This window comes from Arthrobacter sp. GW822-FHT05G07 (genome assembly GCF_058799755.1).
The window spans coordinates 177,479-234,337 of sequence record NZ_JBXALT010000009.1 but is presented as its reverse complement, the minus strand read 5'-3'; the positions used below and the strand labels follow the sequence as shown (position 1 = coordinate 234,337).

Below are 56,859 nucleotides of genomic sequence, written 5' to 3'. Positions count from 1 at the left end.
CCAACTGGAAGCCGAAGAAGACTCCGAGGCTGCTCGTCAGACGGCGCTCGCAGGTCCCAAGGCTACTGTTCGGCTGTTGTCGTGGCTCCCGGTATTCGGGCTCGGACTGGGGATGGCCTTGGGCGTGGATCCTTTGGGGATCTTGCTGAACAACTTCCTGGGTGTCGCCACGTTCGCGGCCGGACTCCTCCTGACAGTGGCGGGCCGGATTTGGTCCTCGCGGCTGGTTGCTTCTGCTGCTGGAGGCCACTGATGTCCGGAGCCCCGGTGCTGTTGATGATCGCGGTCATGGCGCTGGCCGCCATCCTCACCTTCGCGCCACCCTCGCGGATGAGAGCGCGTTTGCAGCCGTTGCATCCTCGGACCAGGGACGCTGAACCGCTTCACGAGCCATCCGGATCAACCCCTGACGTAGTGACTGACGGACTTCGCGATACGGCAATGATGCTGGAGTTGGTGGCCTCGATGCTCGACGCCGGAGCTGGAATCGGGCGGGCCCTGGAACTTATGGCAAAGTGTGCCTCACCCCCCATCAGGCAATCGCTCCGACCCGTTGTTGCCGCACTGGCCATTGGTGCCGACTGGGAGACTGCCTGGCGGACGCCCACCAGGCAACCGCCCGAAGTGGTCCGCCTCAAGGATGCTTTGGCCTTCGCAGCCCTGACGGGTGCGCCGTCGGCTTCCATCCTCTATGCACAGGCTGCGAGGGAACGGCGAGAGCAGTTCCGGGCCGCGGAGAAGCGGGCGGCTGCCTTGGGCGTGAAGCTTGTGGTTCCTTTGGGTCTCTGCTCCCTTCCGGCGTTCATCTGCCTCGGCATCGTCCCCGTCCTGATCGCCATGCTCCCCTCAGGCTGAAATGCGCAGAGATAAGAGATACCTGAAGGGCGGAGAGGACGTTTCAGAAACGCCCGGTACATCCAGTGCCGGGCGTTTCGTGCTGAAGACTCGGTGCTTCCATAGCCACATCTTTCCCTCCACATCGAGCCGGAAAGGCGGGGTTATCCACTTGCTGGAATCGCCATATTCCGGGCCACTCCAAGTCACGGAAGAGTCGAGTCTGTCGGCAGACCCGCCGCCACTCTTGAAAGGAACCCACCATGAAAACATTGTCCACTGCGCTTCCTGACATTCTCGGTGATATGCCCCGGGATCAACCGGCTCCCGTTGTAGTCCCGAAGGCTCCCTCCGCTGAACCGGTGACAACCCGGCAGTATGAGCTCTCCGAGTACGAGCTTGAACATGACGACCTCGAGCGATTCGATCTCGAGGACGAAATCGGGCAGTTCCAACTGGGATTTGACGATCTTGAGGAGTCCGAGGACGGGCCACTTACGGACGATGGCTTCTGGGCAAGGACAAGGCTCATCGGCTCTGAAGCGGGCATGGCCACCGCCGAGTACGCAATCGCCACCCTTGCCGCTGTTGGGCTCGCGGGCCTGCTTGTGGTCATCCTTCGGAGTGAGGAGGTCCGCGGCTTCCTGCTCAACCTGATCCGTACGGCCTTGTCCTTGCCATGACGGAAGCGCTGCCTGCCCGCGGGAGAACGTCCCGGAATGAAACGGAACGGGGCGCTGTCACTGCGGAGTTCGCCGTCGCCTTGCCGGCCGTTGTGTTGCTCCTGGCATTCCTGCTGGCAGGCGGCGCCGCGGGTATTACCCAACTGCGGTTGGAGGAAGCGGCGAGGGCGGGGGCGCGCGCATCGGCCAGGGGTGAGACTTCCAGCTCTGTGGAAGGCATCGTCAAGCGACTTGCCGGGGAGGGCGTCAGCTCGTCGCTGACGAACGACGGCGAGTGGCTGACAGTAACTGCTTCGGCACCAGTAGGCGGAGCCTTAGGCCCGTTGGTCCCATGGACTCTGAGAGCCTCGGCGTCAGCGCCGGTAGAATCGGGTACCCCGTGAGAAAGTTCCGGAAAAACACCCAGCGTGAGCGAGGATCCGGAACCGTGCTCGCCCTGGCATTGGGGGCGGTGGTGATGGTGCTGCTCCTTGGACTGCTTCTCCTGGCACAGGCTGGCGTGATGGCATCCCGGGCCGCGTCGGCGGCTGACCTTGCAGCTCTTGCCGGAGCAGATGCTGCCCGCGGCCTGACCTCCGGTGACCCATGTGCCGTGGCAGCAGGCGTGGCCGGGAAGCACGATGCGAAGCTCACGTCCTGCGCGGTAGCAGGCGGGGACGTGGTGGAGGTCGGCACTGAGCTGGCACATCCCTTCCAGTGGGGCGTCGCCACCGGACACTCCAGGGCGGGACCTCCTCCGTAGCAAGGCCAGGCACACCGGCTTCGTGCAGGACGGGTTGGTGCCAGGGAATCTAGCTGGCGTCCTTCAACAAGACGTCCAGGAGTGTGATGGCGGCTGCCTTGTCCAAGGGGTTGTTCTTGTTGCCGCATTTAGGGGACTGAACACAGGACGGACAGCCGGCATCACACTCGCAGGCCTTGATGGCTTCGCGGGTGGCAGTCAGCCATATCTTGGCTTTCTCAAAGCCCCGCTCAGCGAAGCCGGCACCACCGGGATGGCCGTCGTACACAAAGATGGTTGGCACGCCGGTGTCGGCATGCAGTGCTGTTGAGACGCCACCGATGTCCCAGCGGTCACTGGATGCCACCAGGGGGAGGAGCCCTATGGCAGCATGTTCGGCCGCATGCAGCGCCCCGGGGAACTCCGCTTCCACCAATCCGGCTCCGTGCAGCGACCGGTTGTCCACCACGAACCAGACGGCTTTGGTAAACAGGTCCCGGGCTCCCAAATCGAGAGGTTCCTCCCCGAGGATCTCGTTCGAAATCAAGGCCTTGCGCTGAAAGGAGACCACCTGGGTAGTTACTTTGACGTCGCCGAAATGCACGGTGATGTCACCCCACTGGACCGAGCGGGACGTTTCAAGGACTTCGATCTGGGTCACATCCCGTGCCGTGGTGTAGAAGTCCGGATTTACCCGGCGCACCATGACGCAGTGATCGGCTTCGTTGAGGTCTTCCACCAGGTAGCTGTCGCCTTGGTGGACATAGATGGCACCCGTGTGGGCCTGATAGTGGGTTTGTGGCGAGTCCATGGTTCCCAGAAGGGAGCCGGTCTCGGCGTCGACGATGCTCACCGGTCCACCTCCGTCCGCCCGGAGGTTCACCATCCCGGCAGCACTCTCCGGGTGGGTCCAGAACCACCCAGCCGGCCGCTTTCGGAGGTATCCCTGGACCACCAAGCGGTCCAGAAGGCCCTCAGCTGTAGGCCCGAAGAGATCGAGTTCCGCAGGTCCGATCGGCAACTCGGCCGCCGCCGCGCACAAGTGCGGGCCAAGGACGTAGGGGTTGCCCGGATCAAAGACGGTTGCTTCCACGGAAACGTCAAAGATGGCCTCCGGGTGGTTCACCAGGTAGGTATCCAAAGGATCGTCGCTGGCCACAAACGCGGCAATGGCGTCCTGCCCCGCCCGCCCTGCGCGGCCAATCTGCTGAAAGAGCGAGGCCCGTGTGCCGGGCCAGCCTGCCACCAGTACGGCATCCAGGCCCGAAATGTCGATGCCGAGTTCCAATGCGGATGTGCTGGAGACTCCCAGCAGCTGGCCGGACCTTAAGGCCTGCTCCAAAGCCCGACGTTCCTCGGGCAAATATCCGGAACGGTATGCGGCCACCCGTCCGGGAAGGCTGGGATCCACTTCGTCCAGCAGTCTCTTGGTGATGGATGCAATGGACTCGGCGCCGCGACGCGACTTGATGAATGCGATGGTCCTTACTCGCGAGGAAACGAGGTTGGCCAGGATGTCCGCGGTCTCAGCTACGGCCGTCCTCCGCTGCTTGGCGCCGTTCTCACCTTTGACGTCCGTCAAGGCGGGCTCCCAGAACGCCACTGTGGTTGAGCCGTGAGGAGAGCAGTCTTCGGAAACTTCACGCACGGGAGCGCCGATGAGCCGCCCAAAGGAGACCCCGGGATCGGAAGCTGTGGCGGACGCTGCAATGAACACCGGCTCGGGGAAGGACGTCCCCGCCCCGTAATAAGCGCAGATCCGGCGGAGGCGCCGCATCAAGTTGGCCACATGCGAGCCGAAGACACCGCGGTAACTGTGTGCTTCGTCAACGATCACATAGCGCAGCCGTCGGAAGAACCGGGCCCACCACGTGTGGTTGGGGAGGATGCCGAAGTGCAGCATGTCCGGGTTGGCCAGGATGAAATTGGCGTGGTCACGGATCCAGCGCCGGGACGAGACGTCGGTATCGCCGTCGTATGTTTCTGCCCGGACAGTAGGCAACTTCAGCGAGCGGATCGCTGCGAGCTGGTCTGCTGCCAAGGCCTTGGTGGGGGACAGGTAGAGGGTGACTGCGCCGTCGTCGTGGATCTTTCCGGGATCGGACAGGACCCGCAGCTCGGAACGGTGTATCGCATCCAACGCGGGCAGTTGATAGGCGAGTGACTTTCCGGAGGCAGTTCCGGTGGCGATGACTACGTGCTGTCCGGAATGGGCCAGATCTGCCGCCTGGATCTGGTGCCGGTACGGCTGGTGGATGCCGAGGGTACCGTAGGCTGCCACAACGTCCGGGTGGACCCAGTCGGGCCAGGGCTCGTTGACCGCCTTCCGGGCCGGGATGGTGTGGACATGGCGCAACTGCTCAGGGTCCGGTGTCCGGCCCAGCAAGGAGATCAAGGAATTCGGTGCAGCCACCGAATCATTCTGTCACTGTGCGGGCACGCCAACGGCGGCGCCCTGGAGCGCCGCCGTCGGGCTTGGCTGTTAAACGGGAGTTTCTACGCTCCTGACAGATCCGATCCTTCGGTGCCGCTGGACATCATGAGGACGTGGCACACCACGTCCCATCCCAAGTGGGAGTAGAGCTTTTGGCCGTCCAGCGATGCCAGGAGCAGTCCGTTTTCAACATCGTGCGCAAAGGCTTGGGCTGCGAGGGCCTTCATGATGAAGCTTCCCAGGCCACGGCGCTGGAAATCGGGTTCAGTGACGATCTTGTCAAAAACAGCGGTGCCGTCGACGACGTAGACCCGGCCGCTGGCAGCAACCCGTTCACCGGAGTGAACCACCGCATGATGGACGCCGTTGGATTCCGAGGTTGCAAGTTCAAGGTCATCGTCAGGAAGCCAAGGGTCCTCGGAATCCTGGGTTTCCATGTCCACGATCATCATGGTCTGTGAGGCTGACGTCACCGTGAGTCCGCGCTGTTCAGCAAGGTACTTGTACCGTTGGACATCGTTGGTGAGGACCGTCAGGATCCGGGTTGGGGCTTCTGCGGTCTTCTCCGCCAGGGCGGCGAACTCTTCATCCGAAGGGTCATGGGCGAAATACTCCCAATCACCGGTTTTGTCGGCGCGAAGCGCGGCAGGGAAACGTCCCTCTTGGCGGGATTCATAGCCGCGGCAGCCGGACCAACCGGCTACCCAGACTTCCAAGAGGTGCGCAATGTCTTCAACCAAGGCGTCTGGACTCATGTAGAGAGAGTATGCCAGCGCACCATGAAGCAACAGAGCCATGTCAGCCCCGGGATGGTTGCTTATGGAATTGTGACTTACCGCTGGCTGCCCTGCCCCGAGCGACCCCGAGCGGCCGGATTCTACTGCACCAAGTACCCTTTAATAGTGGCTCTGAACCGAATTGTCCTCTTCTATGGCTTTACCCCGATCGCCGACCCCGACGCCGTGCGTCTATGGCAGCGTGCCCTGTGCGAAAAACTGGGCCTCACAGGCCGGATCCTCATCTCGAAGGACGGCATCAACGCCACGGTGGGCGGCGAGCTCAACAACATGAAGCAGTACGTGAAGACCACACGTGAATACAAGGGTTTTCACGACATCGACTTCAAATGGTCCGAGGGAGGCGCCGCAGATTTTCCGCGCCTCAGCGTCAAAGTGCGCGATGAGATTGTGTCGTTCGGTGCGCCCGGTGAGCTGAAGGTGGACGCCAACGGCGTGGTGGGCGGCGGAAAGCACCTCCAACCCGAGGAACTGCACGCACTGGTGGATGCCAAAAAGTCCAGTGGCGAAGACGTAGTGTTCTTCGACGGGCGCAACGCGTTCGAAGCCCAAATCGGCAAGTTCAAGGACGCAATCGTCCCGGACGTGGACACCACCCACGATTTCATTAAGGAACTCGATTCGGGCAAGTACGACTCCCTCAAGGACAAGCCCGTTGTCACCTACTGCACGGGCGGTATTCGCTGCGAAGTGCTGTCCAGCCTGATGGTCAACAGGGGCTTTAAAGAGGTGTACCAGTTGGATGGCGGGATCGTCCGCTACGGCGAGACGTTCAAGGACAAAGGTCTCTGGGAAGGCTCACTGTACGTTTTCGATAAGCGGATGCACGTCGAGTTCAGTGAGGAAGCAAAAACCATCGGTGAGTGCGTCCGCTGTTCCGCGCCCACCAACAAATTCGAGAACTGCTCAAACCTCAGCTGCCGTACGCTGACCCTGTACTGCGGGGAATGTGCCTCCAGCCCGGAAACGCTCCGCTGCCCCGGAGGCTGCGAAGCCGCCTGACATCCGAGTCAGAGCCGGCTCACCCGATAGGCGAAGTTGGCGTCCGACCTGGAACCCACCGTGATGGACAGTATGGCGTCCTTCTCCAGCTGGACCACACTCACGCGGGCATTGGCGCACCCAAGGGTCAGGTCAACCAGCTCGGCCTCGCCCAAGGCCACCTTGAATGTCACCCGTCGGGTGCCCCGGCAGGCCAGTGTCACCGCGTACGTCCCACCCGGCAACTGCACCGTTTGCTCGGACTTGGACTCGCCGGGATTGAGGTAGCCGTTGCTTGAGTAAAACGACTGCCCCTGGGACTCGGGCAAGGCCATCTTCGCCCACTCTTCCAGCGCCTCGCCAGTGACGGTCTCCTCCAGTGCCGGATCCGGGGGGAGCACCACATCGCCGGCTGTGGAAGTAGGGCTGGCGTCCGGCCTTCCGCCGTCGTCATAGGTATATTCGCAGGCCGACAGGCTGCCGCTCAGCACAACAAGGATGACGACGGCGGCCCTCGCCAGCCGCTGTGGCATCACCGAGCCAGCTGCCTTGCTGCCCATGCACTGACTTTACGCCCGTGCTGCCACCGGCTGAAGGCCTATCCGGGCAGGTGCCGGAGCAATCCTAGGCGGCCGCGGAAACCACGCGGTAGGCGAAAATCAGCGGAGCGTCGACGCTGCTCGTCGAGATGCTGAGGGGACCGGCTCCGGGAACCTTGATCTTCACCACATCAAGGCTTCCATTGCATGCTGCGGCGGCGTCCGTGATCTTGTTGCCGCCCGAAGAAACTGCAAAGTACGCTTTGCCGCCCCCATCGCACGCCATGGTGAGTGTGTAGCTTCCTGCCGGAACATTCGCGGATTCCTTGACCAACGGGTCCCGGTTGAGGATCTTGCCGGAGTCCTCCAACACCACGCCACTCGCTGCGGGGAGGACCCTTTCCTTCCAGGCAGGAACGTCGGCATCTTCGATATTGACCGGTGCCTGGCAGCCGCAGACTCCCAGCAGCGCCGCAGTGGTGATGGCAACAAGGCCCGCGCGGCGCCTTGTGGAGGAGAAGTTGAGCATGAATCCAACGCTACCGGGTTCCCGCGGGGAGCTTTGTCCACTCATCGCGATTGCCCGCCCGCCGCCAGTATCCACATAGCGCGATTCCAGGATCCAAAAGCGCAGTGCGCCGCCCCTACACTTGCAAGGTGACTGACACAGCTTCCTCCTTTACCTCCGGCAACACTGACGATGCTCCCCGCAGCGACCGACCCGAACTGCTTTCGGCGCTCGCCGCGGACCTTCGTGCGCTCTCCTACACGGTGGATGGTGTGGCTGAACTCCTGGGGACCTCCGCCTCTGAAGCGCTTGGAAGGGACCAGCTCATCCCTGCTCTGCTGGCCAGCGAGCGGCTCATGGACTCCCAGGACCCCGCCCTCCGATCGCCGGCAGTTGTCGTTCGCCTCTGGTTGTTGGCCGTTCCGCAGTCCGTGGCAGACATCGATTCCGCGCTCCCCGGCATTCGTTCGCAAGGACTTGCGGAGCTGGGGCTGGTCACAGTGGATTCAGGGGTGGTCAAGGCCAAGGTGGACCTGCGCCCTTACGGCTGGGACGCCAACACCGATGGCAGCGGCGGCGCGGAACTCTGGGTCGCCAGCGACCTCGCAGCCCACCAGCAGCCGGGGGTGCTGAGGCATGACCATGTCCTGGGGATTGGACGTGCCTCTACAACGCTGGTCCAATCCACGTTCAGGAAGCACACCAAACGTGCGCTGGATGTGGGGACCGGATGCGGAATCCAAACGTTCCACCTGCTGCACCACTGCGAGCACGTCACCGCCACGGATATCTCCGAAAGGGCACTCGCGTTCACCCGCTTCAACCTCCTGCTGAACGCCGCTGAACTGGAGCTGGACCCCAACCACCTGGAGGGCCGGGTGAGCCTGCGGCTGGGATCGCTCCTTGAGCCGGTGGCAGGGGAACAGTTCGGTCTGGTGGTATCAAACCCTCCGTTCGTGATCACTCCGCGAACGGGTGGCGAATCGTCGTCGGAGCAGTTCACATATCGCGACGGAGGGCTCCCCGGCGACGACATCGTCGCCTCCCTCGTGCAGTCGCTCGCTGAGGTCCTCGAGGCCGGCGGTACGGCTCAAATGCTGGGTAACTGGGAGGTTACCTCTGGTACCGATTGGAAGGACCGGCCCCAGGCATGGCTCCGCGACTCAGGTTTGGACGTCTGGTTCATCCAGCGGGAGCAGGTGGGTCCTGAGCAGTACGCGGAGACGTGGCTTCAGGACGCCTCGCAGAATCGCGAAGGCCAGCAATACAAGGAGGCTTACGCCGCCTATCTGGATGACTTTGCTTCGAGGAATGTCCAAGGCATTGGCTTCGGCATGATCTGGCTGCGCCGTCCGGAGTCACCGTTCGGGGCCATCGTCAGCCGCTTCGAGGAAATCACCTATCCGATCGAGCAGCCAATCGGGCCGCATGTGGGTGCAGCCGTGGAACGGGCCGACTGGGTGGCGGCACATTCGGTCCCGGAGGCACACTTGGTGGTAGCCGAGGACGTTACAGAAGAACGGCATCAACGTCCCGGGGCTGTTCATCCCGGCGTCATCCTCCTGCGGCAGGGCGCCGGCCTTCGCCGGACCAATCTGCTGAGCACTGAACTCGCCGGGTTCGTCTCCGCCTGCGACGGCCAATTGTCGGTCCGGCAAATCGTCTCGGCCTTGGTATCGCTCCTTGGCGGGGGAGATGACTTCGATGAACAAGCTTTCCGCGAAGGGCTTGTCCGCGACGTCACCAACCTGGTCCTGGAGGGGTTCCTCCTTCCGGACCCGGCGCAGGTCAGCGCATGATCCGGGGTGCCGCACCGCACTCATCAACTACCGGACCTCCGGGAAGTGACCCTGACTACACTGATGAAGTGACTGCGAACAACGAAGCATCCCAAGCGTCAGGCGACGTTCCTCGGCGGAAGCGTGCCGAGAAGACGATTGAGATCACGGATCCCAAGGCTATCCGTGCCTTGGCGCACGCCGCCCGGATTGAGGTGATCTCTGAGCTCTACGCCACACAGGTCAGCCACACAGCCACCGAACTCGCTGCCAGAACGGGTCTGACGCCCAGCGCAATGAGCTACCACCTCCGGGCCCTGCAGAAGTGGGGGATCGTGGCGCCTGCGGAAAACGCCGGCGATGCCCGGGAGCGCCGCTGGAAGGCGGCTGGAACGGACTTCACTATCTCGGGAGGCAGCGTCGCCAGCCCCGAGATCGCCGTGGTGGACCTTGAACTCGATGCCTTCCGGCGCCGGGCCTCGGCCTTCGCCAAAGCCCGCGGTGAGCGCCGGCAACGGGGAGAGACGGGAGAAGAGCCGGCAGCGGTGGTCCTCTCCAGCAACCTGCTGTATCTGACCAACCCCCAGCGCAGGGAACTCTTGGACAGAATCCGCGCAGTTCTGCGGGAGTACGAACTCGAGGATCCCACCCGGATACCGGAAGGTGCTGAACGTGTGGCAACCTTGTGGTCAATGATCCCGGACGACCGCGTAGCGCCCGGTCAGTAACAGCCCGCCCGGGTCTTCGATTGTCCGTCCTGGTTCCGCGCCAAAACGCAGGATTCTGCAAACTATGGTGAACTAGGCCAATATGGGCACCAGCCCAATTACACATTTTTTCTGTAGGAGCACCGTGCCCAGCAAGGCAAAAACCGGCAAGAAACTCGTGATCGTGGAGTCTCCCGCCAAGAGCAAGACCATCGCCAAGTATCTTGGCGAGGGCTTCATCGTCGAGGCTTCGATCGGCCACATCCGGGACCTCCCGCAGCCATCGGACCTCCCTGCCGAACTGAAGAAGACCTCGCTGGGCAAGTTCGCCGTCGACATCGAAAACGACTTCAAGCCGTACTACGTTGTCTCCCCGGACAAAAAGAAAAAAGTCGCCGAGCTCAAGGCCCAGCTGAAAGACGCTGACGCACTTTATCTCGCAACTGATGGGGACCGCGAAGGTGAAGCCATCGCGTGGCACCTCTTGGAGGTCCTGAAGCCCAAGGTTCCCGTTTACCGCATGACCTTCGGTGAAATCACCAAGGAAGCCATCCACAGGGCCATGGATAACCTGCGCGATGTTGACACCGCTTTGGTGGACGCCCAGGAGACGCGTCGTATTCTTGACCGCCTTTATGGCTACGAGATTTCCCCTGTCTTGTGGCGCAAGGTGGCCCGCGGACTGTCGGCCGGCCGTGTCCAGTCTGTGGTGACCCGCATGGTGGTTGACCGCGAACGTGAACGCATGGCTTTCCGGGCAGCGTCCTACTGGGACCTCACGGGCCAGTTCGGTTCAGACTCGGGTTCTTTCAAGGCCAAGCTTGCGGCCGTGGACGGTTCCAAGGTTGCCAGCGGCCGGGACTTCAACGACAACGGGCAGCTGACGTCCTCCACCGTGGTGCACCTCAACGAGGAACTGGCCACATCCTTGGCTGCAGGCTTGGAAAACGCCGAATTCCGCGTCCGCTCCGTAGATACCAAGCCGTACACCCGCCGCCCTGCCGCGCCGTTCACCACGTCCACGCTGCAGCAGGAAGCCGGCCGTAAGCTCCGCTTCTCGTCAAAGAGCACCATGCAGGTTGCCCAGCGCCTGTATGAAAACGGCTACATCACCTATATGCGTACAGACTCGTCTGCCTTGAGCGATGAAGCACTCACGGCAGCCCGCCGCCAGGCTTCGGAGCTTTACGGTCCCGAGTACGTGCCCCAGAGCCCCCGCGTTTACGCCAACAAGGCTGCCAACGCCCAGGAAGCGCACGAGGCCATCCGTCCCGCGGGAGACTCATTCCGCACTCCCGCGCAGGTTGCCAAGCAGCTGAGCGGCGACGAGTTCCGCCTGTACGAGCTCATCTGGAAGCGCACAGTGGCCTCCCAGATGGCTGACGCCAAGGGTTCTACTGCCACCATCCGCCTCGGCGCGGTAGCCGCCGACGGCCGCGACGCCGAATTCTCCGCCTCCGGTACGGTCATCACTTTCCCCGGCTTCCTAGCAGCCTATGAAGAGGGCAAGGATGAGAGCCGCGGCGACGAGGAATCCGATGAAGCGCGTCGCCTCCCGAACGTTGCCAAGGGCGATTCCCTGACGGCTTCGGACATTCTGGCTGTCGGCCACGAAACATCGCCGCCGCCGCGTTACACGGAAGCATCGCTGACCGCTGAGTTGGAAAAGCGGGGCATCGGCCGCCCGTCCACCTACGCCTCCACCATCTCCACCATCCAGGACCGGGGCTACGTCCGCAAGCAGGGCTCCGCCTTGGTTCCCAGCTGGATCGCGTTCTCCGTTATCCGCCTGCTGGAGCAGCACTTTACGGACTACGTGGACTACGAGTTCACGGCTGACATGGAAGGCGACCTGGACAAGATCGCCAACGGCCAGGCCGTGGGCGCCGCCTGGCTCAAGCACTTCTACTACGGTGAGGACGCAGACCCCGGACTGCTGAGCATCGTCAACAACCTCGGCGAAATCGATGCCCGCGAGATCAACTCCGTGCCCATCGCCGAGGGCATCACGTTGCGCGTGGGCAAGTTCGGCCCGTACTTGGAAAGCTCCATCCCCACCTTGGATGCGAAGACCGGTGAAGTGGTTGAGTCCGCACGGGCCAACGTCCCCGAGGAACTCGCCCCGGACGAACTCACGGCGGACAAAGCCAAAGAGCTCATGGAGACCGCGGCCCCCGAGGAACGGGTCCTGGGAACCGATCCCCACACCGGCCACACCATCGTTGCCAAGAACGGCCGCTACGGGGCTTACGTCACCGAGATCATCCCTGAGATGACCGAGGAACAACTGGCCAACCAGCCGGTGGAATATTTCAAGAACGGCAAGCCCAAACCTCCCAAAAAGCCCGTGAAGGCAAAGCCGCGCACCGGTTCGCTGTTCAAGTCCATGACCGTGGATACGGTCACCTTGGATGAAGCCCTCGCGCTCATGAGCTTGCCCCGGGTCCTCGGCGAGGACGCGGACGGCAACCCCATCACAGTGCAGAACGGCCGCTTCGGCCCGTACCTGAAAAAGGGCACGGACTCCCGCTCCATCGGCTCGGAAGAGGAAATCTTCACGATTACCTTGGAACAGGCGTTGGAGATCTACTCGCAGCCCAAGCAGCGCGGCGCCCGTGCCTCCGTGCCGCCGCTGGCCGAGTTCGGACCGGACCCCGTTTCCGAGAAGAACATTGTGGTGAAGGAAGGCCGCTTCGGCCCATACATCACTGACGGCGTCACCAACATCACCGTCCCGCGCTCAACGTCACTCGAAGAGCTGACCCGGGAACGCGCCGTCGAACTTTTGGCAGAAAAGCGTGCCAAGGGACCGGTCAAGCGGACCACCACCCGCAAGGCGCCGGCCAAGAAGGCAACAGCCAAAAAGTAGTCACCATGACGGCCGGGACAGCACTCGCGAATTGCGTCCCGGCCGGCATCGTGGTCGAGTAGAACCATGACTGAACAGACGGTTTCACCGGACAACGAACCCTTGAACGACCTCGAGGCGAAGCTCGCCTCGGCCGAACAGCCGGACGCGAACCCGGTGGACGTCATCCTCGCTTTCCTGAACAACGAGGTCTACCTCGTCAGCTCGGAAGCTGTGGATGGCCCGGACTCCTCAGTGGAGCCCCTGGTGCTCTCCAACGCCGACGGCCAGCCCGTTCTGGCCGTATTCAGCCACCCGAGCCGCGTCGATGAGCGTTTCCTCGACGCAGCCCCGCACGTCCTTGGCACCATGGGGTCAGCGATCCTCGGCAACATCGGCGATGAACTGGGCATGGTCATCAACCCCGGAAGCGAATTCGGCTTCGAAATCGACCCCGAGGGCATCGCGAATATTCGCCGCGACTTCAAGCGCGCCGACGAAGCCGGGGAGTCCGCCGAATAGGGCCCGCCCAAGCTGTCGGTAACCATTCCGTCAGCGAAACGTCGTCGCCAAGTTGCTTCACGGGCTTCGAATCGGTGAATAATGGCAGAATGCGTCTTGGCGTTCTCGACATCGGGTCCAACACCGTCCACCTCTTACTGGTGGACGCTCATCCCGGCGCGCGTCCGGTAGCTTTCGCTTCCCACAAGCGCCCGCTTTCGCTGGTGCAGTACCTCGACGGGGATGGCAACATCAACGACGCCGGCCAGCACGAGCTCATCGAGTTCGTCCTGGAGGCCTGGGAGTTCGCGGCCAGCCACAAGGCGGAAGACCTCCTGGCTTTCTGTACCTCGGCCATTCGCGAAGCAACCAACGGCCCCGAGGTTCTGGCCCGCGTCAAGCACGAAACCACGGTGACCCTCCAGGAACTCACCGGCAGCGAAGAAGCCTCCATGACGTTCTTCGCCGTACGCCGCTGGTACGGATGGGGTGCAGGTCCCATCCTTGACCTGGACATCGGGGGCGGCTCCTTTGAAATGGCATACGGAACCGATGAACTCCCTGAGTACGCCACATCCGTTCCCCTGGGCGCCAGCCGTTTGACGCGGGACTGGCTCCACGACGATCCGCCTACCGCGAAGAGCGTGAAGGAACTGCGGCGCTACATCCGGTCAACGCTGAAACCGGTGGTCCGTGACTTCCACCAGTTGGGCCGGGCCAATCTGGTGGCCGGCACGTCCAAAACGTTCCGCTCCTTGGCACGGATCGCCGGCGCAGCGCCCAGCGCTGCCGGACCGTACGTGAAACGCGAGCTCCACGCAGCAGACCTGGGGCTGTGGGCACAACGGATTTCCGCCATGACGGTGGAAGACAGGTTGTACCTTCCCGGCGTCTCCGATGCCCGCGCCCGCCAGTTGTTGGCAGGCGCCCTGGTTGCCGAAGCGGCCCTTGAGCTCTTCGAGTTCCCCAAGATGGAGATTTGTCCCTGGGCCCTTCGCGAAGGACTGATCCTGCGCCGCCTGGACCAGTTGGTCTTTGAGGAAGCCCTGGATCCGGCGCCCCATGTGGGGAAGCGCAAGAAGGACAAGTCCAAGAAGAAGGCAGCCAAGGAAGCCGGCAAGGCTTCCGAGCAAGAAGAAGAGCCCCACCCGGGCTTCAAAGAATTCCCGGTCCCTGTCAACACACCGTCCCCAACACCCATCCCAGCCCCCGTGGCAGGCGGGCTGGCCTCCTGAGATGAGCAACGACGTCGAACCTGAAGTGAATGACCGCCAAATTCCCGTGGCACTGTCCAGCGCATCCGTGTACCCCCTGAGCGTCCACGACGCCTTCGCAGTGGCGCAGGACCTGGGCTATGAGGGTGTTGAGGTGATGGTCACCAACAATGCGGTGAGCCAGAACCCCGACGCCCTGGTCCAGCTCAGCCACCGGTATCACCAGGAGATCGTCTCCATCCACGCACCTACGCTGTTGTTGACCCAACAGGTGTGGGGTACGGCGTGGAACAAGATCGAGAAATCCTGCCAAATGGCCGCGGACGTCGGATGCGACACCGTGGTGGTCCACCCGCCGTTCCGCTGGCAGTCCAACTACGCGGAGAACTTCGTGGAGGGCGTCCGTGAAATCGCCGCGCGGTACCGGGTGCGCATCGCCGTGGAGAACATGTACCCGTGGCGGGTCCGTGGCCGGGAGGCCGTGGCGTACCTGCCGCACTGGGACCCCTTGGGCCAGGATTACGACGACGTCACGTGGGACTTCTCGCACGCCGCCACTGCCGGGGCCAACAGTCTGGAAGCCATCAAAGCACTCGGGAACAAGCTCCGGCACGTCCATCTCACCGACGGCTCAGGATCCGGCAAGGACGAACACTTGGTGCCCGGCACCGGAACGCAACAGTGCGCCGATGCCCTGCAGCACTTGGCAGCAACGGGGTTTGACGGCGTAGTCGTGGCCGAGATTTCAACCCGCAAGGCAAAGGTAGCGGGGGAGCGCGAGGAAATGCTCGCCGAAACCCTGCGTTTTGCCCGTCAGCACCTCAGCGTCCCGATGCTGCGAAGCGTAGACAACTAACCGCCGTCGAGCACCGCACGCGCTTGTTCGCCCGTCCCGCCGTTGAACGGTGTGTCAGGCGAACAAGCGCGGGTTTCGTGCGGTCCGCGCTGGTTAAATGCGAAAGCACCGGCGGCCGAATCGGGAAATGGGGGAAAACCCGCCCGGCCACCGGTGCTGCTGGCGGACATCCCCATGCCCGCCTTCATCACTCGCACCCTCAATGAGGTAACTACTAAGTTACGGACCAAGAATGAGTGCTGCCTGCAATAACCTTGGGAGCAAGCTGGGAATCTGGAATCCGTTAGACCCCGTCCAAGGCCAACTGCAATGATGGACCAATGAGCAACCGAATCGCATTCCTTGGCTGTGGATCCATGAACGAGGCAATCCTGGGGGGCCTGCTTGCCGCAGGGACGGACCCGTCAGACATCGTCGCCACTGTCCGCCGTGCAGAACGCGCCGATGAACTCGCGCAGCGCCACGGGGTTATGGCCATCGCAGGCGAGGAGGAGCCGGACAACAACAAGCTTGCCAGCAAGGGCTCCAGCATGGTCATCCTGGGCGTCAAGCCGGTGGGCATCCTGGACCTGGCGCGGGAGATCAGCCCCGCGCTGGGGAAAGACACAATTGTTGTCAGCGTCGCAGCGGCAGTGTCCATCGCCCAACTCGAAGCTGCGCTGCCCGACGGACAGCCGGTGATCCGCACCATGCCCAACACGCCTGCAAGGCTGGGCCGCGGCGTCATATCTGTCTCCCCGGGTACTCATTGCACGCCCGAGCAGCTCGAAAAGGCCAAGAAGGCGTTGGCTGGCGCCGGCACCGTGGTCCAGATTCCTGAAGAGCAGGTGGACGCGTTGTCGGCCATCAGCGGTTCCGGCCCGGCCTACGCGTTCTATCTGGCCGAGGCCATGGCTGCGGCCGGAGTGGAGCTGGGCTTGGACGAAGAGCTGTCCGTGATGCTTGCCCGTGAAACCGTTGCCGGCGCGGGCTTCATGCTGGCCGAACCGGGAGCAAACCCCTCGGCCCTCCGCATCGCCGTCACCAGCCCGAACGGCACCACCGAGCGGGCCATCGCGGCCTTCGACGACGGCGGCATCCCCAAGATCATTGCAGACGGCGCCCGCGCGGCAGCAGCCCGTGCGGCGGAGATCACCAAGCAGCTCGGCTGAGCTCCAAGAGACTACGGCCGCGCTGCGAAGCGCTCCAGCAGGTCCACGTGTCCGGACACGATCAACATGTCGTGGCCGGACACTTTGGTTTCCGGCCGGGCGTACGTGAAGTCCTCGCCCGGGGTTTTTACGCCCACGATCGTCACGCCATATTTTGAGCGCACCTTGGATTCCTCCAGGGTGAAGCCCACCGTTTCCTTGGGCGGGTACATCTTAACGATCGCGTAGTCGTCGTCGAACTCGATGAAGTCCAGCATTCGCCCGGACACCAAGTGGGCTGCGCGGACACCGGCGTCGGCCTCCGGGTAGATCACGTGGTTGGCGCCGATCCTTGTGAGGATTTTGCCGTGCGAGGGCGTGATGGCCTTGACCCAGAGGTGCTGGATGCCCAGGTCCACCAGGTTCACAGTGATGAGCACGGAGGACTCGATGGACGTACCAACACCCACCACCGCGGAGCTGAATTCCTGGGCGCCGAGCTGGCGGAGGGCATCGATGTTGGTGGCATCGGCTTCCACGACGTGGGTGAGCACAGGGGCCCATTTTTGGACCAGAGTGCGGTCGCGTTCTATAGCCAGGACTTCACGGCCCTGCTTGACCAGCTGCTCAGCGGTGGCGGATCCGAACCGGCCGAGGCCAATGACCAGCACTGGTGAGTTGTGGGCGGGGCGGTTGGCGGCCCCTGTGGTACTAGCCAATGATTGGCCTCTCTTCCGGGTAGTGGTACAGCTGGCTGCGCTGGCGCAGGGCCAACCCTGCCGCGAGGGTTACGGTGCCGACACGGCCGGCGAACATCAGTGCGGTGAGGACATAAACGCCCGACGGCGGCAGCTCGGCACTGAGGTTTGTGCTCAGTCCCACGGTGGCAAAGGCGGAGATGGATTCGAAGAGCACGCGGTCCAAGGATGCGCCGCTGATGGAGAGCAGTAGGAATGCCGCCACGGACACAAGGGTGGCTCCTGCGACGATCACCGAGATGGCAACGCGCATGGTGCCTTGTGGAATGGTGCGCCCGTAGACCTTCACGTCGGCGTCGCCGCGGGCTTCAGCCATGATGGCCAGGAACATGACGGCGATGGTGGTCACCTTGATGCCGCCCGCCGTGGACGCCGATCCGCCGCCTGCAAACATGAGGGCGTCGGTGAGGAGCATGGTGGTGGACTCCATGTGGTTTTGGTCCACCAGGTTGAAACCACCAGAGCGGGTCATGACTGAGGCGAACAGTGAATGGATCACTTTGTCGCCCATATCCATGTGGCCGATGGTCCGCACGTTGTCCCACTCCATCAAGGCCCACAGGACCGTGCCTGCTGCGAGCAGGATGAAGGAGACCTGGATGGTGAGCTTGGTGTGGAGGTTCCACTTTTTCCAGTTGAGCCCGTTCTGCTGGAGCACCATCACCACAGGGAAGCCGAGGCTGCCCAGAAAAACCCCCAGCATCAGGGGGATCAGGATCCAGAGGTCGGTTTCGTAGGGGACGATGCCATCTGAGTGTGGAGTGAATCCGGCGTTGTTGAACGAGGAAATCGCATAGAAGACGCCGTGCCATACGGATTGCCAGAAGTCTTCGCCGAGCAATATGAAGCGTGGAATCAGTGCCAGGGCCAGGGCTGCCTCAATGACCACCGACGTGACGATGACGATCCGTAGGAGCGTACCAACCTCGCCGAGCCTGCCCGCGTTGTTCATGGCTTCCTGCGCGATGAGCTTGCCGCGCACACCCAGCCGTTTGCTGACCATCAGGGCCAGCAGGGAAGCAAGGGTCAGGGTGCCGAGACCGCCAACGAAGATGCCCACGAGGATGACCAGCTGACCAAAGAAGGTCCAGTGTGTGGCTGTTGAAACTACTGTCAGTCCTGTGACACAGACTGCGGAGACGGCCGTGAACATGGACTGGTGCAGGGGCGTGACTGTGCCGGCCGTGGAAGCGGCGGGCAGGGACAACAACCCGGTGAAAATCAGGATCACCACGGCAAAGACGGTCAACGCCAGACGGGCAGGTGAGGTGTTGGCAATGTTGTCAACGAAGTCGCGCACGCGCGTAAAGATCCAGAGACCTTCCCGCTCCTGCTGGTTGGGTTGCCAGTTGGTCGGGCTCGTGGACCGCGACTGGCTTTGAGACATGGCGCTCTTCCTCGGTTGAACAAGCTTTCCTGAGTAGTAAACCACTATTCCTGCGGCGTAACCGGGCGGTAGGCTCCTCGGGGCTCAGGTAGCCTGTTCTGGATGAACTCACGGCTTGGAACAACAGCTTCCAGCATTACGCGGTCCGCACTGCCAACGACGGTGGTGTGGGATCCAGCCATGACTGCCTACAACTTTGGCCCGGGCCATCCCATGGCACCGCAGCGGCTTGAACTGACAGCCCGGCTGGCTGAATCGCTCGGCCTGTTTAACCACAACCATGTGGCCGTCGAGGCACCCGCGGTGGCTACCGACGTCGAACTTTTTTCCGTGCACAGCCGCGACTATGTGGAGGCCGTGCGCCGCGTCAGTGCGGACCCTTCAGCCCCCGAGGAGGAGCGCGGACTGGGAACCGAGGATGATCCCGCCTTTGCCGGAATGCACGAGGCCAGCGCCCGCCTCGCCGGGGGCTCGCTGCTGGCGGCTGAAACCATCCTTTCCGGCCAATCTGTCCGCGCCGTGAACTTCAGTGGCGGAATGCACCATGCAGCACGGGAGCGGGCCAGCGGCTTTTGTGTTTACAACGACGTCGCGCTGGCAATTCAAAAGCTGCTCGACGGCGGCGTGCAACGGGTGGTGAGCATCGACGTTGATGCCCACCACGGCGACGGCACGCAGAGTATTTTCTGGAACGACCCCCGCGTCATGACCATCAGCCTGCACGAAACGGGTCTCACCCTTTTCCCCGGGACCGGCTTTGCCAATGAAACCGGCGGGCCGGATGCCCCGGGAACAGCGGTCAACGTGGCACTGCCTGCCTTCACTGGCGACGCGGCCTGGTTGCGGGCTTTCCACGCGGTGGTCCCTCAGCTTGTGGGTGCGTTCCAGCCCGAAGTCATCGTCAGCCAGCACGGCTGCGACTCCCACCGGGACGATCCCCTGACGCACCTCAACCTCAGCGTTGATGGACAGCGTGAGGCGGCTTCCGCCGTCGCCGGCCTCGCCGCCCGCTACTGCGATAACCGCTGGATTGCTACCGGCGGAGGCGGCTATGACGTCACCGGTGTTGTGCCGCGTGCCTGGAGCCACCTGATCGGGATGGTGACGCAACGCCCGGTGCCGCTGAAAACACCCGTGCCGGAAGCATGGCGGAGCTACGTGAAGGAAACGTACGGCGTGTGGGCCCCGGAGTCGATGAGCGATGACGTGGACGTCTGGTGGCGCTCCTGGGAGGTGGGCTACAATCCCGCGGACGAGGTTGACCGGACCGTTATTGCCACCCGCAAAGAGATCTTTCCGCTCTATGGCCTGGATCCCTGGTTCGACTGACGTTTCGGTGTGTTCGACTGAATTCCCGGACCCGTAGCGCCACGAAACAGGGATGCCAATCGGCGTATATGTCGCTAGGGTGGGAGGCATGGTGACTGACGACGTATTTGCCGTCATAGCTGAGGCAACCAGGCGCGACATCCTGGTCTCCCTCCGCTCTGGGGATAAAGCTGTAGGCGAACTGGTGGAAGAACTGGCTGCGAGCCAGCCCACCATCTCCAAGCACTTGAAAGTGCTCCGTGAGGCTGATCTCGTCAGCATGCGCGCACAAGGCCAGAAGCGTTTCTACGCCCTGAATCCCAAGCCGCTCGCCGGCGTCGCCAGCTGGCTGGAAACGTTCGACGTCGGCACCCCGGCGCCCGTCGTCGTCGCACCTGCTGAGGCCCCTTCTGATACGGCGCCCGCTGCCGCCTCCGCCGCTCCAGCCGTCGATACCGCTCCGGAGGTCCCGGCTACCCGGGCGGACGCTGTGGGCCAGGCCGTCAAGGTTCATGCGAGCGGAAACCCCGTCTCGCTGGATCTGGCATCGGATGACACTGTTCCCCAGCAGATAGGCCGAACCGTGGGCCGGGCCGCCACTAAGGCCGCTGATCTTCTGGCCAATCTCCCGAACCTGCCCAACCTTCCCAAGTTCGGCCGTAAGCGATAGTCGGACTCGACCTAACGTGATCCTTCTCACATTGTGAGTTTTTGTTAATCTGCCGTTTCCTTGAGTTTTCAACGATTTCCTCCAGTTGTGTTAACTCCGCGATCCGGGTCACATTGCCTTCGGATGGAGATCCCACCTCCCTCGGTGCAACCATGAGCGGGACTGATCGTCTCGCCGCTGGCCGGCCCACTGAGGATAGGAAGACGCATGGATTCAAGGCTCGAAGCTGTCCGCGACACTGTGTTGGCGCGGAACCCGGGGGAGAAGGAATTCCACCAGGCCGTCACTGAGGTCTTTGAAAGCCTTGGCCCTGTTCACGACCGTCATCCTGAATTTCTTGAAGGCGCCGTGCTGGAACGCCTGTGCGAACCCGAGCGCCAAATCATCTTCCGTGTCCCCTGGACCGACGACGCCGGCCGCGTCCACGTAAACCGTGGATTCCGAGTGGAGTTCAACTCCGCACTCGGCCCGTACAAGGGCGGACTCCGCTTCCACCCCTCGGTGTACCTGGGGATCGTAAAGTTCCTTGGCTTCGAGCAGATCTTCAAGAACGCGCTCACCGGCATGCCCATCGGCGGCGGTAAGGGTGGCTCGGACTTCGATCCCCGCGGGCGTTCCGACGCCGAGATCATGCGCTTCTGCCAGTCCTTCATGACTGAGCTGTACCGCCACATCGGCGAGTACACTGACGTCCCGGCCGGCGACATCGGCGTGGGAGGCCGCGAAATCGGCTACCTCTTCGGCCAGTACAAGCGCATCACCAACCGCTATGAATCCGGCGTCCTCACGGGCAAAGGCATCTCGTGGGGCGGCTCCTTGGTTCGTCCCGAGGCCACCGGCTACGGCACCGTGATCTTCGCCCAGGAGATGCTCAAGACCCGCGGCCAGTCCTTCGATGGCCAGCGCGTCGTGGTCTCAGGTTCGGGCAATGTGGCCATCCACGCCATTGCCAAGGCGCAGTCCCTCGGTGCCACCGTGGTGGCTTGTTCCGACTCCGCCGGTTACATCGTGGACGAAGCCGGGATTGACGTCGCGCTTCTGAGCCAGATCAAGGAAGTGGAGCGCGGGCGTCTTACCGAGTACGCCGCACGCCGGCCGGGCGCCAGCCATGTTGCCGGTGGTTCGGTGTGGGACGTCAACGGCACCGTGGCGCTGCCGTGCGCAACGCAGAACGAACTCGACGGCGATGCTGCCGCCAAGCTAATCAGTAACGGCCTGATCGCCGTCGCTGAGGGCGCCAACATGCCCTCCACCCGTTCAGCTGTGTCAGTGTTCCAGGACGCCGGGATCCTGTTCGGACCGGGCAAGGCCGCCAACGCCGGTGGCGTTGCAACCTCCGCGCTGGAAATGCAGCAGAACGCCAGCCGCGACTCCTGGTCTTTTGAGCACACGGAACAGCGCCTTACGGAGATCATGGTGGGCATTCACGATCGCTGCGCCGCCACTGCCGATGAATACGGTGCACCCGGAAACTACGTGGTGGGCGCCAACATTGGCGGCTTCGTCAAGGTAGCCGACGCGATGCTCGCCCAGGGTCTGATCTAGCACTTTTACCCAACTGAGTAGCAGTAGAGGCCGTTTTGAGCGTTCAAAACGGCCTCTACTGCTACCTACATGGGTGCTGTTAGCGCTGGAGTAGCCGAACGTGGTCCGGGTTCAGGTCGGAGATCTTGCTGACACCCAGGAGCGCCATGGTGCGGGTCATGTCCTTCTCCAGGATTTGGATGGTGCGGTCTACGCCTTCGCGTCCTCCAGCCATGAGGCCGTAGAGGTAGGCGCGGCCGATCAGTGCGAAGTCGGCGCCCAAAGCCAGGGCAGCTACGATATCTGCGCCGCTCATGATGCCCGTGTCCAGCATGACTGCGGCCTTGCTGTTGTCCGCCTTCAGCGCTGCAGTAACTTCCGGGAGCAGGTGGAATGGGATGGGGGCGCGGTCCAGTTGGCGTCCGCCGTGGTTGGACAGGATGATGCCGTCGGCGCCGTGATCCACTACCTTGCGGGCGTCTTCCACAGTCTGGATGCCCTTGACCACCAGCTTGCCCTTCCAGGTTTCACGGAGCCAGTCGAGGTCCTCGTAGGTGAGGGTGGGGTCGAACATGGAGTTGATCAGGTCCGCCACGGTGCCGGTGTAACGCGAGAGGGAGGCGAACGTCAGGGGCTCGTGCGTGAGGAAGTTGAACCACCATGCCGGGCGGTAAGAGGCGTCCAGCACGGTCTTGATGGTCAGTGCCGGCGGGATGGTCATGCCGTTGCGGACATCGCGGAGGCGGGCGCCGGCAACTGCCGTGTCCACGGTGACCATGAGGGTATCGTTGCCGGCCTTGGCGGCACGCTCGATCAGTTCGAGCGAGCGGTCGCGGTCCGTCCACAGGTACAGCTGGAACCAGTTGCGGCCGTTCGGGGCGGCGGTGGCAACGTCCTCGATGGACGCGGTGCCCATGGTGGACAGGGTGTAGGGAATGCCCGCAGCTTCAGCGGCCTGCGAACCCGCGTACTCGCCCTCCGACTGCATCATGCGCGTGAAACCCGTGGGTGCGATGCCGAACGGGAGCCGTGATTCCTGGCCCAGGATGTCGGTGCGGAGATCGATTGTGGAGACATCGCGCAGAATGCCCGGGCGGAACTCGATGTCCTGGAAAGCCTGGCGTGCGCGGCGGAGGGTGATCTCTTCTTCGGCCGCACCGTCCGTGTAGTCGAAGGGTGCTTGCGGGGTGCGACGCTTGGCCATGTCCCGCAGTTCCCAGATGGTGCTGGCACGCTTCAGGCGGGCGGTTTTGCTGAACTCGGGCTTCTTGAACTGCATCAGCGGCGCCAGGTCCGAGACCTTGGGCACGCGGCGCTTCAGGGCCGGTGGCAGTACGACGGCGGGCTGCGGCTGGGGCGCCCGTGCCACGTTTTGATCGCTGCCGGCATTGGCGGGCGCGGCGGTGATCTTGGGGTCGAGGGTGTCGGTCATGCGGTTCTCCCTTGAATTCTGTGGTCCTGCCAGTGTGGTCTAACCACACTGTAAGCCATGTGGTTGGACCACATCAACTAGTATTCCGTTATGCGTACCCACGAGCTGGTCCTGCAATGGATCGAGAAGCAGCTGTCTGACGGAGACCTCACCTTGGGCGGACGGCTGCCGGGGGAGAGGGTCATGGCCGAACAACTTCAGGTTTCCCGGACCTCGGTGCGCGAGGCTGTGAGGATCCTTGAGGCCATGGGCGTGGTCCGTGCAGGCGTGGGCTCGGGCAAGGATGCTGGAACTGTGGTGATTGCCGAGCCCGGCTCTGCCCTGGGCTCCACCCTTCGGCTGCATGTGGCCACGCGCCACCTGCCTGTGGCCGACATCGTGGAGACCCGCGTGCTGCTGGAATCGTGGGCGGCAGAACGGGCTCACGTGGGCGTTCCGGCGCTGGAGGAAGCTGCGGAGCTGCTGGATCAGATGGATGCCGCCCCGGACATCGACACTTTCCTGGCCTTGGACGCACGCTTCCACGTTGCACTGGCCCAAGCGGCCGGCAACTCGGTGGTCAGTGCCATGATGGCCTCGCTGCGGGGTGCGATCGAAAACTATGCAGGTGAGCTGACGGGAAATCTTCCGGACTGGAGCGCCACATCCACCAGGCTTCGTGCTGAACACCGCGCCATACTCGCCGCGGTCAACAACAACGACGGCGCCGAGGCAGCTGAGCTTGTTGCCGCACACATCCAAGGCTTCTACAAAGAGGCGGGCGTCGGCTCAAACCCTCCGCCGAAGTGACAGTTGATGCCAATGTCCGCGCCGAACATTGTCATCAACTGTCAGCTCGCGGGCTCGAGGGCGGGGGCCGCGGTGCTTTTGCGGATCTCCACCCTGGGTGAGAATTCGTCCTGTGCCTGCGTGGTGGCCTCGCCTGCCTGCTGAATCTGTTCCCGCATCCTCCGCCAGGCCAGGCTTCCAAGCTCGTTGATGGGCACGGCCGCCGTGGTCAGCGGGGGAGTGGTGTACTTGGCGAACGGGATGTCATCGAATCCGGTCACTGAGATGTCCTCCGGGACGCGCACTCCGCGCTCATGCAGGCCGCTGAGCAGGCCCATGGCTACGAGGTCGTTGAATGCCAGGATCCCGGTTGCGCCGCTGGCGATGATGTCCTGGGTGGATTCGTGGCCCGAGTCGAAGTTGGAGCCGCCGTGGAGCATCTGAAGCTCGATTTCCGGGTGTTCCTTGCGGAATTGGTCCAGCCCCACCAGGCGTTGGCGGTTGGATGCACTGTGCTCGGGGCCGGAGAGGAATGCCAAGCGGCGGTGACCCAGGGTGACCAGGTGCTGTGCCAGTTCCTGGATGCCCTGCCCGTAGTCCACGCTGAGGCTCGGAGTGTTGGTGGCAATGGTGGTGCGGTTGATCAGCACCAGCGGGTGCAGGGTGGGCGCCAACTCCTCCAGTTCGGCATCGCTCATGCGGGGGGCGCAGAGCACCACGCCGTCACAGCGGCGTCGGGCCTCGCCCGCAAGGATGGCTTCCTCGCTGGTGACTTCCGAGGAATCGGCTATGAGGACGCGGTACCCGTCCTGGGCAGCGGCCATGCTGAGGCCGCGGAGGATCGCCTGGAACGTCGGGTTGGCCAAGTCCGGAACCACGATGCCGATGGTGTCTGTCTTGCCGAGCGCGAGGCTGCGCCCCACCGGGTTTGGCTGGTACTTCAGTTCAACGGCGGCGGCCCTAACGCGGGCGGCAATGCCCGGATCCACGGCGGCATTACCGTTCATGACGCGCGACACGGTGGCGTGCGAGACGCCCGCCTTCTCCGCGACATCGGCAATGCCGACCCGCCTGTTGGTGTTCCTGCGTGCCATGTGGCCCCTTCCCATTGCCTGCCTCCCGCATGCTCCGTCGTTGGAGCAGTGGTTGACGTGACCACCAGAGTCTTGATACAAAGCTTATAACGCTCTGAGAAAACGCTTTCTCATGATTCTTCCCATACGAAGCCGGGCCGTCAAGCGGTTCACTCCTGCCTTTCTGAAAGGGGCATCCAACATGGTCAACGTCGACTCAACCGAGACCCAGACCGAATCTGCCGCAACCACCGCCCAGCCCCAGGCCTCCAACCGGACCCGCATAGCCCTCATCGGAACCGGCGGCCGCTCGGAGATGTACATCCGGGCCATCTATGGACAGCATTCAGACGTCGCAGAACTTATTGCGCTTTCCGACGTCAACCAGGGCCGTGTGGACTTCTATCAGGACTTGATCAAGGAACTCGGCGGAACACAGCCGGTGGCTTCTTTCGAACCTGGCCAGCTCACCAGCTTCATCCAGGCCAATGACATCGAACGCGTCATTGTCACGACGCCCGACTACACCCACGCGGACTACATCGTTGAAGCGCTCGAGGCGGGTGCCGACGTCGTGGTTGAAAAGCCCCTGACTATCGACGTCGACGGCTGCCGCCGCATCACCGACGCCGTCGCAAAGACCGGCAGAAACGTGGTGGTGACGTTCAACTACCGCTACTCGCCGCGCAACACCGCGCTGAAGGAAGTCATCCAGAACGGCGTGATCGGCAAGGTTACGTCCATCGACTTCAGCTGGGTGCTGGATACGGTGCACGGCGCTGACTACTTCCGCCGCTGGCACCGTGAAAAGAAGAACTCAGGTGGCCTGCTCATCCACAAGGCTTCCCACCACTTCGACCTTGTCAACTGGTGGATCAACGACGTCCCGGAGCGCGTTTTCGCTTCCGGTGGCCTGCGGTTCTACGGCGACAAGAACGCTGCAGAGCGTGGCTTGGGTGCCCGTCCTGAGCGTGGCACCGTTGACGGCCTTGAGCACGATCCGTTCCGCTTGGACATGCGCGAAGACGAGCGCCTCAAGGCCTTGTACTACGACAATGAGAAGTTCGACGGCTACATCCGCGACCAGGATGTCTTCACGGAGGGCATCACCATCGAGGACAACCTTGCCCTCGTGGTGGACTATCAGGGCGGACCCACGCTGAGCTACTCGCTGAACGCCCACAGCCCGTGGGAAGGCTATCGCGTCACCGTCAACGGCACCGAAGGCCGTGCGGAACTCGAAGTGGTGGAGCGCGCCGCCGTCGAATCCAGCACCGACAAGAAAACTGTGGTGGACCCCAGCGCGACGCCCATCGAGGAAGAGGACGCCGTGCGCCGGAACGGCGAGCGCCTGGTGGTTCAGCGCCACTGGGAGGCTGCGTACGAAGTTCCCATCATCAACGGCGAAGGCGGCCACGGCGGCGGCGACAACCTGCTCCTTTCGGACCTGTTCAACGGCCCGGGCGTTGACCCGCTGGGCCGCCCCTCCGGCTACATCGACGGCCTCCGCTCTGTGTCGGTGGGTATCGCCGGAAACCAGTCCCTGGACACCGATCTTCCCGTCCGCATCAGTGAACTTGGCCTCGGCGCTGATCTCAGCCGCGGCCAGGCCTGACCGTTCACTACCTCAAGCAAGGAAAAGACCATGAGCAGGATTTTCGTCACCGGTGGTTCCGGCAGGCTCGGCCGCAGCGTTGTGGCCGGACTCGCGGAGGCAGGCCATAAGGTGATTTCGGTTGACCGCGACGCCATTCCGGCGGAGCTGTTGCCGGCCGGGGCCGAGCAGTTCACCGCAGATCTTTTGGCGCCGGGGGAGGCGGAGCGGCTCATCCGCGAAACAACGCCCGACGCCGTTATCCACCTCGCTGCTATCGCTGTGCCTTTCAGCGCACCCGAGGACGTCATTTTCAGCACGAACACTCGGCTCGCCTATGCCGTGGTCAGCGCGGCCACCGACGCCGGTGTCCCCAAGATCGTGACGGCAAGCAGCCCCACCGCCCTGGGCTATGGCTCACCGGCGGGGTGGCTGCCGCCGTCGTTCCCTTTGAACGAGCAGACGCCCCCCAAGCCGTGGAACGCCTACGCGCTGTCCAAGCTGATCGCGGAGCAGACCGTGCAGATGTTCGCTGCCGCTCAGGGCAACAAAATTCGGTACGCGGCGTTCCGTCCGTGCTACGTGATCTCCCCGGAGGAGTGGGAAGGGGCGCTGACGCAGCAAGGGCACACGGTGCGTGAGCGGTTGCAGGATCCGGCGCTTTCCGCTCCGGCGTTGTTCAACTACGTGGACGCGCGGGACGTAGCTGACTTCCTGGACGTGCTGCTGGAAAAGATGGACTCCATCCCCAACGGCGAGGTGTTCTTCGTGGGCGCGAAGGATGCTCTGGCCGCGGCGCCTTTGGCGGAACTGTTCCCGCGGTTCCTGCCTGGCAGCGGCCCCCTGACCGAGCACTTGACCGGCACCAGCCCGGCGTTCTCCATCGATAAGGCCCGGGAAATTCTGGGCTGGGAGCCTAAGCGCACGTGGCGCACCGAACTTACGCCGCCATTCGAGGGCGAAGACACAGCATCTGAAGAAGAAACCCAAGCAGCACTCAACGACGAGAACCACGCCGGGCTGGTCCCGGCTGGAGCAACCAAGGAGACACCATGAACTTCGACGGCGTACTGTTCTTCCCCGTCACTCCCTTCGCCGAAGACGGCACCGTAGATGTGGCGCTGCTAAAGGAGCACATCACCTCCCGGCTTCCGTTCGGTCCGGGCGGCGTGTTCCCCGCGTGCGGCACCGGCGAGTTCCACGCCCTGTCCATCGATGAGATCCGCACCGTGGTGACTGCCGCCGTCGAGGCCGTCGCGGGAGCCGTCCCGGTAGTTTCGGGTGCCGGGGGTCCTTTGGGTCACGCCATCGCGGCGGCCAAGGTTGCCGAGGAAGCCGGTGCGGACGCCCTCCTGGTGCTCCCGCCGTACCTGGTCACCGGCCCCACTGACGGTGTGGTGGCCTACGTCGAAGCCATTGCTGCCGCGAGCAGCCTGCCCGTGATCGTTTACCACCGTGGCACCGCGAAGTTCACAGCCGATGCCATCACACGCCTCACGGCCAACCCGAAGGTGGTTGGTTTCAAGGATGGAATCGGCGACGTTGGTTTGGCGCAGGAAATCGTGTCCGCCATCAACGCCAGCGGCCGCACCGACTTCGCACTCTTCAATGGCCTGCTGACGGCCGAACTGACCCAGGGTGCCTACCGTGGCCTCGGCATCCCGCTGTATTCCTCGGCAGCGTTCGCCATGGCTCCGGAGATCGCCAAGGCCTACTACGACGCCTACGTTTCCGGTGACGAGGAACGCCGCCACGCCTTGCTTGAAGGTTTTTATGCTCCGTTGGTCCGTCTTCGTGACCAGACGCCGGGCTTTGGCGTTTCCCTCATCAAGGCCGGGCTGCGGTTGGCCGGGCTCCCCGTAGGTTCGGTCCGGCCGCCTCTGGTGGACCCCACCGAGGAGCAGCTGCTGGAGCTCAAGTCCATCTTGGCCAAGGGCCACGAGCTGGCCGGCAGCTGATGCCGGCCCGCATTACGGGCCTCACCACCCGGCTGATCACGGTCCCGCTGCTGCGCAGCTGGGGTGCTGAGGCGCCCGAAAACCATGTGATTGTCACCGAACTGACCACGGACGACGGCGGCACGGGCCACGGCTTCTCGTGGACGCCCACCATTGGTCCCCACGCGGTGAAGGCCCTCCTGGATCACGACATCGCACCGTTCATCCTCGGATTGGAAGCGAACGCGGAGATCGTGTGGGACCAGCTCTGGAAGAGGCTTCACGAGGCCGGCGGTGGCGGCCTGACCACCATCGCGATGTCCGGTGTTGACCTTGCCCTCTGGGACCTGAAGGCCCGGCAAGCTGGTACATCCGTCACAGGACTCTTGGGTCAGCGCCAAGAATCAGTGGAGGTGTATGGCTCCGGCGTGAACCTGCACTACACCGTGGAACAGCTGGTGGAGCAGGCTCAGCGATGGGTTGCTGCAGGACACAACGCGGTGAAGATCAAAGTGGGCAAGCCCGAGCTTCGGGAAGACGCCGAACGAGTTGCCGCTGTCCGGCAGGTCATCGGCCCGGATCGGCTGCTCATGATCGACGCCAATCAACGCTGGGACCTCGCCCACACGTTCCGTGCCTTGGATGTTTTGGGGGAGTACGGACTGGAGTGGTTGGAAGAACCGATCCGCGCCGACGACCTCTGGGCCTACCGGCGCCTGCGCAAGCACTCGCCCGTGCCCATTGCTTTGGGTGAGAACGTCCACACCATCTACCGCTTCCGCGACTTCATCGAAGCCGAAGCCGTGGACATCATCCAGCCCAACATCGTTCGGGTGGGCGGCATTACGCCGTTCCGAAGGATCGTTGAGTTGGCTCGCGCCAACAGCATCAGGGTGGCGCCGCACCTGCTTCCGGAACTCTCGGGGCAGCTGGCGCTGACCCTGGCGGAAGCCGTGAGCGTGGAAGACGTGGAGGATGCCTCGTTCGAGCAGCTCGGAATCCTGGCCGGCCCCTCGCCGGTTCGGATCAGCAACAATACCGGCAGAAGCCTGCTCAGCAGCACAGGCCGTCAAGGGCTCGGCTTCGACTTTACCGGCAAGCAGTCCGCCCCAGGGAGTACCGCTTCTGAAAACTCCGCTTCTGAGAACAAAGGAAACCTCATTGAGTACAGCAACTCTTGACCTGACAGCCATCACGGCCGCCGCGACTCAAGCTGCAAAGGTGACCGCAGCAGCGTCCGACGCCGAGCGCGCAGCCTGGCTGACCGCCGTCGCCGACGCCCTGGACGCCAACGTGGCTGAACTGGTGGCCATTGCCGATTCCGAGACAAGCCTTGGCACCGTCCGGCTCACAGGCGAGGTAGCGCGGACCAGTGGACAGCTGCGGCTGTTCGCAAACGTCATCACGGAGGGCTCGTACCTTGAGGCCGTCATTGATCACGCCGACCCTTCCTCCACTCCGCCCAAGCCAGACCTGCGCCGCATCCTGCGACCGATCGGCCCCGTAGCCGTATTCTCGGCGTCGAACTTCCCGTTCGCGTTCTCCGTGGCAGGAGGCGATACCGCGTCCGCGCTGGCCGTTGGCTGCCCGGTGGTAGTCAAAGCACACTCGGGACACCTCCGCCTGTCCCAGCGGACCGCTGAGATTGTCAGCGAAGCCCTGGCCAAAGCCGGCGCCCCGGAGGGCACATTTGCGTTGGTCAGCGGCCGCGAGGCCGGCACGGCACTCGTTCAGGACCCCGCCATCAAGGCCGTGGGCTTCACCGGCTCCATCCCGGGCGGACGCGCATTGTTCGACCTCGCGTCGTCCCGCCCGGAACCCATCCCGTTCTACGGTGAGCTGGGCAGCTTGAACCCCGTGGTCATCACGGCGGACGCCCTCGCGGAACGCGGCCAGCAGCTCGCCGCGGGATTGGCCGGCTCGTTCACCATGGGCGCCGGACAGTTCTGCACCAAACCCGGGCTGGTGTTCATCCCGGCAGGCACGGACTTCGCATCGCACCTCGCCGAGGCCAGCAAGGACAAGCCAACGGCGGCCATGCTCACCGAGCGCATCGCGGAAGCCTATCCGGATGGGCTCCGTAACGTCGCAGACCAGCCGGGTGTCGCCGTCGTGAGTGGCACGGTGGAGCAGGACAGCCTGGCGGACGGCGCCGCGCCCGTGGTGTTTTCTACGAGTGCCGCGAACGTCCTGGAACGTCCCGAAGAACTCCTTGAGGAGTGCTTTGGTCCAACTACGCTGCTCATCGAGTATGCCAACCAGGACGAACTGTCCGCGGCCCTCGCGAAGGTTCCAGGCAGCCTCACGGGCACGGTGCACGCCCAGCCGGGTGAAGACGTGTCCGCCTTGGTGGAGCAACTTAGCGGCCTGGCCGGGCGGGTGCTGTTCGACGGCTGGCCCACTGGTGTTGCCGTGAACTGGGCACAGCAACACGGCGGTCCGTACCCGGCCACCACATCCCTGTTCACCTCCGTGGGTGCTACGGCGGTTCGCCGCTTCCAGCGCCCGGTGGCCTACCAGGACGCTCCGGAGACTGTGCTGCACCCGGCACTGCACGACGCCAACCCGCTGGGCATCCCGCGGCGCGTGGACGGCGTGCTGACGCTCGGCTAGCGCACCCAGCCGCACCCAACTGCGACTCAGCTGGGTAGGCATACACGAAAGGGGCGGGGTCACCATCACGGTGGCCCGCCCCTTTCGCGCTGGGTGCGAGAGTTACGGGCGCAGCGTCAGCGGACGACGGCGGCCGTCGACTTGGGTGGTCGGCCAGCGGTGGTCTGTGGTCAGGACGCGCAGGCCGGAATCCGTGAGCAGCACAGTGTCTTCGATCTTCACACCGGGCCCGGACGGGTTCCACGTGAAGGGTTGGTTGAGGACGATGGTGTCCGTGACCTCGGCAGTGACCCGGGGATCCCGCCCCGCATAACCGGCCGGTCCGCCCTGGTGGTGAAGCGTCCACTGGTCCTCGCCGAAGCCATGCCGGGCATAGGCCAGCTTAATCTCAGTGAAGACCTCGTTGAGCTTCGCACCGGGAACCGTGGCCCGGAAAATGTCCGCCTCAACAGCGGCGATGCGGGCCTCGGCGTCGAGCTCCTGGGGAGTGCCGGCGTCGAACGCTACCCAACGGGTCACATTGGCAACCAGCCCGTTGCGGCGGGCGCACACCACCGCCATGGCACGGCGGCCGATGGGGGAGTGAGTGGCCAGGGGGTGCCGGAAGGCGCTCCGGCCGGCCCCGTTGCAGAGCAGGACCAGCGGCTCGGCGCCCACCGCGACAATACGGGCAGCCAGCTCCGACACCAGCTGAAACTCCGTGGTTTCCGGGGTCGCAGCAGTGAGGACATCGGTCATGGCGTTCGCCGCGTCGGCGGATAGCGCTGCATAACGGGCTGCCTCGGCCGGCAAGAGTTGTTGCCGGGCCGCACGCAGTTCGGACGTGACGGCCGCTTCAACCAAGGGGTTGCCGTCCACTGCCAGGCCGGCCGCTGCCGCGTGCAACTGTCCATGCCATGGAACGGTGTCCAAACTGACGCCGTCCGGTAATTCTTCTGCGGTGATCCGTCCGGCCTCGTTGTTGAACGTGACCAGGTGGTCGCCGGAACGGTCCACCAGGAGGGCCGCGATGGGGTCACCGGCAAGGCTGATGTGCACGCGGCTGCCGTCCAGGTACCAGGTGAGGGCCGTGTTGGATGTCAGCAGGAGCGAATCGCGACCCGCAGCGTCCAGGATGTCCAGTACCCGCCGGCGCTTTACTGTCCGGTCGGCAACGTTGCCGGGTGCTGTCCGGGCTGTGGCGGGTGTTGTGAATTGAGTAGGCGTGGTCATGCCGTTTCCCCCAAAGTAGTCATGAGCTGTTCAATGTCTTGTGTTGCCAGGAAGCCGTCCGTGATGAGCACGGTCACCGACCTGTGGACAGGGTGTGCGGGGTCGGCGGCCACTGGGGCGTCCCACGCCAGCGATAGCCCGACGCCGGGATAACCCGAATGCCGCACGAACCACGGGTCCGGGGCTTGCGGTGACGCGAGGAAGACGAGTGTTGCGGGGTGTCCCAGCCCGGGGTCGCCGGTGACATGTGCGGCGCCCGAGGTTCCGGCGTCGAACGTCCCGGACCATGCCAGCCACGGCGCCACGCTGCCGTGCACGGCGTCCTCGCCGCGCGCGTCCGGGGTCCAGATGGTGGCGTCGCTGACTTTGGGCAAGCGCCAGAAGAAGCCGCCGTAACCGCCCAGCGGACGCCCGTTGGAACCGGGGCTGCCCAGCAGCACGGTGCGTCCGGTGGCGGACTCCAGCGTAAAGTCCAGCGTCAGTTTCCATGCGGAATGTCCGACGGCAGCCCAGCCCCACTCGCGCTGCTCGCGGAGGACAGGTGTTCCGTCCGGTGCCAGCCAGCTCAGCTGTTCCCGCCGCTGACCGTCAGAGTGCTCCGCGGATTCGGTGACGATTCGGCCGTGGTCCTTGCGCCAAACATAGGCCCCGGCCTCGCGGGTGAAGGTCCGCCCACCCCAAAAGTTGATGCCGTCCACGTCCTGGAGGGCGACGCCAGCTCCGAGGTGCCACACGTGGTCCTCAGGGACGTGATCGGTGACCACAGTGCCTGCAAGGGTGCGCACGGGGTGGAGGTAGGGCCGCGGCGACGACGTTGCCCGGATGTGGTTTCCGTCCTGGAGGGTAGCGACGGGTACACCGTGAATGTCCAGGGTGGGTCCGCCGGATGCAGTCCAGGGCGCTCCGAGCTCCGCGAACGTGGCTTGGCCCAGCGCTGCACGTTTGATCAGGGATTCGATGCCGTGGACCACGGGATGGGCCGAGTCTCCCTCGCCCTCCCATGTGACGAAGTCAGGGTGGATCGGCCGGGGCGAGTCGGCTGTGCGAATGGCTTCAAGCACGGACACGTAAGCGCCGGCACCACTCAGCGGGCTGAGCAGATCCTCTTCCGTGCGGGCAGCAATCAGGTTCTCCAACAAGTCTGTTCGCCCGAAAGTCTCGCTTCGCGTCCCGTCCGGGGTTGTGATCTCCAGACGGTCCTCGGTGTAGAAAAGGGTGAGTTGCCCCCGTGTCCCGTAGACCGTGACTGACGGCGCGGACTGCACAGGCGCGCAGAGCGTCAGGGCGCAGGTCAGCACAATACCTCCCGCGGTCCGGACCCTCACCACGGACGTGTCGTCACTCTCGGTGTCGTTGGCCCGGTAAAGGTCGGTATCCACGGATTCAACGTCCGCCACGGTCCGGGCACCGGCAAGCCGCAGCCCGGTTGCCACAGCGTGCGCCAAGGCGTTGGTGGCTACCCCGTCCACCACATCTGTCCCATTGAGGCTGCGTTTGCCGGCCCAACGGGAGCGCTTGAAGTACGCCTTGTTCCGCAGCCACAGCCCAGTGGCGCTGATGCCGCGGACGTCTCCGATGTCGCCGGATGCCACCAGAGCCTCTATTGCGGGAAGGGCCCCTGAACCCAGGCTCTGGAAGCCCACCTGCACTAACCGGCCCGCGCTCGCGGCCGCCGCCATGAGGTCCTCGTATTGCGCCATGGACGCCACCGGCGGCTTTTCCAGGTAGACGTTGGACCCGGCTTTGAGGGCGGCGAGGGCAAGCGGCGCATGAGTTTGAATGGGTGTGGAGACGATGACGACATCCGGGGCGGTTCCCGCAGCCAGGAGCTCGTCGAGGGAAGCGAAGACCTCCACGTCGGAGCCGAGCGTCCCGCCCGCCGGGGGTTGTGGATCGGCCACCGCCACCAGTTCGAGGGCGCCGTCAGCACTGAGGCGGGCAAGGTTTTGGAGGTGTCGTTCGCCGAAACCGTGCACGCCAACCAGTGCGATGCGGGGGAGCCGGGCGTTGCCTTCCGCTGTGGTGGCGATCGAGGGTTGTGTCATGAGGCTGTCCTAGCGGGAGCAGGTGCGGGGGTACTGGTAGCTGGACGGGACTGCAGGGCGGCGGTGAGGAAGGCCGCTGCCTCGTCCTGCATGGCTGGGGTGAAAACGTGGGGCTCCTGCCAGAAGCTCCCGGTGTAGCGGGCAGGCAGGCGCTCCAGGAGGCGGTTGTGGGCATCACGCATTCCCTGTTCGGGGAAAAGCTGGTCCGCCAGGCCGTACTGAACCAGGACCTTGGCTCTGGAACGCGCGGCCAGGTCCGGCCAATCCCCCAGCTTGGCCAGCCCGGGGGTGTGCAGCAACCAAGAGTGTGCGTCCAGGTAGGCGGGCAGGAGCGACGCGAAGGTAGTCATCATGCACGTCACCACGTAACTGCGGATCAGCGGGCTCAGGGCAGCGAGCACCAGCGCCCGACCACCGCCGCCGGAGAAGCCCAAGCAACCGAGCCGATCCGCATCCACGCCCGGCAGCGAGGCAAGGATGCCCAAGGCTGCGAGGTCGTCATGCGCCACGGTCCCGGCAACGGTGGTCCCCATCAGCGTTGCGGCTTTCGCCACGGTTTCTTCGTGGGCGGCAGCCGCTGCGTTGTACTGTTCCGCCGCGGAAGGTTCGACGCCGGCCTCCCGCCAGAGTGCCTGCTGGCCGCTGACTGCGTTGGCAGCCCGCCAGGGAAGGGGTTCGAGTCCGAAGCTTCGGCTACCCCACATGAAAGCGTCGTGCGTAAGGACGGCGAAACCCTGCTGAGCCAACCATGTGGCGAGTGCCCGGCCGCCATAGAGCTTTGCCCTGACATCGAGGGGCGGCAACGCATGCGACGCAGAACCGGAGGCGACCGCCGAGGAGGTCACGTCGTCGCGGTTTTCCAGGCTACGGGGGAACGACACCAGCCGCTGGGCGCCATAGGCCTTGATGCCGCCGTGGCAGTGCAGGGCGAGCAACCCCGGCAGCGGACCGGTAACGCCGGCTGGACGCACCAACCATGCGGATGTCTTCGGCCCGAAACCCAACTGCCAGGACAAGTGCGTGGTGATGACGCCGTCGTGCTCATTTTCTGAGTGGACGGTGTACGGAAGCTCGCTTATTACGGCAGGAACTCCGAGTGTGTCAGCAAGCTGCTGGGCGTCCGCGGACTCAGCCACGTGGCGTCGTCCCACGTAGCAGGGCCAGTCCTCGTACCTGGCCAGCGCACTGGGCCGGGAGGACGAATCTGCCATGTCAGCCCCGCTCATGGCAGGCGTAGTCGGTGGGAAACAATAGTGTCCTGCCTTATCGATGCGGGAGGGTGTGCGGTAGCGCACGCCGGGCTTCTTCAGCGTGGGGAAATCGATGTGGGCGGTTTCGCAAGAAAACGCTTTCTCAAAAATTAGCAAAAGGCTGTACAAGGGTCAAGAAAACGTTTACTTTGATACGGAGCCGCTGATCGCCCGGACTTAAATCCAGGCCTTCAGGGGGTAGCGCCAGCAGATCGGCTGCATCCCGGACGGCAAGCACCACCAAGACTCGAACTCCGTGGATGGCCACGATGACCAAAGGAGACCACATGGCCGCTGTACTACGCACGGGGACGCCGCAAGGCGTTCGCGCTCCGGCGAGGGGGAAACAATGAGCGCCATAGGCGAACTCTCCACCATGACCCGTCGCAAGGGCCCCATGACCAAGGAAGAGAAGAAAGCAAACGGCCGCGACAACAAGGCCGCCTACATCTTCCTCTTGCCGTGGTTGGTGGGCTTGGTGGCCATCACTGTTGGACCCATGCTCATGTCCTTGTACCTGTCCTTCACGGACTACAACCTCCTGCAGCCGCCGGAATGGGTGGGGCTGGATAACTTCATCCGCATGTTCGGCGACGCCCGTCTCCACAACTCGCTGCGGGTCACCTTCACGTATGTACTGGTGGGTGTACCCCTTCAGTTGGGTGTGGCCCTGCTGATCGCACTGGTCCTGGATAAAGGCCTGCGCGGCCTTCCGTTCTACCGGTCCATCTTCTACTTGCCGTCCCTGCTGGGCGGATCGGTGGCAGTTGCCATCCTGTGGAAGCAGATCTTCGGCACCACCGGCCTGGTCAACCAGATCCTGGCAATGGTTGGCATTGAGGGTCCAGGCTGGATCTCGGACCCCAACACCGCTCTTGGCTCCATCATCCTGCTGCACGTCTGGACTTTCGGCAGCCCGATGATCATCTTCCTGGCCGGCCTGCGCCAGATCCCGGTGATGTATTACGAGGCCGCGAAGGTTGACGGTGCCACCACACTGCAGCAGTTCTGGCGGATCACCCTCCCGATGCTGAGCCCCATCATCTTCTTCAACCTGGTGTTGCAGATCATCGGTTCGTTCCAGTCGTTCACGCAGGCGTTCATCGTCTCCGGCGGCAACGGCGGCCCATCCGACTCCACCATGTTCTTCACCCTGTATCTCTACCAAAAGGGCTTCGGCCAGTTCGACATGGGTTACGCCTCAGCGATGGCCTGGTTCCTGCTGGTCATCATCGGCGTCTTCACCGCCATCAACTTCATCGCTTCAAAGTATTGGGTGTTCTACGATGACTAAACTCCAAACCCTCCCCGCCGCCTCCGGTACCTCCGCAGGAAAGGACGGCAAGTCCGGCAAGAGCCCCCGACGCCGCGAATCACCAGGCAGCCTGGCCTTCAGCCGCAGCGCCCGCATCAAAGGCCTGGTCAAGCACGCCATCCTGATCATCGTGGGCGCGGTGATGATCTACCCGCTGCTGTGGATGGTGGTTTCCTCCCTCCGCCCCAACGACCTCATCTTCCGCGAACCCGGCCTGTGGCTGGAGAGCCTGGAGATGAGCAACTACACCGATGGATGGTCAGCGCTGACCCACCCATTCGGGCACTACATGGTCAACTCCGCGATCGTGGTCCTTGGCTCGATTCTCGGCAACTTGATCTCCTGCTCCATGGCCGCCTACGCTTTCGCCCGCCTGCAGTTCAGCGGCAAGAAGCTGTTCTTCGGCATCATGCTGCTGACCATCATGCTGCCGTTCCACGTGGTGATCGTGCCCCAGTACATCCTGTTCTCGCAGATCGGCTGGGTGAACACCTTCTGGCCGCTCATCGTGCCCAAGCTCCTTGCGACGGACGCATTCTTCGTCTTCCTCATGGTCCAGTTCATCCGCGGCATCCCCAAGGACCTCGACGAAGCCGCACGCATTGATGGTGCCGGCCACCCCAGGATCTTCCTCCGTGTCATCCTGCCCCTGATGGTCCCGGCCCTGGCCACCACCACCATCTTCACGTTCATCTGGACCTGGAACGACTTCTTCGGTGCCCTCATCTACCTCACGGACCCGGACATGTTCACCGTCCCCGTAGCTTTGCGGGCCTTCGTCGACTCGCAGTCGGCAACCAGCTGGGGATCGCTCTTCGCGATGTCCATCGTGTCCCTGCTCCCGGTGTTCCTGGTGTTCCTCTTCGGCCAGCGATTCCTCATCAAGGGCATTGCCACCACGGGCATCAAGTAGATCCATCGTTACTGCCACGAGCGTCACGTCACGAGGGGGCGGCGGGTGCCGTCCCCTCCGGTGGGCGCGCCCTCCGGCTATGTTGGCCCTCCGGTATGCGCCGCGCCTTAGGCGAGTACCGCCGTCGAGCTATTCACCAATCAAGGCAAGTTGCATCTTGTAATACAAGATTGTGACTTGTATCATAAATCCCAACGAGAAAACGCTTTCTCAGTTCGCATCAAGATCAAAGAAGATCGGAGACCACAGTGCCGGTAAGTCCAAAGGGTGAAGCAGTCGCCCCCGCAACCGCCGCAGAAACCCGCGCGTCAGCGCCGAAGGCCAAGCGCAGGCTTCGTGCCTCCGCCCTCGTGGCGGCAACAGCTGCCGCGGTCCTCGCACTCACTGCCTGCGGTGGCGGCGGAGGATCCGAAGCCAAGAGCGCCGATGGCAAAGTGGAACTTCGCTTTGCATGGTGGGGCGGCGACAAGCGCGCCCAGGTGACGCAGGCAGCCATCGCGGCCTTTGAGGCCGAGAACCCCAACATCAAGATCAAGCCTGAGTACGGCGACTGGAGCGGCTACTGGGACAAGCTGGCCACCCAGGTCGCCGCCAATGATGCTCCGGACATCATCCAGATGGACGAGAAGTACATCACTGAGTACTCCACCCGCGGTGCACTGCTGGACCTCTCCAAGTACGACATTGATACCTCCAAGCTGGACGAAGCCGCTTTGGAAGCCGGCAAGGGCGAGGACGGCCTCATGGGCATCGCCGCAGGCATCAACGCTGCCACCATCCTGGCCAACCCGGCAGTCTTCCAGGCCGCAGGCGTCGCACTTCCGGATGACAAGACCTGGACGTGGGAAGACTTCGAACGCATCGCCGCCGAGGTCACTGCCAAGTCGCCCAAGGGAACGTACGGCGCGGCTGCCTACGGCACGGATGAAGCCTCCCTGGGTGTCTGGCTGCGCCAGAACGGCAAGTCCCTGTACACCGAGGACGGCAAGCTGGGCTTCGAGCCGTCGGACATTGCCGAGTGGTGGGCTTTCCTGAAGCAACTCAGCGAGAAGAAGGCTGTCCCGTCTGCATCCGAGGTTGTTGAAGCCGAAGCAGCACCGCTCGACCAGAGCGGCCTGGCAACCGGTAAGAATGGCCTGGCATTCTGGTGGTCCAACCAGCTTCCGGCCCTCGAAAAAGCTGCCGGCGGTGAACTGCAGGTCCTGCGCTTCCCCTCCAAGACGGGCAAGGCCGCTGATGCGAAGCTTTGGTACAAGGCTTCCCAGTTCTGGTCGGCGTCATCGCGCACCAAGCACCCTGAAGAGACCGCCAAGTTCATCGACTTCCTGACCAACAACGTCAAGGCCGGCGAAGCACTCCTGGCAGACCGCGGCGTTTACCCGAACTCGGAGGTTCGCGAGGCAATCGCACCCAAGCTCGCAAAGGCCGACGTCAAGGTTGTCGACTTCATCGACCAGATCAAGGGAGAACTTGGCGAAGCTCCGGCCGCACCACCGAAGGGTGCGGGAGCCATCCAGGAAATCGTGAAGCGTTACACCTCGGAGGTCCTGTTCGACAGGCTCTCCACCGAGGAAGCCGGCAAGAAGGCCGTGGACGAGATGAAATCCGCCATTAGCTAGCTTTCCAGCGACGGGAACCGCGCCCCGGGTTGGTCCTTCGGGATCAACCCGGAGCGCGGTTTTTTCGTGTGCCCGCCAGTCAGTTGAGTCAGTCTTCCGCGATGACGGCCACGGCTCCGGCGGGTACCACTCCCGTAAAGCGCGCGCCGCTGAGCAGTTCGCCGCCGTCGGCCTTTACCGTAACGTCCTCCTGGCTGTGGTTGATGGCGAACAGGAACGTGCGGCCGTCAGCGGCCCGCCGTCGCGTAAGTTCGACGCCGGCAGACATCTCGGTCACGGCCCTCACCCCTGCTTCCTCCACGAGTCGCGCGGTGAGGGAGTCGATGCCATCGGCGTCGGGAAGCGTGGCGAGGTACCAGGCAGAACCCGTTCCGACGGAACGCCGCGTCAATGCCGGCACCTCGCCGAGCGGGTAGTCGGTGAACGTTGCCAAAATCTCCGTACCCTCGGCCGCGTGGACGTGCTCGCTCCACACGGACCCCACCGTCCCATCGCTCAACGTGACCGACGTGCCGGGGAAGAGCGGGTGGAACTCCTCACTCCGAACCCCCAACAGTTCGCGGAAGGCGCCGGGGTAGCCGCCCAATCGAACGTGGTCCCGTTCATCAACTATGCCGCTGAAGTAGCTGATCAGTACTGTGGCACCACCCTCCGCGGCTGCCGCAATGGAGGCAGCCGCGGCGTCAGCGACGGAGTACAAAGTGCACACCAGGATGAGGTCATAACCGGACAAGTCCGAGGACGGGTGGACGAAGTCCGCGGTGATCCCGCGCTTATACAGGGAACGGTGGAATGCCCGCATGGTGTCCAGGTATTTCAGCGAATTGTTCGGGTGTGAATCCAACTCCGAAGCCCACCAGGCCTCGTAATCGAACACGATCGCAACACGGGATTCCACCCTCGATCCCTTGACGGTCTCCAGCTTGGACAGCGCGTCGCCGAGGTCCACCACGTTCCGCCACACCTGGGTGTCGCGGCCGCCGTGGGGAACCATCGCTGAGTGGAATTTCTCCGAGCCGGCCTTGCTTTGACGCCACTGGAAGAACATGACGGCGTCGGCGCCGCGGGCTACGTGCGTCAGCGAGTTTCGAAGCATTTCGCCGGGCATTTTGGGCTGGTTGTGGGGCTGCCAGTTGACCGCAGACGTCGAGTGCTCCATGAGGATCCACGGCTCGCCGCCCGCCACGCCGCGCGTGAGATCGGCGCTGAAGGCCAGTTCGATCTCCCGCTCGGGGTCAGCCGCCACCAGGTAGTGGTCGTTGGCAACCACGTCCATGTCCTTGGACCAATCGAAGTAATCCAGGGCCTTGGTGGCGCTGGAAACCATGAAGTTGGTGGTCGCCGGGATGCCCGGGGTGACTTCGCGGATAACGGCCAGCAGCTCGCGGTAGTAATCGATGAAAGCCCAGGAATTGAACCGGGCGAAGTCCAGTTGCTGCCCGGGGTTCAACGTGGTGGGAGCTGCGCCCGGCGGGATGATCTCGTCAAACGATGCGTAGTGCTGGGACCAAAACGCCGTTCCCCAGGCCTCGTTGAGGGCCTCGATGGAACCGTAGCGGCGTTCCAGCCAAGCGCGGAAAGCGGCGGCGTCTTCCTCGCCATGGAACTCGCCAACGTGGCAGCCAAGTTCGTTGTCCACGTGCCAGAGTGCCAAGGCCGGGTGGTTCTTGTAGCGTTCGGCGATGACCCGCGTCATGGCGGTGGCGTACCTGCGGTACACGGACGACGACGGCGTGTAGTGGCGTCGCGAGCCACGTTCCAGCCGGATTCCTTCCGCGGTGACGGGCAGGATCTCGGGGTATTTGCGGGCCAGCCAGGCAGGGGGAGAGGCTGTGGCGGTCGCCAGCGCCACTTTGATCCCGGCCCCGTGGAGGTTGTCCATGACATCGTCCAACCAGCCGAAATCGTAGTTCCCTTCAGAGGGCTCCAGGAGACCCCAGGAGAATATGCCGACGCTCAGGAAGTTGACTCCGGCTTCCTTCATGAGCTCGATGTCCTCGAGCCGGATGTCCTCCGGCCACTGCTCGGGGTTGTAGTCACCGCCGTAAGCGAGGCCGTGGATGCTGTTCCAGACGGATGGACTGCGGGGGATTTCGGGGGAGGTCAAGGGGACTCCTTCGTCAGGTTGGCCGTGCTGGTACTGGTGGTACTGAAGGTATGAGTGCAGCGTACCGGTCAAATTGCGATCTTTGGAAAACGCTTGCCCAGATTCTTATTTAGGGATATTGTATCGATTCAGAACGAGTGTAAGCGAGATCACTGCCACGTTGTAGAGAACTCGGAAGCTTGCACCAACTGAGCAAGGAGGCTCTCATGATCGATAGAAGGAAATTCCTCACCACGGTGGCTCTCGGCACTGCATCTGCCGCGTTCCTCTCCGCTTGTGGCCAGTCCTCGTCCAGTGGACAGACCGGTTCCGCGGAGAACCCCGTCACCATCACCTACACCTGGTGGGGCAACGATGACCGTGCCGAGCGCACCCGCAAAGCCATTGCCCTGTTCGAGTCCAAGAACCCGGACATCAAGGTCAACGGCAACTTCTCCGACTTCCCCGGCTATTGGCAGAAGCGCGCTACCGAAGCTGCCGGCGGTGGACTGCCGGACGTCATGCAGTGGGACCTCTCCTACCTGCGTGATTACGGTCAGCGGAACCAGCTCTTGGACCTGGGCACCGTGAAGATCAACACGGACGCTTTCGACAAGTCCCTCCTTCCCTCGGGCCAGATCCGCGGCAAGACCTATGGCATCCCCACCAGCACCAACGCCTTTGCGGTCTACTACGATCCCGCCAAGCTCGCTTCCTTGGGCATTGCGGAGCCGGACGGCACCTGGAATTACAAGGAGTTCAACGCTTTCCTGGCCGAGGTTGGAGCCAAGGGCAACGGCACGTTGTTCGGCGGCACCGACTACACCGGCATCTGGTGGAACTTCAACATCTGGCTGCGCCAGAACAACATCCAGGCCTTCACCGAGGACGGCAAGCTTGGATTCTCCAAGGACGATCTGAAGAAGTGGTGGAACCTCACCGCGGATCTGCGCGGAACCGGGGCCATTGTTGGCGAAGACAAGGCCACCCAGTTGCTGCCCAAGTCCCCGTTCGGCTCCAACGTCACCGCCACGGAAGTTACGTGGGACAACTTCATGGCCGGCTACCTCGCTGACAGCGGTGCCAAGGAACTCAAGCTGGTTCCTGTTCCGTCGGATGACCCGGACAACCTGGGCCTGTTCCTGAAGCCGTCAATGCTCATGGTGGCCAGCGCCAAGACCAAGTACAAGGATGCTGCTGCCCGCTTCATTGACTTCATGGTCAACGATCCCGAGGTCGGCCAGATCTTCAAGACCTCGCGCGGTGTCCCGGCGTCGAAGACCCAGCGCGACGGCACCACCTTCGAAGGCACGGACAAGCTCGTGGTCGATTACGAGAAGTCAATCGAGAAGTACCTCAAGGACGCTCCGGAGCCGCCCATCGTTGGTTTCGGCACGTTGGAGTCCACATTCAAGCGCGTCACCCAGGACCTCAACTACGGCAAGCTCACCGTGGACGGCGCAGTTGATGCGTGGTTCAAGGAAGCCGAAGACCTCATCAAGCAGAACGCCTGATACAGGCTTCATAACTGACGGACTGATCTCGTGACTCAAAGCCCAACCCTGAGCAGGCGCACCGCCTCCGCTCCCACGCAGCCGCGTAAATCGCGGCGGCGCGGGGCGGACGCCCGCGCCGGCTACACGTTCCTGTTGCCCTGGCTGCTGGGATTCATTGCCCTGACCGTGGGCCCGATGATTTCCTCGCTGTACCTTTCCTTCACCAACTACAACCTCTTCGATGCCCCCAAGTGGATCGGCTTCGATAACTACGTCACCTTGTTCCAGGACGAACGGTTCCTGCAGTCGGTGGGTGTGACCATGCAGTACGTGGTCTTTGGTACCCCTCTCAAGCTCGCGGCGGCGTTGGCGATCGCGATGCTGCTCAACAGCAAACGCAAGGGCCAGGGTTTCTACCGGTCCGCGTTCTACGCCCCCTCCCTGATCGGCGCCTCGGTGTCCATCGCGATCGTCTGGAAGGCCATGTTCGGCGATTCCGGCCCCGTGGACCAAGGCTTGTCCTTCTTCGGGATCAACCTCGGCGGTTGGGTGGGTAACCCCAACATGACCATGGGCATGATGATCCTGCTGACCGTGTGGCAGTTCGGCGCCCCGATGGTCATCTTCCTGGCCGGCCTGAAGCAGATCCCGGTGGACCTCTACGAGGCAGCCTCGATGGACGGCGCCGGCCCGGTGCGGAAGTTCATGAACATCACCTGGCCCATGCTCTCCCCGGTGATCTTCTTCAACCTGCTGATGGAAACCATCCACGCGTTCCAGATCTTCGCCTCGGCCTACATCATCTCCAACGGCGAAGGCGGCCCGGCAGGATCCACCCTCTTCTACACCCTCTACCTGTACTTGCGCGGTTTCTCCGATTTCCGGATGGGCTACGCCTCGGCGATGGCCTGGCTCCTGGTGATCGTGGTCGGCATTATCACGCTGATCTTCTTCAAGACCTCCAAGTCCTGGGTCCACTACAGCGGTGATGCAAAGTGACAACCATGGCAACCCCCACCCAGCCCCGAGCAACAACAACCACTCCGGCGCCGGTCTATAACCCGAAGTCCGAGTCCACCTTGGCCAAGCGGATCAAGAGCACCATCTTCCACATCGTGGCCCTGGCACTGGTGGCGATGGTCCTCTACCCGGCCCTATGGATGATCTCGGCCTCGTTCAAGCCGAACTCCGAGATCGGCGGCGCGAACAATGCGTTGTGGTCCAACAACTTCAGCTTCGATAACTTCGTCACGGCCATGGAAGGCATCGGCGGGGTCTCCACGCTGACGTTCTTCACCAACTCGCTGATCCTGGCCGTCGGCGCGGTGGTGGGAACCGTGCTCTCAGCGAGTATCTCGGCCTACGCCTTCGCCCGGATCAACTTCCCCGGCCGAGGACTGTTCTTCGGCATGATGATCGCCACCTTGCTGTTGCCCTTCCACGTGGTGATCATCCCGCAGTACATCGTGTTCCAACAGCTCGGTCTCGTGGATACCTACGTGCCGCTGCTGATCGGCAAGTTCCTCGCCGCAGACGCGTTCTTCGTGTTCCTCATGGTCCAGTTCATGCGCGGCCTGCCGGCCGAACTCGACGAAGCAGCGCGCATCGACGGCGCCGGACACGTCCGCATCTTCGGGTCCATCATGCTCCCGCTGATGAAACCGGCCCTGATCTCCACCTCCATCTTCTCCTTCATCTGGAGCTGGAACGACTTCCTGGGCCCGCTGCTCTACCTGAACACCCCGGACAAATACCCGCTCCCGCTGGCGCTGCGGCTCTTCGTGGACCAAACCCAATCCTCGGACTACGGTGCCATGATCGCCATGTCCGTCCTGGCGCTGCTCCCGGTCTTGGTCTTCTTCCTGGTCTTCCAGCGCTACATCGTCGAAGGCGTCTCAACGCAGGGCCTCAAGGGCTGACGGACACGGAAGAGAGAAAAATGAGCACTATGAACGCCACAGGCAAGCCGTCCGGGAACCCCGGGATTCCGGTCAACCGCTTTGCCCTCTTCGCCGAGACCATCCTGGCGGGAGTCATCGTGCTCCTCCTCTCCGTCCCGTTGGTGACGGCGCCGGCTGCCTACGCGGCCGGCGTCGCGCACCTGGAAAGGCACCTCAGCGGCAGGGACGATTCCCTGCGAAGCCTGTGGGGCAATTTCCGCCGTGCGCTGCCCGGCAGCTGGAAGATGGGAATCACGACGGCGGTAGCCGCCGTCGTGATTGTCCTGAACCTTTTGCTCGCACTGGTGGGTCAACTGCCCGGCCGGGCAGCGATCCTGCCCGCCACGCTGATCCTCGCCGCGGCAGGCGCCGTGCTGTTCCTGCGCATCACCGCCAACTGGAGCGGAAGCGTGACCTGGAGCGGCGACGCCGGCCAACAACCCGCCGTCGTTCCCGGCCCGCAACGGTGGGCTGCCGCCTATGCCAACGCCAAGGCTGATGCGGTGCGCGACTGGACCGGCTCGCTCCTGCTGCTAGCCGCAGTCTTCATGACCGTGGTCTTCGTCTGGATGCTGCAAGCCCTCTTCGTCATCGTCCCCGGGACCCTGGTCCTGGCCGCAGCCGCCGTCAAGATCCGCTCCCATCGCTAAGAATTCCCAACCAACCCGCTGAATCGAGCAGAACACTCCGTGTCGCCGCGCCCGTTCCCACTGCGCCCCAAATCCACCACACCGCGTGCCCGCTCCACGGAAAGCTGGCATTACCCGCTGAGGCACCATAACTACCGGATCTTCGTCACCCTCTCCCTTGTGGGGAGTGGCGGGGTGTGGATGCAGCGGCTCGCCCAAGACTGGTTGGTGCTGCAGCTAACGGGGAGTCCGGCCGCCGTGGGCCTCGCAGTTGCACTCCAGTTCCTGCCCATGCTGGTGGTGGGTCCCATCAGCGGCATCCTGGTGGACCTTTTCCCCAAACGCCGTATCCTCCTGGTCTGCCAGTCCGTCGCCGCGTTGCTGGCCGCCGGCCTCGCCGTGTGGAACGCGATGGGCGGCACGGATGTGTGGGTGGTCTACGCATCCTGCATTGCCTTGGGCGTCACCAGTGCGATCGATGGGCCTGCGCGGCAGGTGTTCGTCAACGAGGTGGTGGGTGACGCAGGGCTGCCGGCCGCCATCGGCTTGAACAGTGCGATTGGTCAGTTGGGGGCCATGGCAGGCCCGGCACTGGCTGGTGTGGTCATCGCCCAGGCTGGTCCGGCTGCGGCATTTGCGGCCAACGCTTTGATAGGGGTTTCGGTCCTGGTGATGATCGCGTCCATCAGGCCTGGCGAACTGCACCACGCTCCCGAAGCGTCTGACCCCACAGCCCGGAAAGGCCAGATCCTCGCCGGCTTCCGTTTCGTCCGCGCCCGTCCGCCTCTGCTTCTGACCATGCTGCTCGCGGGACTGCTAGGCGCTTTCGGCATGAACGGTCCTGTAGTTCTCGCGGCTTTCGCGGACGGAGTGTGGCACAGCGGACCTGCCGGCTTTGGGCTCTTCAATACTGTCAGCGCCTTGGGAGCACTGGCAGGCGCGTTGGTGGCAACAAGGATCAAACGCTTCGGACGGAAAGGGATTGTGGCCAGTGCCGGGCTCTTCGGCCTGACGCAAGGGCTCGCTGCTGTGATGCCCACGCAGGAGTGGTTCGTGGTGATGCTCATCGTGGTGGGCTTCATGACCCTGGTGTTCCTCACAAGCGCAGCCACGGCGGTGCAGCTCGAGGCCGGCGCCAGCGTGCGCGGCAGGGTTCTGGCACTGTATTTCCCACTTCTCCTGGGCGGTCATGCGCTGGGTGGCTTGCTGGCAGGGTGGCTCACGGAGGACTTCGGCGTCCGCACGGGGCTCGTGGTCACGGGAGCGCTGGGCATGGTCTCGGCGGCCGTGATCGGTTTCCTGCTCTGGCGATACTCGGCCCGCCGTCGCTCCTAGCGGGCCGCCGGTAATTGCCCAACACCGTGACTTCGCGTTGCGGGGCCCGTTCTGCAGGCTATTCATGGCAAATACCATGCAGGGCGGGCCTCACAACGCGTCAGCGAGCACTCATCTGCCTGAAACCAAGCCCTCGATCTCCGCTACATCCAACGTTCCGTCGCTGATCCACACGGTGTTGCTGCGGGTGAGGGAGTCACCTGCAGCCAGTTCTACGGCGGTGTCCCATGCCAGTGCAGAACCGACCGCCGGGTAGTCGCTGCAGCGCACGAACCACGGGTCCGGCGACTCGGAAGGTGCGCCAAACACCAAAGTGGCAGGGCCGCCGTCGAACTCTCCCGTCCAAGCGAGCCACGGCGCCACTGAACCGTGCACGGAAGGCTCGCCCTCGGCTGTGGAGGAAAAGACGCGCGGGGCGGCATTGGCAGGAAGCCGCCAGAAGAATCCGCCATAGCCGCTGCCGGCGGCACCGTGCGAGCCGGGACTGCCCAGCGAAACATCCACGACGGCGGTGAGCCGGGTCTGGATGTCGAGTCGCCACGTGAGCGCATCAAGGTTTGTGCGCTTCAGTGAGCGGCGTTCCGTGAGGACCAGGCTGCCGTCGGCTGCGAGCCAGTTGAGGCCAATCGTGGTGTGGTCTTTTTCCCGGGCGATGCTTGCCGTTTCGATCCTGCCGTGGTCCTTCACATCCACGTACTTCCCCGCGGTTCTGCGGTAGCTGCGGCCGCCCCAGAAATTGCTGCCGTTGACGTCCTGCAGGGCGAATCCTGCGCCGAGGTGCCATACGTGGTCTGAGGGCAGGTGATCCGTAACCACCACGCCGGCCTGTGTGGATACCGGGTGCAGGTAGGGCCGTGGGGACAGATCCGGCTCGAGGGTGCTTCCGGTGCGGAGGACGGCGGCGGCGTTGGCAGGGGTGGCGGCAGGGCCGGCATCGTCAGGTGCGAAGAGCGCCTCGGCACCAGAGGTGACCGGGCGTGCCCAGGGGAGACCCAACTCGGAGAAGGTGGCGTGGGCGCGCGTGGCGCGTTCCAGGATGTCTTCAATGTTCGGAATCACTGCGTGGGCTTGCTCGCCCTTTCCTACCCATTTCACACATTCTGTGGGAATCAGCGCAGGTGCCTCTGCTGTCCGGATGGCTTCCAGTACCTTCATGAAGGCGCCGCTGTGGTGGAGCGGGCTGAGCAGTGGCGTGCCTTGGGACAGGTGCTGGAGGAGGTTCTCGGTGAGATCGTCTCGACCGAAGGTGTGAGCGGTTTCGCCCGCTTCGGTGCGGACCGTCACCCGGTCCTCTGTGTAGTGGAATACTGCCGTACCCTCGGTGCCGTGGAGCGTAACGTAAGGTTCCACGGATTCGCTGGCGCAGAGCGTGAGGGCGCAGGTGATGGGCAAACCGTTGATGGTCCGCATGCGGACCACTGAGGTGTCGTCCGCTTCGATGTCATTGGCGCGGTGGAGGTCGGTTTCCACGGATACGAGATCCTGTGCCTCCCTGGCTCCGGCGATGCGGAGTGCGGTGGCGATTGCGTGGGCCAGCGGATTGGTAGCAACGCCGTCCACCACATCCACGCCGTCGAGACTACGTTTGCCTGCCCAACGGGACCGCTTGTAATAGGCGCGATCCCTGACCCAGCGGCCCGTAGCGGAAATCCCCTTCAGGGCACCGATGCCGGGGAGCTCTGCCGTAGCTTCCCCGCTGGCCAGATTCTCCAACGCCGCCAAGGCATGGGATCCGAGGCTCTGGAAACCGATCTGAACGCTGCGGCCAGCTTTAGCCGCCGCTTCCTGGAGGCGGAGGAAGTCGCTCATCGAGGCAACCGGGGGCTTCTCCAAGTACAGATCAGCCTCGGAAGCGAGCACGGAAAGGGCCAGTGGGGCGTGGGTCTGAATGGGAGTAGCCACGATGATGACGTCCGGTCCGTGCTCGCCGGCCAGCAGTTCGTCCAGATTGGCGTGGATCGCCGTGGTCTCAGGCAAAGCTCCGGTCGCCGGCGGATGAGGGTCGGCCACGGCCACGAGGTCCACGATGCCCTGCTTGCTGAGCCGCTCCAGGTTGCGGAGGTGGTGTGTGCCGAAGCCGTGGACCCCCACTAGGGCGATCCGGGCGGGGGCAGTTACCGCGGCAGGCCCGGTTGAAGCTGCAGTCCCGGTTGAAGGGGCAGGCCTGTTGGGTGTTGGGCTGCTGACGGACTCGGTGGAAGCGGTGTCCATGGCTCTCCTCGGCTGGCGCGGCAACGATGGCGCGTGACGCCGTCGTCTGGGTCTTCACAAAAGTGTTCGGGCGGGTTTAGGCTACACCTGAGCAAGCGCTTTCCCGGGACGAATACGTTTAGTTTAGCTCGACCGACTTCAAAATGTAACGATTCAAACCAGCCAGGCCGAAAACCTGTGATGACGTAGGATGTCCTCTACCAGAACAACCCGCAGCGCCTGAATCAGCCCAGTAAGACCCACCTGAACCGGAACGGACCATGCCCCTTTTTGACCTTCCCCTTGATCAGCTCCGCAACTACACCTCCAACGCCGCGGTACCAGCCGACCTTGAAGAGTTCTGGGACCGGACCATCACCGAGGCCCGAGCCTTGCCGTTGGACGTTGTCTTTGAGCCCGTGGACAACTACCTCACCGTAATCAACACCTTCGATGTCACGTTCTCCGGCTTTGGGGGAGACCGCATCAAGGGATGGCTGCACGTACCCTCGCAGCTCGAGCCGGGGGAGCATCTTCCCGTAGTTGTGGAATACATCGGTTACTCCGGAGGGCGCGGCCTGGTCAACCAGAACACCCGCTGGGCCCAAGCCGGTTACGCGCACTTCATCATGGACACGCGCGGGCAGGGCTACGGCGGCGTTTCCGGAGACACCCCGGATCCACACCCGTCGGCCGGTGGGATTAACTACGCCGGCCTCATGACGCGAGGCGCTGATCACCAGGACAATTACTACTTCCGACGGGTCTACGTGGACGCCTTCCGTGCGGTAGAAGCGGCACAGAGCCACGCCGCCGTCGACCCTTCCAAAGTGGTGCTGGCGGGCGTTAGCCAGGGTGGCGGCATCACTGTTGCTGCTGCCGGGCTGACGGCTGGAAGGCTCGACGGCGTCATCGCCGCGCTGCCGGACGTCCCGTTCCTGCAGGACTTCCCTCGCGCGATCGACATCACCCCGCGTGGTCCGTACCCCGAGATTGCCGGGTTCTTGGGCCGGCACCGGGAAAAGTATGAGCCCATGCTGGGAGTGCTGAACTACTTCGACGGCGTCCACCTCGGCCGCAACGCCATAGTGCCGGCGCTGTTCTCGGCTGCGCAGATGGACGATATCTGCCCTCCATCAACGGTGTTCGCAAGCTTCAACAACTACGGCACAGGCTCTGGCGGGGTTGAGAAGGACATCGAGGTGTACCGCTTCAACAACCACGAGGGCGGCCAAGAGCACCACTGGATCAAGCAGTTGCAGTTCCTGCGCAAACTCCTGTCATCTTGATGGACGCGATTTGCCCGCGGTGAAGAACCGCGGTTATGGTGTGGCTATGACTAAGCGTTGGTATGCGTATTTTTCGTTGGCTCTGGAGGGGCCCGCGTCTAACTGACACGCATCCAACTTTCCTTCAGAGCCAACAGGGCAGAGATTATTCTCTGCCCTTCGCCATATCCGGCGGGTTCTGAAAAGGGGCCCGCTCCGCATCCCGGAACAGGACCCAGAAATGACCAGCATCGCCGCAGAACCCACTGAATCGCTCCACTCCGCTACCGCCGCGGACGCAGCACAGCCCGCTACCTCCAACCTGCGGGTTGCACGCTTCGAGCCACTTCCGGCCCCGCAGGACCTCATCGCCGAGTTGCCGCTGGACGCCCGCTCAGCTGCCGTCGTCGACCGCGGCCGCGATCAGGTCCGCGCCATCATGGACGGGGTAGACGATCGCCTTCTGGTGATCGTGGGCCCGTGCTCCATCCACGACCCCAAGGCCGGCCTCGAATACGCCCGCCGGTTGGTCAGCCAGGCGGAGAAGCACAAGGAGGACCTGCTGGTCGTCATGCGGACCTACTTCGAGAAGCCGCGCACAACCGTTGGCTGGAAGGGCCTCATCAACGATCCCCACCTGGACGGCAGCCACGACATCGCCGCTGGCCTGCGCGCGGCCCGCGGCTTCCTGAAGCAGGTCACCGCGTTGGGTCTGCCCACGGCCACCGAGTTCCTTGAACCCATCAGCCCGCAGTACATGGCGGACCTCGTCTCTTGGGGCGCGATCGGCGCCCGCACCACCGAAAGCCAGATCCACCGCCAGCTCGCATCCGGGCTGTCCATGCCCATCGGCTTCAAGAACGGCACCGACGGTGATCTCCAAGTGGCCATCGACGCTTGCGGCGCCTCCGCCGCTGAGCAAGCCTTCCTGGGAATCGACGACGACGGCCGCGCTGCTCTCGTAGCGACGTCCGGCAACCCGGACACCCACGTGATCCTCCGCGGTGGACGCAAGGGACCCAACTACTCTGCTGCAGATGTCGCAGCCGCTTCCGCCAAGCTGGCTGCCAAGGGCCTGAACCCGCGCTTGATCGTGGACGCCAGCCACGCCAACAGCGGCAAGAGCCATCACCGCCAGGCCGAGGTTGCCTTGGAAATTGGCGCACAGCTCGAAGCTGGTTCTTCCTCGCCGATTGCCGGCGTGATGCTGGAGAGCTTCCTGGTGGGCGGCGCGCAGAACCTCGACGTGGCCGAGCAGCTTTCCGGGGAGCAGGAGCTCGTGTACGGCCAGAGCGTCACGGACGCCTGCATGGAGTGGGACGTCACGGCCTCGGTGTTGGAGCAGCTCGCAGCGTCGGCCCGGAAGCGCCGTGCGGTGGTTGCGGCGTAGATCCGCTGAGTGGGTTCCCTGCGCATCATGCCGTGCCCACGGCACGACGCGCAGGGAACCCACTAAACGGGCGGGACCGGGGCTTACCCGGGCCTCCAAAGTTGCTGGGAGCTCTTTCACATTGGCCCCATCAGCCTCTAGAGTATCTAGCACATGGTTGTTTGATGGCTCAGCATCGGCACACCGTTCCACTGGGGGTGTCCTACTGTCTGAGAGCAAAGGAATATGGGAAATGTCCGCGGAGACTAACTTCTCGAATGCGCGTTTCATGACGGTGGCCGAAGTGGCCGACGTCCTGCGTGTTTCCAAAATGACTGTGTATCGCCTGGTCCACTCAGGGGAAATGCCCGCCGTAAGGTTCGGCCGTTCCTTCCGGGTTCCTGAAGAAGCTGTTGCCCAATACCTCAAAGGTGCTGTGGTGGACGGGCAATCCGAGACCGCCTGAGACCAGCCGGGGTCCGTCCCGCGGACGGTGGTCATGGGGTGCCCCTTTGAAGCGGTACTCTGTTAAGGAACGTTTTACGTCAATGTAAGAATCTGTCAGTTGTACTGTCTGCTTCCGCGGATCTGTTCCAACAGACAGGAACTTCTAGTTTGTAAGGAACTTTCGTGGGTTCAGTTATTAAGAAGCGCCGCAAGCGTATGGCCAAGAAGAAGCACCGCAAGCTGCTTCGCAAGACTCGCCACCAGCGCCGCAATAAGAAGTAGAGATACTTCATCAAGCGTGAATGCCCGTTGCCTCTCGAGGTGGCGGGCATTTTTGCATCCCAACCCTCTCTCACGTCCCTCGGGTTTGGGGCCGTCCCTCTCTCAGGTCCCTCGGGTTTGGGGCCGTCCCTCTCTCAGGTCCCTCGGGTTTGGGGCCGTCCCTCTCTCAGGTCCCTCGGGAAAAGCCCGAACTGACTGCAGGATCCCGCCATGCGACCCGCAGGGCCCTCTTAATCTTTTGGATGGCGGACGAAAAGTTGTCGGCTAGGTCGTCCTTGCCGAATTTGAGGACCGTCCAGCCGGCTGCTTCAAATGATTTGTCACGTCGCCGATCGCGAAGTATCTGTTCCTGCTCAAGGTGATGATCGCCGTCGTACTGCATGGCTACTCGCCGATCACGGTAGCCCAGATCCGCGGACGGGGAGAACGGATCGTTTGGCCGGAGTTGCACTTGCAGCTCCGGTTCTGGGATGCCGGCGTCCAACATCGCCAGCCGGAGCAGCGACTCGGGCGCAGAATCGGCGCCAACCCGCATGAGGTCGAGCGCTTCTCGTGCCCGAACCACGCCTTGCAGATTCTTGTGCCTGCCAACCATTTTGCGAAGAGCCTCCAGCGACGTGAACGGCTTGTCGCGTCCTTCGAAGTTCGGCCGGGGCATGCGTATGAGTTCATCACCCATGCAGACGAGCTCAGGGACGGGCAGGCGTCGCGCGAGATCCAACCAAATCCGCGACCGTGTGCTCATCCTGATGCCTTGGACATACTCGACCTCGTCGTCGAACGCTACTACCGTGTGTCCGATCACGCCCTTGCGCCGCACTGACGGCAGGTGCCTCGGCTTGCTCAGATGCAATTCATTGGAATCCGCCAGCCAGGGCGGCAGGCATGCACCATGGAGCCTGGCGGCCGTCACATGGGAAATCCAAGCGCCGGGACTTACAACCGACAGCGATCGGGCAGCCGCAGAAAGCTCGAAATTCCAATCGGAAGGCCGGTAAATACCCCGGCTAACTCCATCGACCTTGATGCGATTCCAGAGGTAGGACTGACTAAGGCCCGCAGCCTCCGCCTCGTCCAAGGTGAACGGGCCGGCGGTCAGTCGGGGAGGAAGAGCAGTGGCATTTTGCATACCGGCATTCTTGCCCAGAAATGCTAAAGCCATCGAAAGTTATCCACAGGCTTGTTATGGCCCAAGTGGGATGTGAGAGAGGGTTGGGCTCAAGGCCGAGGGATGTGAGAGAGGGTTGGGGTCAAGCCCGTGGGATGTGAGAGAGGGTTGGGCTCAAGCCCGTGGGATGTGAGAGAGGGTTAGACGCGGGGGCCGCGGAACTTCGAGAATCCGCGCCACAAACCATACACAGCTCCGCCGACTGTGGCGGCTTTGAGGCCAAGGGTTGCCGCACGGCGTCCCGAGCGGAAATCGTAAACCGGCCAGTTGTTCTCACGGGCGTGCCGCCGCAGCTTTGAATCCGGGTTGATGACCACGGGATGACCCACCATGGTGAGCAAAGGAATGTCGTTGGCGGAGTCACTGTAGGCCCAGCAGTGGTCCAGATCCAGACCCTCCCGGTCGGCCACGAGTTGGACCGCAATTGCCTTTGCAGGTCCGTGCAGGATGTCGCCCACGAGCTTCCCTGTGTACACGCCTTCGTCCACCTCGCCCACGGTTCCCAACGCGCCTGTCAAGCCGAGCCGGGTGGAAATAACAGTGGCGACCTCGATGGGTGTGGCCGTCACGAGCCACACCTTCCGGCCGACCCGAAGGTGTTGTTCTGCCAGCGCTTTGGTTCCCGGCCAGATCCTCGACTCGATCATTTCGTCATAGACCTCTTCGCCCAAGGCTTTGATGTCAGCCACGGTAATGCCGGCAGCAAGGGTCAGTGCAGAGTCGCGCACCGAGTGGACGTCTTCCATGTTCTCGCCGCGCATGACGAACTTGAACTGCTTCCAGGCGAACCCGGCGGCCTGGGAAAGCGTGAACGCTTTTCGTTCATACATTTTGCGCGCCACGTGGAAGAGGCTGGCACCCTTCATCAACGTATTGTCGACGTCGAAGAATGCGGCTTCGCCAGCGTGCTTCTGCGCGATGTCCTTTTTCGCCGCGTCCTTCTGCACGGTGTCCTTCTGCACCAAGGCATCTGCGACCACGGCGGCGTTCTTCTCCTCGGGCATGCCTTGAGTCTAGTCAATCGCCGGGGCCCGCGTCGGGAACGCACGGGAGAGCGCCGAAAGGGGTGGGATGTGAGAGAGGGTTGCCGGGAAGGGGGTGGGATGTGAGAGAGGGTTGCCGGGAAGGGGGTGGGATGTGAGAGAGGGTCGGTGGGGCGGTTACCTTTGAGACATGGCAATTCCCGACGTCGTCCTCCTCACCAAAGCTGACTGTCACCTCTGCACGGAGGCGCGTGCCGCCGTCGAGCGTGTCACAAAAGGCCTTGGCGTGGGGTGGACCGAACAGAAGATCGACGGCGACCCCCAACTGCAGGAGCGCTTCGCAGAGGAGATTCCAGTGGTGCTGGTCAACGGCATCCAGCGCGATTTCTGGAAGATCGACGAGGAACGGCTCACCCGCACCCTGAAGAAAGTCCTGGAGGGCTGAGGGTGGGGTTACCCGCAGGTAATGGCTTTTGTTGAGTCCGGCGGGGGGTCATAGAGTGGAACAACAAAGCGACGCAATGGAGAATACCGTGACTGCGCTGGAACCGTCCCCGGAAGCCACAACCGGGGATAACGAACCTGCCACCAAGCAGATCCCGCCCGCGGCTGTGGCCCGGATGACTCTCTATTTGCGCGCGCTCAACTCTCTGCTGGCCGAAGGCGTTGAGCGGGTTTCCTCGGAAGCCTTGGCCGAGGCCTCGGGAGTCAGCTCATCCACCCTCCGCAAAGACCTTTCCTATGTGGGCTCTTACGGGACCCGCGGCGTTGGCTATGAGGTCCAGTACTTGAGCCGCCACATTGCGGCAGCCCTCGGCCTGACCCACGACTGGAAGGTCGCGATTGTGGGTGCCGGTAACCTCGGCAAAGCCCTTGCCCGGTATGGAGGCTTCGAGTCCCGGGGCTTCGACGTCGTAGCCATCTTTGATGCCGACCCCATGGTGATCGGCAACGAGGTGGGATGGTTGAGGGTCAGCGACTCCGCCGAGTTGGAGCGCGTCCTGGAACGAACCCACACCAACATGGTGGTCCTGGCGTTGCCTGCAACGGTGGCCCAAGACGTGTGCGACCGCGTGATTGCCGCCGGGATCCGGAGCATCCTGAGCTTCGCTCCGGTGCTGCTGCAGGTCCCCCCGCACGTCAACCTCCGCAAGGTGGACATGGCAACCGAGCTGCAGATCCTTGCCTACCACGCACAACGGGCGCAGACTCCGGGCCAGGCTGTTTAGCCTTCGCCGGGTCCGCGCCCGCGTCTAATACTTGGAAGTCGGCGTGTTTAGCGGCCGTAAGGGTTCTGGTACGGGCTGCCGAACGGCTGCGCCTTACGGAAGTAAGGAGCCGACGCCGGCAGGTACAGCATGACAATTGCTGCAACACCCAGCAGGATCACGATGAGCTGCAGGATTCCGTAGGTGGGACCGAACTGGAACAGGCTGGTAAGGCCGAGGACTGACAAGGCCGCGAAGACTGTGCCTAGGATCCGTGCCCAGTTCTTGCCCTTCCGGACGGGGAAGGCAACCAAGGCGTAGAGGCCCAGCGAAAGGATCGCCCCGATGATGGCGCCGACTGCGATGGCAGCCCGGATGCCTTCAGCGGATCCCTCAGGGATCTCTGTATTCTGCTGTGCGGCCTGTTGGAACATGACATCAATGATGGGATCAGCTCCGGTGAAGGCCAAGACCAGAGAGCTGATGGCGGACAGCAGTCCGGCCGCGAC

General features: G+C 63.3%; 52 protein-coding genes (2 of these 52 only partly in view). 36 read left to right on the top strand and 16 right to left on the bottom strand.

Annotated features, from left to right (window positions below; genetic code table 11):
• The 5 genes from AC1RJY_RS16875 to AC1RJY_RS16855 form a co-directional block, all read left to right on the top strand.
• Nucleotides 1–253 carry the final stretch of a type II secretion system F family protein gene (locus AC1RJY_RS16875; protein WP_498602779.1) on the top strand. 575 nt of this gene lie to the left of the window's left edge, so only the last 253 of its 828 coding nucleotides appear in the window; its start codon lies beyond the left edge, outside the window; the stop codon is at nt 251–253.
• A complete protein-coding gene (locus AC1RJY_RS16870; RefSeq protein WP_498602778.1) occupies nt 253–855 on the top strand; it encodes a type II secretion system F family protein in 603 nt (200 codons plus the stop codon). Before AC1RJY_RS16875 ends, AC1RJY_RS16870 begins: the two co-directional genes overlap by 1 nt.
• 242 nt (nt 856–1,097) lie before the next feature.
• Nucleotides 1,098–1,517 carry a DUF4244 domain-containing protein gene (locus AC1RJY_RS16865; RefSeq protein ID WP_498602777.1) on the top strand — a complete coding sequence of 140 codons (420 nt, stop codon included), beginning with the start codon at nt 1,098–1,100 and terminating at the stop codon, nt 1,515–1,517.
• Complete coding sequence (locus AC1RJY_RS16860) at nt 1,514–1,900, top strand: TadE family type IV pilus minor pilin (protein WP_011775965.1); 387 nt, start codon at nt 1,514–1,516, stop codon at nt 1,898–1,900. Before AC1RJY_RS16865 ends, AC1RJY_RS16860 begins: the two co-directional genes overlap by 4 nt.
• A complete protein-coding gene (locus AC1RJY_RS16855) occupies nt 1,897–2,259 on the top strand; it encodes an Rv3654c family TadE-like protein (RefSeq protein WP_014922677.1) in 363 nt (120 codons plus the stop codon). Before AC1RJY_RS16860 ends, AC1RJY_RS16855 begins: the two co-directional genes overlap by 4 nt.
• A 49-nt stretch (nt 2,260–2,308) precedes the next feature.
• Here the strand turns inward: AC1RJY_RS16855 and AC1RJY_RS16850 are convergent, their stop codons facing one another.
• Both AC1RJY_RS16850 and AC1RJY_RS16845 read right to left on the bottom strand, forming a co-directional pair.
• Nucleotides 2,309–4,651: a DEAD/DEAH box helicase gene (locus AC1RJY_RS16850; protein WP_011775963.1), complete on the bottom strand. Its 2,343-nt coding sequence runs from the start codon at nt 4,649–4,651 to the stop codon at nt 2,309–2,311.
• Between the two features lie 83 nt (nt 4,652–4,734).
• Nucleotides 4,735–5,427, bottom strand: coding sequence for a GNAT family N-acetyltransferase (locus tag AC1RJY_RS16845; RefSeq protein WP_043471474.1), 693 nt, complete (start codon nt 5,425–5,427; stop codon nt 4,735–4,737).
• A gap of 147 nt (nt 5,428–5,574) precedes the next feature.
• On the opposite strand from AC1RJY_RS16845, the gene trhO reads away from it, so the two are divergent.
• A complete protein-coding gene (trhO, locus tag AC1RJY_RS16840) occupies nt 5,575–6,471 on the top strand; it encodes an oxygen-dependent tRNA uridine(34) hydroxylase TrhO (protein ID WP_014922676.1) in 897 nt (298 codons plus the stop codon).
• Between the two features lie 8 nt (nt 6,472–6,479).
• Here trhO and AC1RJY_RS16835 read toward each other — a convergent pair whose 3' ends face one another.
• Together AC1RJY_RS16835 and AC1RJY_RS16830 are read right to left on the bottom strand one after the other, a co-directional pair.
• Nucleotides 6,480–7,010, bottom strand: coding sequence for a DUF6023 family protein (locus tag AC1RJY_RS16835; RefSeq protein WP_498602776.1), 531 nt, complete (start codon nt 7,008–7,010; stop codon nt 6,480–6,482).
• 64 nt (nt 7,011–7,074) lie between these two features.
• Nucleotides 7,075–7,518 carry a DUF6023 family protein gene (locus AC1RJY_RS16830; protein ID WP_498602775.1) on the bottom strand — a complete coding sequence of 148 codons (444 nt, stop codon included), beginning with the start codon at nt 7,516–7,518 and terminating at the stop codon, nt 7,075–7,077.
• A 128-nt stretch (nt 7,519–7,646) separates the two neighbouring features.
• On the opposite strand from AC1RJY_RS16830, the gene AC1RJY_RS16825 reads away from it, so the two are divergent.
• The 7 genes from AC1RJY_RS16825 (at nt 7,647) to proC (ending at nt 16,552) form a co-directional block, all read left to right on the top strand.
• Complete coding sequence (locus tag AC1RJY_RS16825; RefSeq protein ID WP_043806638.1) at nt 7,647–9,296, top strand: DUF7059 domain-containing protein; 1,650 nt, start codon at nt 7,647–7,649, stop codon at nt 9,294–9,296.
• Complete coding sequence (locus tag AC1RJY_RS16820) at nt 9,293–10,003, top strand: ArsR/SmtB family transcription factor (protein ID WP_011775957.1); 711 nt, start codon at nt 9,293–9,295, stop codon at nt 10,001–10,003. The genes AC1RJY_RS16825 and AC1RJY_RS16820 overlap by 4 nt, the downstream gene beginning before the upstream one ends.
• A 124-nt stretch (nt 10,004–10,127) precedes the next feature.
• A complete protein-coding gene (gene topA / locus AC1RJY_RS16815) occupies nt 10,128–12,851 on the top strand; it encodes a type I DNA topoisomerase (protein ID WP_498602774.1) in 2,724 nt (907 codons plus the stop codon).
• Nucleotides 12,852–12,917: 66 nt separating this feature from the next.
• Nucleotides 12,918–13,352, top strand: a complete 435-nt coding sequence (locus AC1RJY_RS16810; protein ID WP_011775955.1) for an SseB family protein — start codon at nt 12,918–12,920, stop codon at nt 13,350–13,352.
• Between the two features lie 89 nt (nt 13,353–13,441).
• A complete protein-coding gene (locus AC1RJY_RS16805) occupies nt 13,442–14,566 on the top strand; it encodes a Ppx/GppA phosphatase family protein (RefSeq protein ID WP_043806300.1) in 1,125 nt (374 codons plus the stop codon).
• Nucleotide 14,567: 1 nt separating this feature from the next.
• Nucleotides 14,568–15,401, top strand: coding sequence for a sugar phosphate isomerase/epimerase family protein (locus AC1RJY_RS16800; RefSeq protein ID WP_011775953.1), 834 nt, complete (start codon nt 14,568–14,570; stop codon nt 15,399–15,401).
• Nucleotides 15,402–15,721: 320 nt separating this feature from the next.
• Entirely contained in the window at nt 15,722–16,552 is an 831-nt protein-coding gene (gene proC / locus AC1RJY_RS16795; protein ID WP_011775952.1) for a pyrroline-5-carboxylate reductase, read from the top strand.
• Nucleotides 16,553–16,563: 11 nt separating this feature from the next.
• Here proC and AC1RJY_RS16790 read toward each other — a convergent pair whose 3' ends face one another.
• Together AC1RJY_RS16790 and AC1RJY_RS16785 are read right to left on the bottom strand one after the other, a co-directional pair.
• The gene (locus tag AC1RJY_RS16790; protein ID WP_011775951.1) at nt 16,564–17,202 is read right to left on the bottom strand and encodes a potassium channel family protein; all 639 of its coding nucleotides are present in this window, start codon (nt 17,200–17,202) and stop codon (nt 16,564–16,566) included.
• A gap of 40 nt (nt 17,203–17,242) precedes the next feature.
• Nucleotides 17,243–18,676, bottom strand: coding sequence for a TrkH family potassium uptake protein (locus tag AC1RJY_RS16785; protein WP_011775950.1), 1,434 nt, complete (start codon nt 18,674–18,676; stop codon nt 17,243–17,245).
• Nucleotides 18,677–18,778: 102 nt separating this feature from the next.
• On the opposite strand from AC1RJY_RS16785, the gene AC1RJY_RS16780 reads away from it, so the two are divergent.
• The 3 genes from AC1RJY_RS16780 to gdhA all read left to right on the top strand — a co-directional run bounded on the left by AC1RJY_RS16780 (nt 18,779) and on the right by gdhA (nt 22,199).
• Nucleotides 18,779–20,005 (top strand): acetoin utilization protein AcuC, encoded by a 1,227-nt coding sequence (locus tag AC1RJY_RS16780; protein ID WP_014922666.1) that lies wholly within the window; start codon nt 18,779–18,781, stop codon nt 20,003–20,005.
• Between the two features lie 88 nt (nt 20,006–20,093).
• Nucleotides 20,094–20,654 (top strand): ArsR/SmtB family transcription factor, encoded by a 561-nt coding sequence (locus tag AC1RJY_RS16775; protein ID WP_011775948.1) that lies wholly within the window; start codon nt 20,094–20,096, stop codon nt 20,652–20,654.
• 207 nt (nt 20,655–20,861) lie between these two features.
• Complete coding sequence (gdhA, locus tag AC1RJY_RS16770) at nt 20,862–22,199, top strand: NADP-specific glutamate dehydrogenase (RefSeq protein ID WP_011775947.1); 1,338 nt, start codon at nt 20,862–20,864, stop codon at nt 22,197–22,199.
• Nucleotides 22,200–22,278: 79 nt separating this feature from the next.
• Here the strand turns inward: gdhA and AC1RJY_RS16765 are convergent, their stop codons facing one another.
• A complete protein-coding gene (locus tag AC1RJY_RS16765; protein WP_498602773.1) occupies nt 22,279–23,610 on the bottom strand; it encodes an alpha-hydroxy acid oxidase in 1,332 nt (443 codons plus the stop codon).
• 90 nt (nt 23,611–23,700) lie between these two features.
• Here AC1RJY_RS16765 and AC1RJY_RS16760 point away from each other — a divergent pair, with 90 nt between their 5' ends.
• Nucleotides 23,701–24,399 (top strand): FadR/GntR family transcriptional regulator, encoded by a 699-nt coding sequence (locus tag AC1RJY_RS16760; protein ID WP_011775945.1) that lies wholly within the window; start codon nt 23,701–23,703, stop codon nt 24,397–24,399.
• 41 nt (nt 24,400–24,440) lie between these two features.
• Here the strand turns inward: AC1RJY_RS16760 and AC1RJY_RS16755 are convergent, their stop codons facing one another.
• Nucleotides 24,441–25,472, bottom strand: a complete 1,032-nt coding sequence (locus tag AC1RJY_RS16755; RefSeq protein ID WP_011775944.1) for a LacI family DNA-binding transcriptional regulator — start codon at nt 25,470–25,472, stop codon at nt 24,441–24,443.
• A 181-nt stretch (nt 25,473–25,653) separates the two neighbouring features.
• On the opposite strand from AC1RJY_RS16755, the gene AC1RJY_RS16750 reads away from it, so the two are divergent.
• Genes AC1RJY_RS16750 through AC1RJY_RS16730 form a run of 5 tightly spaced genes read left to right on the top strand, consistent with a single transcriptional unit; the run spans nt 25,654 to nt 31,595 of the window.
• On the top strand, nt 25,654–27,066 hold the full coding sequence (locus AC1RJY_RS16750) for a Gfo/Idh/MocA family protein (protein WP_498602772.1): 1,413 nt from the start codon (nt 25,654–25,656) through the stop codon (nt 27,064–27,066).
• A 30-nt stretch (nt 27,067–27,096) separates the two neighbouring features.
• Nucleotides 27,097–28,101, top strand: coding sequence for an NAD-dependent epimerase/dehydratase family protein (locus AC1RJY_RS16745; protein WP_498602771.1), 1,005 nt, complete (start codon nt 27,097–27,099; stop codon nt 28,099–28,101).
• A complete protein-coding gene (locus AC1RJY_RS16740) occupies nt 28,098–29,003 on the top strand; it encodes a 5-dehydro-4-deoxyglucarate dehydratase (protein WP_011775941.1) in 906 nt (301 codons plus the stop codon). The genes AC1RJY_RS16745 and AC1RJY_RS16740 overlap by 4 nt, the downstream gene beginning before the upstream one ends.
• Nucleotides 29,003–30,163: a mandelate racemase/muconate lactonizing enzyme family protein gene (locus AC1RJY_RS16735; protein ID WP_498602770.1), complete on the top strand. Its 1,161-nt coding sequence runs from the start codon at nt 29,003–29,005 to the stop codon at nt 30,161–30,163. The genes AC1RJY_RS16740 and AC1RJY_RS16735 overlap by 1 nt, the downstream gene beginning before the upstream one ends.
• Nucleotides 30,144–31,595 carry an aldehyde dehydrogenase (NADP(+)) gene (locus AC1RJY_RS16730; RefSeq protein ID WP_498602769.1) on the top strand — a complete coding sequence of 484 codons (1,452 nt, stop codon included), beginning with the start codon at nt 30,144–30,146 and terminating at the stop codon, nt 31,593–31,595. Before AC1RJY_RS16735 ends, AC1RJY_RS16730 begins: the two co-directional genes overlap by 20 nt.
• A gap of 102 nt (nt 31,596–31,697) precedes the next feature.
• On the opposite strand, the gene AC1RJY_RS16725 is transcribed toward AC1RJY_RS16730, so the two are convergent.
• The 3 genes from AC1RJY_RS16725 to AC1RJY_RS16715 are packed head-to-tail and all read right to left on the bottom strand — an operon-like array spanning nt 31,698 to nt 36,231.
• Nucleotides 31,698–32,807, bottom strand: coding sequence for a M24 family metallopeptidase (locus AC1RJY_RS16725; RefSeq protein WP_498602768.1), 1,110 nt, complete (start codon nt 32,805–32,807; stop codon nt 31,698–31,700).
• On the bottom strand, nt 32,804–34,852 hold the full coding sequence (locus AC1RJY_RS16720) for a DUF6807 family protein (RefSeq protein ID WP_498602767.1): 2,049 nt from the start codon (nt 34,850–34,852) through the stop codon (nt 32,804–32,806). The genes AC1RJY_RS16725 and AC1RJY_RS16720 overlap by 4 nt, the downstream gene beginning before the upstream one ends.
• Nucleotides 34,849–36,231, bottom strand: coding sequence for an acetylxylan esterase (locus AC1RJY_RS16715; RefSeq protein WP_498602766.1), 1,383 nt, complete (start codon nt 36,229–36,231; stop codon nt 34,849–34,851). Before AC1RJY_RS16715 ends, AC1RJY_RS16720 begins: the two co-directional genes overlap by 4 nt.
• Before the next feature lie 220 nt (nt 36,232–36,451).
• On the opposite strand from AC1RJY_RS16715, the gene AC1RJY_RS16710 reads away from it, so the two are divergent.
• The 3 genes from AC1RJY_RS16710 to AC1RJY_RS16700 all read left to right on the top strand — a co-directional run bounded on the left by AC1RJY_RS16710 (nt 36,452) and on the right by AC1RJY_RS16700 (nt 39,949).
• On the top strand, nt 36,452–37,396 hold the full coding sequence (locus tag AC1RJY_RS16710) for a carbohydrate ABC transporter permease (RefSeq protein ID WP_011775935.1): 945 nt from the start codon (nt 36,452–36,454) through the stop codon (nt 37,394–37,396).
• Complete coding sequence (locus AC1RJY_RS16705; RefSeq protein ID WP_498602765.1) at nt 37,389–38,330, top strand: carbohydrate ABC transporter permease; 942 nt, start codon at nt 37,389–37,391, stop codon at nt 38,328–38,330. The genes AC1RJY_RS16710 and AC1RJY_RS16705 overlap by 8 nt, the downstream gene beginning before the upstream one ends.
• Nucleotides 38,331–38,578: 248 nt before the next feature.
• Nucleotides 38,579–39,949 (top strand): ABC transporter substrate-binding protein, encoded by a 1,371-nt coding sequence (locus AC1RJY_RS16700; protein WP_011775933.1) that lies wholly within the window; start codon nt 38,579–38,581, stop codon nt 39,947–39,949.
• Between the two features lie 88 nt (nt 39,950–40,037).
• Here AC1RJY_RS16700 and AC1RJY_RS16695 read toward each other — a convergent pair whose 3' ends face one another.
• Nucleotides 40,038–42,056, bottom strand: a complete 2,019-nt coding sequence (locus AC1RJY_RS16695; protein WP_498602764.1) for a beta-galactosidase — start codon at nt 42,054–42,056, stop codon at nt 40,038–40,040.
• A 206-nt stretch (nt 42,057–42,262) separates the two neighbouring features.
• On the opposite strand from AC1RJY_RS16695, the gene AC1RJY_RS16690 reads away from it, so the two are divergent.
• From AC1RJY_RS16690 to AC1RJY_RS16670, 5 genes are read left to right on the top strand one after another with little or no spacing between them, the layout of a single operon-like run.
• Complete coding sequence (locus AC1RJY_RS16690) at nt 42,263–43,549, top strand: ABC transporter substrate-binding protein (RefSeq protein WP_011775931.1); 1,287 nt, start codon at nt 42,263–42,265, stop codon at nt 43,547–43,549.
• Between the two features lie 30 nt (nt 43,550–43,579).
• On the top strand, nt 43,580–44,530 hold the full coding sequence (locus AC1RJY_RS16685) for a carbohydrate ABC transporter permease (RefSeq protein WP_011775930.1): 951 nt from the start codon (nt 43,580–43,582) through the stop codon (nt 44,528–44,530).
• Entirely contained in the window at nt 44,527–45,450 is a 924-nt protein-coding gene (locus AC1RJY_RS16680) for a carbohydrate ABC transporter permease (protein ID WP_011775929.1), read from the top strand. The genes AC1RJY_RS16685 and AC1RJY_RS16680 overlap by 4 nt, the downstream gene beginning before the upstream one ends.
• 20 nt (nt 45,451–45,470) lie before the next feature.
• Nucleotides 45,471–46,121 carry a hypothetical protein gene (locus AC1RJY_RS16675; RefSeq protein WP_011775928.1) on the top strand — a complete coding sequence of 217 codons (651 nt, stop codon included), beginning with the start codon at nt 45,471–45,473 and terminating at the stop codon, nt 46,119–46,121.
• 39 nt (nt 46,122–46,160) lie between these two features.
• Entirely contained in the window at nt 46,161–47,435 is a 1,275-nt protein-coding gene (locus AC1RJY_RS16670; protein WP_498602763.1) for an MFS transporter, read from the top strand.
• A gap of 111 nt (nt 47,436–47,546) precedes the next feature.
• Here AC1RJY_RS16670 and AC1RJY_RS16665 read toward each other — a convergent pair whose 3' ends face one another.
• A complete protein-coding gene (locus tag AC1RJY_RS16665; protein WP_498602762.1) occupies nt 47,547–49,646 on the bottom strand; it encodes a DUF6807 family protein in 2,100 nt (699 codons plus the stop codon).
• Nucleotides 49,647–49,906: 260 nt separating this feature from the next.
• On the opposite strand from AC1RJY_RS16665, the gene AC1RJY_RS16660 reads away from it, so the two are divergent.
• The 4 genes from AC1RJY_RS16660 to AC1RJY_RS16645 all read left to right on the top strand — a co-directional run bounded on the left by AC1RJY_RS16660 (nt 49,907) and on the right by AC1RJY_RS16645 (nt 52,991).
• Nucleotides 49,907–50,914 (top strand): acetylxylan esterase, encoded by a 1,008-nt coding sequence (locus AC1RJY_RS16660; RefSeq protein WP_498602761.1) that lies wholly within the window; start codon nt 49,907–49,909, stop codon nt 50,912–50,914.
• A 220-nt stretch (nt 50,915–51,134) separates the two neighbouring features.
• A complete protein-coding gene (locus tag AC1RJY_RS16655) occupies nt 51,135–52,283 on the top strand; it encodes a 3-deoxy-7-phosphoheptulonate synthase (RefSeq protein WP_498602760.1) in 1,149 nt (382 codons plus the stop codon).
• A 232-nt stretch (nt 52,284–52,515) separates the two neighbouring features.
• Nucleotides 52,516–52,728 carry a helix-turn-helix domain-containing protein gene (locus AC1RJY_RS16650; RefSeq protein WP_017199160.1) on the top strand — a complete coding sequence of 71 codons (213 nt, stop codon included), beginning with the start codon at nt 52,516–52,518 and terminating at the stop codon, nt 52,726–52,728.
• A gap of 164 nt (nt 52,729–52,892) precedes the next feature.
• Nucleotides 52,893–52,991 (top strand): 30S ribosomal protein bS22, encoded by a 99-nt coding sequence (locus tag AC1RJY_RS16645; protein WP_003792170.1) that lies wholly within the window; start codon nt 52,893–52,895, stop codon nt 52,989–52,991.
• Nucleotides 52,992–53,157: 166 nt separating this feature from the next.
• Here the strand turns inward: AC1RJY_RS16645 and AC1RJY_RS16640 are convergent, their stop codons facing one another.
• Together AC1RJY_RS16640 and AC1RJY_RS16635 are read right to left on the bottom strand one after the other, a co-directional pair.
• A complete protein-coding gene (locus tag AC1RJY_RS16640) occupies nt 53,158–54,153 on the bottom strand; it encodes a DUF559 domain-containing protein (protein WP_498602759.1) in 996 nt (331 codons plus the stop codon).
• A 146-nt stretch (nt 54,154–54,299) separates the two neighbouring features.
• Complete coding sequence (locus AC1RJY_RS16635) at nt 54,300–55,163, bottom strand: HAD family hydrolase (protein WP_014922643.1); 864 nt, start codon at nt 55,161–55,163, stop codon at nt 54,300–54,302.
• A gap of 169 nt (nt 55,164–55,332) precedes the next feature.
• On the opposite strand from AC1RJY_RS16635, the gene AC1RJY_RS16630 reads away from it, so the two are divergent.
• Both AC1RJY_RS16630 and AC1RJY_RS16625 read left to right on the top strand, forming a co-directional pair.
• Complete coding sequence (locus tag AC1RJY_RS16630; RefSeq protein WP_011775919.1) at nt 55,333–55,587, top strand: glutaredoxin family protein; 255 nt, start codon at nt 55,333–55,335, stop codon at nt 55,585–55,587.
• Between the two features lie 76 nt (nt 55,588–55,663).
• Complete coding sequence (locus tag AC1RJY_RS16625; RefSeq protein ID WP_498602758.1) at nt 55,664–56,371, top strand: redox-sensing transcriptional repressor Rex; 708 nt, start codon at nt 55,664–55,666, stop codon at nt 56,369–56,371.
• A 47-nt stretch (nt 56,372–56,418) separates the two neighbouring features.
• Here AC1RJY_RS16625 and AC1RJY_RS16620 read toward each other — a convergent pair whose 3' ends face one another.
• A protein-coding gene (locus tag AC1RJY_RS16620; RefSeq protein WP_498602757.1) for a hypothetical protein crosses the window boundary here: on the bottom strand, nt 56,419–56,859 show its 3' portion. Its footprint extends 315 nt past the window's final position; only the last 441 of its 756 coding nucleotides appear in the window; the start codon falls outside the window, past its right edge; its stop codon occupies nt 56,419–56,421.

Bases quoted from the DNA above. Each gene is read 5' to 3' on its own strand.
- AC1RJY_RS16870 (WP_498602778.1), top strand. From the start codon at position 253: ATGTCCGGAGCCCCGGTGCTGTTGATGATCGCGGTCATGGCGCTGGCC.
- AC1RJY_RS16865 (WP_498602777.1), top strand. From the start codon at position 1,098: ATGAAAACATTGTCCACTGCGCTTCCTGACATTCTCGGTGATATGCCC.
- AC1RJY_RS16860 (WP_011775965.1), top strand. From the start codon at position 1,514: ATGACGGAAGCGCTGCCTGCCCGCGGGAGAACGTCCCGGAATGAAACG.
- AC1RJY_RS16845 (WP_043471474.1), bottom strand. From the start codon at position 5,427: ATGAGTCCAGACGCCTTGGTTGAAGACATTGCGCACCTCTTGGAAGTC.
- AC1RJY_RS16835 (WP_498602776.1), bottom strand. From the start codon at position 7,010: ATGGGCAGCAAGGCAGCTGGCTCGGTGATGCCACAGCGGCTGGCGAGG.
- AC1RJY_RS16830 (WP_498602775.1), bottom strand. From the start codon at position 7,518: ATGCTCAACTTCTCCTCCACAAGGCGCCGCGCGGGCCTTGTTGCCATC.
- AC1RJY_RS16820 (WP_011775957.1), top strand. From the start codon at position 9,293: ATGATCCGGGGTGCCGCACCGCACTCATCAACTACCGGACCTCCGGGA.
- AC1RJY_RS16810 (WP_011775955.1), top strand. From the start codon at position 12,918: ATGACTGAACAGACGGTTTCACCGGACAACGAACCCTTGAACGACCTC.
- AC1RJY_RS16805 (WP_043806300.1), top strand. From the start codon at position 13,442: ATGCGTCTTGGCGTTCTCGACATCGGGTCCAACACCGTCCACCTCTTA.
- AC1RJY_RS16800 (WP_011775953.1), top strand. From the start codon at position 14,568: ATGAGCAACGACGTCGAACCTGAAGTGAATGACCGCCAAATTCCCGTG.
- proC (WP_011775952.1), top strand. From the start codon at position 15,722: ATGAGCAACCGAATCGCATTCCTTGGCTGTGGATCCATGAACGAGGCA.
- AC1RJY_RS16785 (WP_011775950.1), bottom strand. From the start codon at position 18,676: ATGTCTCAAAGCCAGTCGCGGTCCACGAGCCCGACCAACTGGCAACCC.
- AC1RJY_RS16780 (WP_014922666.1), top strand. From the start codon at position 18,779: ATGAACTCACGGCTTGGAACAACAGCTTCCAGCATTACGCGGTCCGCA.
- AC1RJY_RS16775 (WP_011775948.1), top strand. From the start codon at position 20,094: ATGGTGACTGACGACGTATTTGCCGTCATAGCTGAGGCAACCAGGCGC.
- gdhA (WP_011775947.1), top strand. From the start codon at position 20,862: ATGGATTCAAGGCTCGAAGCTGTCCGCGACACTGTGTTGGCGCGGAAC.
- AC1RJY_RS16765 (WP_498602773.1), bottom strand. From the start codon at position 23,610: ATGACCGACACCCTCGACCCCAAGATCACCGCCGCGCCCGCCAATGCC.
- AC1RJY_RS16760 (WP_011775945.1), top strand. From the start codon at position 23,701: ATGCGTACCCACGAGCTGGTCCTGCAATGGATCGAGAAGCAGCTGTCT.
- AC1RJY_RS16755 (WP_011775944.1), bottom strand. From the start codon at position 25,472: ATGGCACGCAGGAACACCAACAGGCGGGTCGGCATTGCCGATGTCGCG.
- AC1RJY_RS16750 (WP_498602772.1), top strand. From the start codon at position 25,654: ATGGTCAACGTCGACTCAACCGAGACCCAGACCGAATCTGCCGCAACC.
- AC1RJY_RS16745 (WP_498602771.1), top strand. From the start codon at position 27,097: ATGAGCAGGATTTTCGTCACCGGTGGTTCCGGCAGGCTCGGCCGCAGC.
- AC1RJY_RS16740 (WP_011775941.1), top strand. From the start codon at position 28,098: ATGAACTTCGACGGCGTACTGTTCTTCCCCGTCACTCCCTTCGCCGAA.
- AC1RJY_RS16735 (WP_498602770.1), top strand. From the start codon at position 29,003: ATGCCGGCCCGCATTACGGGCCTCACCACCCGGCTGATCACGGTCCCG.
- AC1RJY_RS16725 (WP_498602768.1), bottom strand. From the start codon at position 32,807: ATGACCACGCCTACTCAATTCACAACACCCGCCACAGCCCGGACAGCA.
- AC1RJY_RS16720 (WP_498602767.1), bottom strand. From the start codon at position 34,852: ATGACACAACCCTCGATCGCCACCACAGCGGAAGGCAACGCCCGGCTC.
- AC1RJY_RS16710 (WP_011775935.1), top strand. From the start codon at position 36,452: ATGAGCGCCATAGGCGAACTCTCCACCATGACCCGTCGCAAGGGCCCC.
- AC1RJY_RS16705 (WP_498602765.1), top strand. From the start codon at position 37,389: ATGACTAAACTCCAAACCCTCCCCGCCGCCTCCGGTACCTCCGCAGGA.
- AC1RJY_RS16690 (WP_011775931.1), top strand. From the start codon at position 42,263: ATGATCGATAGAAGGAAATTCCTCACCACGGTGGCTCTCGGCACTGCA.
- AC1RJY_RS16675 (WP_011775928.1), top strand. From the start codon at position 45,471: ATGAGCACTATGAACGCCACAGGCAAGCCGTCCGGGAACCCCGGGATT.
- AC1RJY_RS16665 (WP_498602762.1), bottom strand. From the start codon at position 49,646: ATGGACACCGCTTCCACCGAGTCCGTCAGCAGCCCAACACCCAACAGG.
- AC1RJY_RS16660 (WP_498602761.1), top strand. From the start codon at position 49,907: ATGCCCCTTTTTGACCTTCCCCTTGATCAGCTCCGCAACTACACCTCC.
- AC1RJY_RS16655 (WP_498602760.1), top strand. From the start codon at position 51,135: ATGACCAGCATCGCCGCAGAACCCACTGAATCGCTCCACTCCGCTACC.
- AC1RJY_RS16650 (WP_017199160.1), top strand. From the start codon at position 52,516: ATGTCCGCGGAGACTAACTTCTCGAATGCGCGTTTCATGACGGTGGCC.
- AC1RJY_RS16640 (WP_498602759.1), bottom strand. From the start codon at position 54,153: ATGGCTTTAGCATTTCTGGGCAAGAATGCCGGTATGCAAAATGCCACT.
- AC1RJY_RS16635 (WP_014922643.1), bottom strand. From the start codon at position 55,163: ATGCCCGAGGAGAAGAACGCCGCCGTGGTCGCAGATGCCTTGGTGCAG.
- AC1RJY_RS16630 (WP_011775919.1), top strand. From the start codon at position 55,333: ATGGCAATTCCCGACGTCGTCCTCCTCACCAAAGCTGACTGTCACCTC.
- AC1RJY_RS16625 (WP_498602758.1), top strand. From the start codon at position 55,664: ATGGAGAATACCGTGACTGCGCTGGAACCGTCCCCGGAAGCCACAACC.